The 55,590-nt window shown below is 70.5% G+C and carries 54 protein-coding genes (1 of these 54 running past the window's edge); 27 read left to right on the forward strand and 27 right to left on the reverse strand.

Annotation, left to right across the window (positions count from 1 at the left end):
* Positions 1-85 precede the first annotated feature (85 nt).
* Entirely contained in the window at positions 86-691 is a 606-nt protein-coding gene (locus OG361_RS16840; protein WP_405854393.1) for a hypothetical protein, read from the reverse strand.
* Positions 691-1,722: a ParA family protein gene (locus OG361_RS16845; protein ID WP_385806938.1), complete on the reverse strand. Its 1,032-nt coding sequence runs from the start codon at positions 1,720-1,722 to the stop codon at positions 691-693. Before OG361_RS16845 ends, OG361_RS16840 begins: the two co-directional genes overlap by 1 nt.
* 630 nt (positions 1,723-2,352) lie before the next feature.
* On the opposite strand from OG361_RS16845, the gene OG361_RS16850 reads away from it, so the two are divergent.
* Both OG361_RS16850 and OG361_RS16855 read left to right on the forward strand, forming a co-directional pair.
* Positions 2,353-2,640: a hypothetical protein gene (locus OG361_RS16850; RefSeq protein WP_405854395.1), complete on the forward strand. Its 288-nt coding sequence runs from the start codon at positions 2,353-2,355 to the stop codon at positions 2,638-2,640.
* 80 nt (positions 2,641-2,720) lie between these two features.
* Complete coding sequence (locus OG361_RS16855; RefSeq protein ID WP_405854397.1) at positions 2,721-2,969, forward strand: hypothetical protein; 249 nt, start codon at positions 2,721-2,723, stop codon at positions 2,967-2,969.
* 88 nt (positions 2,970-3,057) lie between these two features.
* Here the strand turns inward: OG361_RS16855 and OG361_RS16860 are convergent, their stop codons facing one another.
* The 5 genes from OG361_RS16860 to OG361_RS16880 all read right to left on the reverse strand — a co-directional run bounded on the left by OG361_RS16860 (position 3,058) and on the right by OG361_RS16880 (position 5,069).
* Positions 3,058-3,405, reverse strand: coding sequence for a hypothetical protein (locus OG361_RS16860; protein WP_405854399.1), 348 nt, complete (start codon positions 3,403-3,405; stop codon positions 3,058-3,060).
* Positions 3,402-4,073 carry a GntR family transcriptional regulator gene (locus tag OG361_RS16865; RefSeq protein ID WP_405854401.1) on the reverse strand — a complete coding sequence of 224 codons (672 nt, stop codon included), beginning with the start codon at positions 4,071-4,073 and terminating at the stop codon, positions 3,402-3,404. The genes OG361_RS16860 and OG361_RS16865 overlap by 4 nt, the downstream gene beginning before the upstream one ends.
* 8 nt (positions 4,074-4,081) lie before the next feature.
* Complete coding sequence (locus tag OG361_RS16870) at positions 4,082-4,306, reverse strand: hypothetical protein (RefSeq protein ID WP_150504121.1); 225 nt, start codon at positions 4,304-4,306, stop codon at positions 4,082-4,084.
* 172 nt (positions 4,307-4,478) lie between these two features.
* The gene (locus OG361_RS16875) at positions 4,479-4,778 is read right to left on the reverse strand and encodes a hypothetical protein (RefSeq protein ID WP_405854403.1); all 300 of its coding nucleotides are present in this window, start codon (positions 4,776-4,778) and stop codon (positions 4,479-4,481) included.
* Between the two features lie 12 nt (positions 4,779-4,790).
* Positions 4,791-5,069, reverse strand: a complete 279-nt coding sequence (locus OG361_RS16880) for a hypothetical protein (RefSeq protein ID WP_405862293.1) — start codon at positions 5,067-5,069, stop codon at positions 4,791-4,793.
* Positions 5,070-5,147: 78 nt separating this feature from the next.
* Here OG361_RS16880 and OG361_RS16885 point away from each other — a divergent pair, with 78 nt between their 5' ends.
* The 6 genes from OG361_RS16885 (at position 5,148) to OG361_RS16910 (ending at position 11,516) form a co-directional block, all read left to right on the forward strand.
* The gene (locus tag OG361_RS16885) at positions 5,148-5,903 is read left to right on the forward strand and encodes a GntR family transcriptional regulator (RefSeq protein WP_405854405.1); all 756 of its coding nucleotides are present in this window, start codon (positions 5,148-5,150) and stop codon (positions 5,901-5,903) included.
* A gap of 24 nt (positions 5,904-5,927) precedes the next feature.
* Positions 5,928-6,122: a hypothetical protein gene (locus OG361_RS16890; protein ID WP_405854407.1), complete on the forward strand. Its 195-nt coding sequence runs from the start codon at positions 5,928-5,930 to the stop codon at positions 6,120-6,122.
* A 1,297-nt stretch (positions 6,123-7,419) separates the two neighbouring features.
* Positions 7,420-7,785: a hypothetical protein gene (locus OG361_RS16895; protein ID WP_405854409.1), complete on the forward strand. Its 366-nt coding sequence runs from the start codon at positions 7,420-7,422 to the stop codon at positions 7,783-7,785.
* A gap of 82 nt (positions 7,786-7,867) precedes the next feature.
* A complete protein-coding gene (locus OG361_RS16900) occupies positions 7,868-8,572 on the forward strand; it encodes an ABC transporter ATP-binding protein (protein ID WP_405854411.1) in 705 nt (234 codons plus the stop codon).
* Positions 8,573-8,697: 125 nt separating this feature from the next.
* A complete protein-coding gene (locus OG361_RS16905) occupies positions 8,698-10,818 on the forward strand; it encodes a hypothetical protein (protein WP_405854413.1) in 2,121 nt (706 codons plus the stop codon).
* A 224-nt stretch (positions 10,819-11,042) separates the two neighbouring features.
* Positions 11,043-11,516 (forward strand): hypothetical protein, encoded by a 474-nt coding sequence (locus OG361_RS16910; protein ID WP_405854415.1) that lies wholly within the window; start codon positions 11,043-11,045, stop codon positions 11,514-11,516.
* A gap of 1,158 nt (positions 11,517-12,674) precedes the next feature.
* On the opposite strand, the gene OG361_RS16915 is transcribed toward OG361_RS16910, so the two are convergent.
* Entirely contained in the window at positions 12,675-12,968 is a 294-nt protein-coding gene (locus OG361_RS16915; protein ID WP_405854417.1) for a hypothetical protein, read from the reverse strand.
* A 158-nt stretch (positions 12,969-13,126) separates the two neighbouring features.
* On the opposite strand from OG361_RS16915, the gene OG361_RS16920 reads away from it, so the two are divergent.
* Positions 13,127-14,455, forward strand: a complete 1,329-nt coding sequence (locus OG361_RS16920) for a hypothetical protein (protein WP_405854419.1) — start codon at positions 13,127-13,129, stop codon at positions 14,453-14,455.
* Positions 14,452-14,895 carry a hypothetical protein gene (locus OG361_RS16925; RefSeq protein WP_405854421.1) on the forward strand — a complete coding sequence of 148 codons (444 nt, stop codon included), beginning with the start codon at positions 14,452-14,454 and terminating at the stop codon, positions 14,893-14,895. Before OG361_RS16920 ends, OG361_RS16925 begins: the two co-directional genes overlap by 4 nt.
* Positions 14,896-15,037: 142 nt before the next feature.
* On the opposite strand, the gene OG361_RS16930 is transcribed toward OG361_RS16925, so the two are convergent.
* Both OG361_RS16930 and OG361_RS16935 read right to left on the reverse strand, forming a co-directional pair.
* Complete coding sequence (locus OG361_RS16930) at positions 15,038-16,723, reverse strand: MFS transporter (protein ID WP_405854423.1); 1,686 nt, start codon at positions 16,721-16,723, stop codon at positions 15,038-15,040.
* A 473-nt stretch (positions 16,724-17,196) separates the two neighbouring features.
* Positions 17,197-19,695: a D-alanyl-D-alanine carboxypeptidase gene (locus tag OG361_RS16935; protein WP_405854425.1), complete on the reverse strand. Its 2,499-nt coding sequence runs from the start codon at positions 19,693-19,695 to the stop codon at positions 17,197-17,199.
* A 162-nt stretch (positions 19,696-19,857) separates the two neighbouring features.
* Between OG361_RS16935 and OG361_RS16940 the strand changes: the two genes are divergently transcribed.
* The 3 genes from OG361_RS16940 to OG361_RS16950 all read left to right on the forward strand — a co-directional run bounded on the left by OG361_RS16940 (position 19,858) and on the right by OG361_RS16950 (position 21,987).
* On the forward strand, positions 19,858-20,559 hold the full coding sequence (locus OG361_RS16940) for a GPP34 family phosphoprotein (RefSeq protein ID WP_384566972.1): 702 nt from the start codon (positions 19,858-19,860) through the stop codon (positions 20,557-20,559).
* A gap of 175 nt (positions 20,560-20,734) precedes the next feature.
* Positions 20,735-21,595, forward strand: coding sequence for a helix-turn-helix domain-containing protein (locus OG361_RS16945; protein ID WP_405854427.1), 861 nt, complete (start codon positions 20,735-20,737; stop codon positions 21,593-21,595).
* A gap of 191 nt (positions 21,596-21,786) precedes the next feature.
* Positions 21,787-21,987, forward strand: coding sequence for a DUF397 domain-containing protein (locus OG361_RS16950; RefSeq protein WP_055642930.1), 201 nt, complete (start codon positions 21,787-21,789; stop codon positions 21,985-21,987).
* A gap of 133 nt (positions 21,988-22,120) precedes the next feature.
* Here the strand turns inward: OG361_RS16950 and OG361_RS16955 are convergent, their stop codons facing one another.
* Positions 22,121-22,966, reverse strand: a complete 846-nt coding sequence (locus OG361_RS16955) for a hypothetical protein (RefSeq protein WP_405854429.1) — start codon at positions 22,964-22,966, stop codon at positions 22,121-22,123.
* 59 nt (positions 22,967-23,025) lie between these two features.
* On the opposite strand from OG361_RS16955, the gene OG361_RS16960 reads away from it, so the two are divergent.
* From OG361_RS16960 to OG361_RS16970, 3 genes are all read left to right on the forward strand, one after another.
* Complete coding sequence (locus OG361_RS16960) at positions 23,026-24,546, forward strand: recombinase family protein (RefSeq protein WP_405854431.1); 1,521 nt, start codon at positions 23,026-23,028, stop codon at positions 24,544-24,546.
* A 90-nt stretch (positions 24,547-24,636) separates the two neighbouring features.
* Positions 24,637-25,419 carry an SDR family oxidoreductase gene (locus OG361_RS16965; protein WP_405854433.1) on the forward strand — a complete coding sequence of 261 codons (783 nt, stop codon included), beginning with the start codon at positions 24,637-24,639 and terminating at the stop codon, positions 25,417-25,419.
* Positions 25,420-25,575: 156 nt separating this feature from the next.
* Entirely contained in the window at positions 25,576-26,775 is a 1,200-nt protein-coding gene (locus tag OG361_RS16970) for an RNA-guided endonuclease InsQ/TnpB family protein (RefSeq protein ID WP_405854435.1), read from the forward strand.
* A gap of 210 nt (positions 26,776-26,985) precedes the next feature.
* Here the strand turns inward: OG361_RS16970 and OG361_RS16975 are convergent, their stop codons facing one another.
* The 6 genes from OG361_RS16975 to OG361_RS17000 all read right to left on the reverse strand — a co-directional run bounded on the left by OG361_RS16975 (position 26,986) and on the right by OG361_RS17000 (position 33,377).
* Positions 26,986-28,104, reverse strand: coding sequence for an ADP-ribosylglycohydrolase family protein (locus tag OG361_RS16975; RefSeq protein ID WP_405854437.1), 1,119 nt, complete (start codon positions 28,102-28,104; stop codon positions 26,986-26,988).
* Between the two features lie 164 nt (positions 28,105-28,268).
* On the reverse strand, positions 28,269-30,869 hold the full coding sequence (locus tag OG361_RS16980; RefSeq protein ID WP_405854439.1) for a bifunctional FO biosynthesis protein CofGH: 2,601 nt from the start codon (positions 30,867-30,869) through the stop codon (positions 28,269-28,271).
* A gap of 58 nt (positions 30,870-30,927) precedes the next feature.
* Complete coding sequence (locus tag OG361_RS16985) at positions 30,928-31,281, reverse strand: hypothetical protein (RefSeq protein ID WP_405854441.1); 354 nt, start codon at positions 31,279-31,281, stop codon at positions 30,928-30,930.
* The gene (locus tag OG361_RS16990; RefSeq protein WP_405854443.1) at positions 31,278-31,739 is read right to left on the reverse strand and encodes a prevent-host-death family protein; all 462 of its coding nucleotides are present in this window, start codon (positions 31,737-31,739) and stop codon (positions 31,278-31,280) included. The genes OG361_RS16985 and OG361_RS16990 overlap by 4 nt, the downstream gene beginning before the upstream one ends.
* A gap of 40 nt (positions 31,740-31,779) precedes the next feature.
* Positions 31,780-32,613, reverse strand: a complete 834-nt coding sequence (locus OG361_RS16995; RefSeq protein ID WP_405854444.1) for an LLM class F420-dependent oxidoreductase — start codon at positions 32,611-32,613, stop codon at positions 31,780-31,782.
* Positions 32,614-32,669: 56 nt separating this feature from the next.
* Entirely contained in the window at positions 32,670-33,377 is a 708-nt protein-coding gene (locus tag OG361_RS17000) for a hypothetical protein (protein ID WP_405854446.1), read from the reverse strand.
* A gap of 115 nt (positions 33,378-33,492) precedes the next feature.
* On the opposite strand from OG361_RS17000, the gene OG361_RS17005 reads away from it, so the two are divergent.
* The 3 genes from OG361_RS17005 (at position 33,493) to OG361_RS17015 (ending at position 35,099) form a co-directional block, all read left to right on the forward strand.
* Complete coding sequence (locus OG361_RS17005; RefSeq protein ID WP_405854448.1) at positions 33,493-34,233, forward strand: GNAT family N-acetyltransferase; 741 nt, start codon at positions 33,493-33,495, stop codon at positions 34,231-34,233.
* Positions 34,234-34,347: 114 nt separating this feature from the next.
* The gene (locus tag OG361_RS17010) at positions 34,348-34,815 is read left to right on the forward strand and encodes a carboxymuconolactone decarboxylase family protein (protein ID WP_405854450.1); all 468 of its coding nucleotides are present in this window, start codon (positions 34,348-34,350) and stop codon (positions 34,813-34,815) included.
* A 68-nt stretch (positions 34,816-34,883) separates the two neighbouring features.
* Positions 34,884-35,099: a hypothetical protein gene (locus OG361_RS17015; RefSeq protein WP_384567003.1), complete on the forward strand. Its 216-nt coding sequence runs from the start codon at positions 34,884-34,886 to the stop codon at positions 35,097-35,099.
* Between the two features lie 107 nt (positions 35,100-35,206).
* On the opposite strand, the gene OG361_RS17020 is transcribed toward OG361_RS17015, so the two are convergent.
* From OG361_RS17020 to OG361_RS17045, 6 genes are all read right to left on the reverse strand, one after another.
* Complete coding sequence (locus OG361_RS17020; protein WP_405854452.1) at positions 35,207-36,784, reverse strand: APC family permease; 1,578 nt, start codon at positions 36,782-36,784, stop codon at positions 35,207-35,209.
* 273 nt (positions 36,785-37,057) lie between these two features.
* The gene (locus tag OG361_RS17025; protein ID WP_405854454.1) at positions 37,058-38,512 is read right to left on the reverse strand and encodes an aldehyde dehydrogenase family protein; all 1,455 of its coding nucleotides are present in this window, start codon (positions 38,510-38,512) and stop codon (positions 37,058-37,060) included.
* Positions 38,509-40,248: an amidohydrolase family protein gene (locus OG361_RS17030; RefSeq protein ID WP_405854456.1), complete on the reverse strand. Its 1,740-nt coding sequence runs from the start codon at positions 40,246-40,248 to the stop codon at positions 38,509-38,511. The genes OG361_RS17025 and OG361_RS17030 overlap by 4 nt, the downstream gene beginning before the upstream one ends.
* A 136-nt stretch (positions 40,249-40,384) precedes the next feature.
* Positions 40,385-41,509, reverse strand: a complete 1,125-nt coding sequence (locus OG361_RS17035; protein ID WP_405862295.1) for an LLM class flavin-dependent oxidoreductase — start codon at positions 41,507-41,509, stop codon at positions 40,385-40,387.
* A gap of 118 nt (positions 41,510-41,627) precedes the next feature.
* Entirely contained in the window at positions 41,628-42,389 is a 762-nt protein-coding gene (locus OG361_RS17040) for an SDR family NAD(P)-dependent oxidoreductase (protein WP_405854458.1), read from the reverse strand.
* 14 nt (positions 42,390-42,403) lie between these two features.
* A complete protein-coding gene (locus tag OG361_RS17045; RefSeq protein ID WP_405854460.1) occupies positions 42,404-43,324 on the reverse strand; it encodes an LLM class F420-dependent oxidoreductase in 921 nt (306 codons plus the stop codon).
* A gap of 190 nt (positions 43,325-43,514) precedes the next feature.
* Here OG361_RS17045 and OG361_RS17050 point away from each other — a divergent pair, with 190 nt between their 5' ends.
* Positions 43,515-43,736, forward strand: coding sequence for a type II toxin-antitoxin system VapB family antitoxin (locus OG361_RS17050; RefSeq protein WP_405854462.1), 222 nt, complete (start codon positions 43,515-43,517; stop codon positions 43,734-43,736).
* Entirely contained in the window at positions 43,733-44,143 is a 411-nt protein-coding gene (locus OG361_RS17055) for a PIN domain-containing protein (RefSeq protein WP_405854464.1), read from the forward strand. The genes OG361_RS17050 and OG361_RS17055 overlap by 4 nt, the downstream gene beginning before the upstream one ends.
* 49 nt (positions 44,144-44,192) lie before the next feature.
* Here OG361_RS17055 and OG361_RS17060 read toward each other — a convergent pair whose 3' ends face one another.
* Positions 44,193-45,410 (reverse strand): amidohydrolase family protein, encoded by a 1,218-nt coding sequence (locus OG361_RS17060; protein WP_405862297.1) that lies wholly within the window; start codon positions 45,408-45,410, stop codon positions 44,193-44,195.
* A 181-nt stretch (positions 45,411-45,591) separates the two neighbouring features.
* On the opposite strand from OG361_RS17060, the gene OG361_RS17065 reads away from it, so the two are divergent.
* Together OG361_RS17065 and OG361_RS17070 are read left to right on the forward strand one after the other, a co-directional pair.
* The gene (locus tag OG361_RS17065; RefSeq protein ID WP_405854466.1) at positions 45,592-48,714 is read left to right on the forward strand and encodes an AfsR/SARP family transcriptional regulator; all 3,123 of its coding nucleotides are present in this window, start codon (positions 45,592-45,594) and stop codon (positions 48,712-48,714) included.
* A 223-nt stretch (positions 48,715-48,937) separates the two neighbouring features.
* Entirely contained in the window at positions 48,938-49,141 is a 204-nt protein-coding gene (locus OG361_RS17070; protein ID WP_384567026.1) for a hypothetical protein, read from the forward strand.
* Between the two features lie 335 nt (positions 49,142-49,476).
* Here OG361_RS17070 and OG361_RS17075 read toward each other — a convergent pair whose 3' ends face one another.
* Together OG361_RS17075 and OG361_RS17080 are read right to left on the reverse strand one after the other, a co-directional pair.
* A complete protein-coding gene (locus tag OG361_RS17075) occupies positions 49,477-50,124 on the reverse strand; it encodes a hypothetical protein (RefSeq protein WP_384567029.1) in 648 nt (215 codons plus the stop codon).
* Positions 50,125-50,218: 94 nt separating this feature from the next.
* Complete coding sequence (locus OG361_RS17080; protein WP_405854469.1) at positions 50,219-51,766, reverse strand: FadD3 family acyl-CoA ligase; 1,548 nt, start codon at positions 51,764-51,766, stop codon at positions 50,219-50,221.
* Positions 51,767-51,872: 106 nt separating this feature from the next.
* Here OG361_RS17080 and OG361_RS17085 point away from each other — a divergent pair, with 106 nt between their 5' ends.
* The 3 genes from OG361_RS17085 to OG361_RS17095 are packed head-to-tail and all read left to right on the forward strand — an operon-like array spanning position 51,873 to position 54,253.
* Positions 51,873-53,015, forward strand: coding sequence for a lipid-transfer protein (locus tag OG361_RS17085; RefSeq protein ID WP_405854471.1), 1,143 nt, complete (start codon positions 51,873-51,875; stop codon positions 53,013-53,015).
* 15 nt (positions 53,016-53,030) lie between these two features.
* The gene (locus tag OG361_RS17090) at positions 53,031-53,462 is read left to right on the forward strand and encodes a Zn-ribbon domain-containing OB-fold protein (RefSeq protein WP_384567035.1); all 432 of its coding nucleotides are present in this window, start codon (positions 53,031-53,033) and stop codon (positions 53,460-53,462) included.
* Positions 53,459-54,253, forward strand: a complete 795-nt coding sequence (locus tag OG361_RS17095) for an enoyl-CoA hydratase/isomerase family protein (protein ID WP_405854473.1) — start codon at positions 53,459-53,461, stop codon at positions 54,251-54,253. The genes OG361_RS17090 and OG361_RS17095 overlap by 4 nt, the downstream gene beginning before the upstream one ends.
* On the opposite strand, the gene OG361_RS17100 is transcribed toward OG361_RS17095, so the two are convergent.
* Positions 54,240-54,848: a hypothetical protein gene (locus tag OG361_RS17100; protein WP_405854475.1), complete on the reverse strand. Its 609-nt coding sequence runs from the start codon at positions 54,846-54,848 to the stop codon at positions 54,240-54,242. The genes OG361_RS17095 and OG361_RS17100 overlap by 14 nt on opposite strands.
* 122 nt (positions 54,849-54,970) lie before the next feature.
* On the opposite strand from OG361_RS17100, the gene OG361_RS17105 reads away from it, so the two are divergent.
* Positions 54,971-55,590, forward strand: partial view of a hypothetical protein gene (locus tag OG361_RS17105; RefSeq protein WP_405854477.1) — the 5' portion only. 22 nt of this gene lie beyond the right edge of the window; only the first 620 of its 642 coding nucleotides appear in the window; the start codon lies at positions 54,971-54,973; its stop codon lies off the right edge, out of view.

Here is a 55,590-nt window from a genome sequence, read left to right on the forward strand (position 1 = left end):
CCGCCAGCGTACAGCCCCATGGTGAGGCTCAACCCAGCCTTGCTAGGGCACCAGACAAAACCGCTCCGCAACTTTTGTTTGCTTGCTAGCAGTGCGCGTCCAGCTCTTTGACGATTCCCTCAATCACGCTTATGGCATCCAATGCGTCGCTCGAAGTAATCGGAGTCGTGGTACCCCCTGGAAGAGGATCGAGATCACACTGATGCACTATGCGATTTCGACGGCTCACGATCACACCCAGCGCCGTCTTGCGTGGGTGCGCATCGACGGGAAAGGCCGTCGACCAGATTTTTGGAACACCCACCATAGACAGAGCCGCACCGATATCGTCCGGGCGCTGATACGTTTCGAGCCCAAGCCGCTCAGCCACATAACTTCGAGCGCTCATTTCGACGGCGGCGCTTCCAGGTGGGCCTGCCGTCATGATTTTTCCAATTGCCGCAAAGCTCAGACCAACCTTCGAAGAGGCGGCCACGTTGAGTCGACCCATAAGGATATCGACGGCTCGATCGAGCACTACGCCGTGAATATAAGAATCAAGAGCGGCTACAGCGTGCACCAAAGCCGACCTGAAGTGATCCTCGCCGCCAACGAGACCATTCGTGATCGAAGATAGCGACTGGCCGATACCTACGAGATCACGTGCCCGTTTAATTTCACCGTCGAAGTCAGAGAAACGCCGCGCCGGCACTATGAGGCCTGGCCCGTCAACTGCTCCACACGGCTGGCCAAGCTATCGAATGTGTCGTGGAATTTTTGAATATTGACCGCCGTCGTCTCCCAGACGCTACCGCCGCGCCCTACATCCTGCTGCGTCAGCATGAAGACTGGCTTCCGATTTTGCTGAGAGTTCGCGATCAAGGTATTGAAGTCAGGGATCGAGGCAAGTCGGTAGGGTGGCTCTTCGCCTACGCGCGCGTACATTGCCTCGTCGAGCATCAGGTCACTAGACCTGAGTGCAGGCACAAGGGTGTTCGTGATGGCGCCATCCAGAGCATCAAAATACTCCTGAAAGGCGATCGTCGGCGCACCATTCTTGAGTCGGTACCGCTGCACGATCGTGCCCATGAACTTGAGCTTTGGCTTGGGGAAGACGTAATCAGCCTTAGCCAAGGCGTCAAGCTCGGCTGCCCGCTCAGCCCAACGTACCCATTTTGGCAAGACTCGCGCTAGGGAATCCATTGCCATGACAGAGAAAACATCCGGACTTGCGGGCACCATGAAATAGTCCGAGATGGAGACAAGATTCTGATTAATCGAACCAAGGCCGGGACTTAGGTCCAAAATCACATAGTCGGCCTTGTATTTCTCTGCGGTGATCTGGAAGAGATGAGAGAAGCTGCCTGGGAGGTTCTTGAGGGCTTGAATGGACTCGGAAAGCTGCTGAGCTACACCGAGCGACACCTCATCCTCTGCCAACCCCACGTGCCCAGGGATGAGGAACAATCCCTCTCGGCCGGAGACCGGCACGCATTCAACTGGAGTAAGAGGGCGAGGTCGGGATTGAAACGCTGGGTCGAGAGCGTCGCGCAGATTCTGGTTCGGATGATCCGAGTAGAACTTATCGAGCGCATCGACTTGAGTGAGGTCGAGGACCATGCCGGTTAGGTTGCATTGAGGGTCGGCATCAACCATGATTACTGTTTTGCCGCGTTGCGCGAGCATCCAGGAGAGATTGAAGCAGGTCGTAGTTTTACTTACGCCGCCCTTGTTATTGAACATGGCAATAACTTGCGCCATAGCTCCGCAACCTTCCCACCGGCCCGCGCCCGAGCCACTCGGTATCTGCCGCCCTACCGTAGCGCTGGCGGCGTCTTCGAGGTGCTACAAACTCAAAATTCAGCTGCAGTTCCCCGCCGGAGAGTCGTGCGCCGGCGTTGCTCCTGTCCGCCGTCTCCACCCCCCAGCGGCAGTCCTCGATGAGACCATCCCGGGGTCCGACCGTCGACGACGCTGGAAGCAGGTGGGGGACGGATGACTCAGCCCAGGTGTGGGCGCAGGCGACCAGGGAGTGGCGCAGCGGAAGAGGAAGGAAGCTGAAGCGAAGATGACGAAGCTTCGGGGGAAGAAGTGCGCTGATCGGAGGCCGGCCGCTGACGTCAACGCCCGTGCACGCTGACAGCCTCAAGTGGTCGCGCAGCGGCGTTACGCCTGGAACTGGTGGGTGCTGGATGGGCGCCGGGCGAACTTACAAGGCAGCTGTCGCCAACCGCAGCACAGGGCGGCGGGGCTCGCGGCCTATTTGTGGACCGATGGGATATGACAGACCGCTTCCAGGCTCTTGACCTGCTGTCACGCCGGAGACGCACGGGGCCTCCGGAGCTGTGTGTCCTGAGCGGCATCATGGTCTCCATGACTTCCGGACCTGTCCATGGCCCAATCGAGAGCACTCACGTCACGGTGACGGATGGTGCCGCACTCACGTTCACGTGGGATGCGGACTCGCGGATCGAGGTGCGGAACCTTGGGGGCGAGGTTGTCATCGAGGCGAATGCCGCAGGCCTCAGAACGCTGGCTGGGCACCTGCTCGTACTGGCCGGCGACGGTGTCTCCGACGGAGCGCACCTCCACCTCGAAGACAGCAACGGGCTGAAGGACGGCTCCGTCGGTTTGGTGCTGGAGCGGAGCGACGAGGAGTAGCGCCTTCAGTGCGTAAGCCCCTCGGCCGGGTGGAGGTGGTCGCCCCACGGCGGATGCGGCATGCAAGTAGGGTGCCGCGCATGACCACTTCTCCTGATCACGTCGTCAGCAGAGAGGATCTGGCGTCCTTCGTCCGCTCTCTGCACCGCAGCTATGTCGAAGGCGGCGAGTCGTGGGACAACGCAGACTTTGCTGGGTTCCTGGAGGCGTTGGCCGCATGGGTTGATGACGCGGACGGTTGGTACCGCAACACCGGCCGCGAGCTGCCGGCCAATGGTGACTGGCGCTTCTTCGCTCAAGCTCTCCAAGCGGCGACCACGTACGAGTAGTCACGGGTCTCGCACGGTCAAATCACCGACCCAGGCAGAGCAGCCCCGGATGGGGTCCGGGGCTGCTCTTTCATTGGATGTGCTGCTGTTAACCGAAGGCTGCCGCCGGCAGATGAGGGCCCTCGACGACGCCTTCACAGGTGTTCCGATCCAGCGTCGGCAGGCGATGACCGCGGCTTGTTGCCGCCCGGAGCGCGTCCTTGAGTGCTTCCGTCAGGCCCGCTGCCAGTTGTAGAAGTTTCTCAAGCTCGGTCACCTCGTCTGCGAGAACTTCCAGAGCGTGCGACACGAGGTCCTCCGCCCGGCCGAGTTGCAGAGCTTCGGTTCTGTCGGCCAGGCGGGACAGGTGGCTGTCTTCGTCGTCGGTGCTCAGGTAGCAGGGCTTGCCGTCGGGACCCGTCCACGGCAGGAGGCGGAGCTCGTTGTGGGGCGTCATTCTTCCTGTCCTTTCACTTTGGCTGTGTGGTGCGTGACGAAGAGCGCTTCGGCGCGGTCGCTGGGGAGGACCAAAAGGGCAGCCTCGACCACCCGCCCGGTGGTGTCGGTCGATACGCGCGTGATCGAGAGGACGGCCAGCGTCGAGCTGATTCGGAGGGTTGTCGCTTCCTCGGGGGTTGGGTGGCGCGCCCTGATCTTGTCTCGGGATTCCTCCACGCCGGATCGGGGCCAAGGGGGCCCAGCCGACGCCAGGTCGCGAGGGACGTAGATGCGGGCCAGGCTGTGTGGGGACTCTCCCTGATGGGTGAGGTAGAGGAACTCCGTCAGCGGGGTGCGCGAGGGGACTCCGAGCAGCGGGATTAGGTCTCCGCGGGCTCGGACGTTGGTGGTGCAGATCGTGACGTGGAGGTCTGTGTCCGGGGTGAGGCGTCCTCCGGCGTACGTGAGTCTGCGCAGCGGGTGGCGGACGAAGTTGCCCGTGCCGTGGATCTTCTCGATCAGACCCTCGGCCTGGAGGAGCGCGAGAGCGTTGCGCAGGGTCGGGGTGCTGACCTTGTACTGAGCGGCGAGGCTCGGTTCCGAGGGGAGGCGGGCGCCGGCCTTCAGGTGGCCGGTGGTGATCTGTGTCCGGAGGTCGTCGGCGATGGTGTGGCGGAGGGACGGCACGGGCGCGGTCACCACCTTCTGAGCACGCGTACGGCGATCAGGCGCGTACGGGTGTGCATCGTCAGGAGCTCGCCCGACTCGAAGAGAAGGCGCTTGGCGCCGCCGGGGAGTTGGCGGAGGTCGGCTACTCGGCACGGTTGGCCGCCGATCTGGATGACGTCGCCGCGCTGCACGGTGGCCGTGGTGATCTCGACCGGTGAGGCGAGCGCGCCGCCGGAGGGGAAGCCGTTCACGAGATCGCCTTCGGTGACGTGGTCGGGGAGTGACAGGGGCAGACGCACGCCTCGTAGGTGACGGGGATGTCGATCGGTGCCGTCGTCGGGGAGGAGTGCGCGCACTCGTGGTGGGTGCCGATCCGGCAGGGGCTGGATCGGTAGGGCGTGGCCGCTGCCGGAGGGACGTGCGTCATCCGTGGACCTCCGCCGGCATGAAGCACGCGTGGGCGAGGAGGTGGTGCGGGACGGGCGTCGAGCGCTGCCGTGTGCGCTGCTCGCTGGCCAGGACGTACGGGCGGACGAGGGCCGTCTCCTCGCCCGGGAGGAAGTCCGTTCGATCTTGGAGCCGTCGAAGGAGCAGCGTCAGTGCCTCGGACGGGTTGGGGTGGATGCGTGTCGGGCGGGTGGGCTGTAACGCGTCGCGGTGCCGGGGCTGTTGGGAGTACCGCTCTCTGGTGCGCGCGATGGCGCGGCGGATACGGTTGAACATGCTGATCAGCTCCTATCGCTGATGGCCAGGTCCCCGGACATCGCCCGTCGCGGGGACCGTTTTGTTCACGGCGGCCCAGAGTGTTCGGCCGCCCAGGCTGGTGGCGAGGAGACCGAACCGGTCCGCCTTCGACACGACTTCTAGGACCTCTCGCCATGTCTCGGCGGGGAGGGGTTCCGGTACCTCCGCTTCGATCGATGTGTGTCTGGCGTGCTCCTCCATGCGTGTGGTGAGCCCGATGGCAGATAGCCGGGCGGCTAGGTTCTCCGCGCTTACTTCTGGAGCAGGCACAGGGGAGCCTCCGTCACCGACGATCACTTTCAGTGAAGCTAGTTAACTAGATTAGAGCTAGTGGACTAGATTTTCCATATGCCTGAGCAGCCGCCCTATCTCCGCATCGCCGACGAACTGCGGCGGCGGATCGCGGAGCACGAGTGGACTCCTGGAGACCGGCTGCCCTCTCGGGCCCAGATCGGTCAGGAGTGCGGGGTGGGCGAGAACGCCGTCCGCCGCGCTCAGGAGCTGTTGATCTCCCAGGGCGTACTGGAGGGGCGGGCAGGGTCCGGGACCTATGTCGCCGAGCCCCGGCAGCGGGTGCGGATGGTGCGGTCCGCGGCGCGCGAGCAGCCTGACGGGTCGCCGTTCCGGGCCGACATGAGGGCCGTGGGACGGAATGGTGGCTGGGAGAGCCGGACCGATGCCAAGGTACCCGCGCCGGCGGAGATCGCTGCGCGGCTCGGGATCGGTGAGGGCGAGTTGTGCGTCCGGACCGTGTACGAGTTCCTCGCCGACGGGCGGCCGGTTCAGCTGTCGACGAGCTGGGAGCCGTACGACCTCACCGGCGGGACCCTCGTCGTCCTTCCCGAGGGCGGACCGCATGCCGGGGCCGGCGTCGTGAACCGCATGGCCGAGATCGGCGTCACGGTCAGCCATGCCGTCGAGCAGCCCGAGCCGCGCCAGGCAACCGCCGATGAGGCCTCACTTCTCGGGATCCAGAAGGCCGCGCTCGTCACGCACATCCGACGGACGTACTACAGCGACCAGGGCCAGCCCGTGGAGACGGCAGACATCGTCGTGCCCGCTGCCCTCTGCGAGATCGTCTACGAGATCCCGATCAACCGCTGACGGAGCACCACACAAGGGGGAGTCATGGAGCCGCTCGGTTACTTGATCGGTGGTCTGGTCTGGGGCGCACCTGTTGCCGCTCTTGTGATGCTGGTGGTTGTGTCCGTCGTGGTCAGCCGATGGCGGCGGAATGCCATCGTGGACCTGGAGAACAAGGAGCTAAAGGCTGACGGACGGCGCACATCCAGGCGGCCGATCGACACGTCGGAAGAAGTCTGAGCGCGTCCCCCAAGTGGTGTGCTGTCGGCGTGCTGCCGTCCGCCGCGGTTGCGCCTCCCCTTCCACGGCGAGCGCTGGAAGCATTCCAGCGTCCGACGACGAAGGGGACAGGATGGTTCAGCCGAAGTGCAGTGCTCCTACCCAGAGCGGAGGCCGCTGCCAGGGCAAGGCGATCACAGGTAGCTCACGGTGCTCCAAGCACCAGGGACCCTGGTCCGCGTACGGGGTCGAGCAGCGGAAGAAGAAGGAAGCCGAAGCCAAGATGCGGAAGCTCCGGAAGAAGCGGTAGCGGGCCGCCAGCCGGCTCGGCTGACATCCACGACTGACATCAACGACGGCGGATCTGGGCGGTCGTGCCCGGCTGTCCGCAGCAGCCGTCAGCAGCGGCCCTCCCCCGGCCAGGAGCCCACAACCGAACTCCTAAAGCGGGTGTCGCAGGTTCGAATCCTGCCGGGGGCACAACGCATTACGCCGTTGACCTGGGGTTGGCGCTCCATTCGGCCTCGGACTCCTCGTCCGGGGCCGTTTGCGTGAGCGGATGCCTCACATGTCGCAGGTGCGGAGCCGGATTCGGGGGCCCGTGGCGTCAGGCGCCGCTCCCAGGGGCCGCCGTCGTGTTTCGGTCCCGCAGTTCGGTCTGACGACGCAGATCGATGGTCCGCAATGCCGTGGGGATGTCTGCACGGTACGGAGCGAGCCCAATAGAACGCGGCGCGTGAAGAACCTCGGGATCGGCCTTCTGGTCGACCGCCCACAGTCGCGAAGAGCTCCGCCACGACAGCCAAGGCGTCGTCCTCGAGCACGCGCCGCGGATCTCCGCCGTGGCTGAACCACACTCCGCGGTGCGGACCGCAGGGGAGTTGCGCGACCGCCTCCGAACTCTCCCCGCCACTGCTTGACAGCACGGAAGCGCTGAAGGACCTCGCCCGAGTGCGGTCTCCGCGTTGGGGCGAGGCTCCCCCGTCACGAAGTGATCCCGTGGAACGCCGGTCGTACGACACGCCGCCCCGAAGCGGTCCGCGAGCCAGGAGCGATACAGACACCAGAGTGGACCACTTCATGCGATGACTCAGGGGCCACGCTCCCCTGTGCCGGCACCCGGCTTCTACGGCGACGTCACCCCACCCGAAACCAGAGCCCCTGACGCCCTGTGAGCTTCTCCCCGAAGCGCATTCTTCCGGTGTCCACGCTCAGGGAAAAGTTCAAACTGACACCAACAAAAGAATGTTGACTTACCGAACACGAAACGACAAGATCACCCAGCCATATCCGATCTTGTTCGTCTGGAGATGTCATCTTGCTCACCAGACTGACCGTCGGTGCTGCGGCGATCGTCGGCATCGTCATGCTGGGCGTCGCGCCCGCGTCCGCGTACGAGTACATATCGCTGTCCGGAACGGGCGAGGCTCGTGCGTACAACAACACCAGCAGCACCTCGGCTTACGCCGGTGCGTGGGACAGCAGTCTGGACGGGGATGCCTACCACCCCGTCTACAACACGTACTACCGCACTGCCAGCCCGGACACCGAGCGCAACCTGTGGAACCAGACGGGTGCCGGCACGCTGACCACCTCCGGGACCGGAAGCAGCCTGTACAAGATGCGCATCTGCGAGTCCGTCCCGCTGGCGTTCGACCCCTGCTCCGGCTGGAAGTACATGTAACACCCCACGCACCCCACGACGGTGGCGGCCGATGGCCGCCACCGTTCGGTGATCTGCCCGCCCACCCGCAGAAGGCCATTCGGTGACCACCACCCCACCCCCCGCCCTCGAGGTGCACACTCTCCGTTACGGCGCCGGCGATCGCACCCTGCTCGACGATGTCGAACTACGCGTCAACCCGGGCGAATCCGCGGCCGTGACAGGACCGAGCGGTAGCGGCAAGAGCACCCTGCTCAACTGTGTCCTCGGGCTCATCCGTCCGGACGCTGGGCGGATCTCCGTCGCCGGAACCGACCTCGGCGGCCTGAGCTCACGGGCGCTCGCACGACACCGTCGTGACTCCATGGGGATGGTCTTCCAGTTCGGCGAGCTGCTTCCCGAACTCACGCCCCTGGAGAACGTGGCGCTCGCCGCCCTCCTCGCCGGAGTCAAACGGTCCTCCGCGTTCGACCGGGCCGGAGAACTTCTGGAACAGCTGGGCGTGCCCGCGGAAGGTACACCGACCGCCGATCTGTCCGGTGGCGAACGGCAACGGGCGGCGGTGGCCCGAGCCCTGGTCAATCGGCCGACGCTCCTTCTTGCCGACGAACCCACCGGCTCCCTCGATGCACGCAACCGTGAGAACGTGGCCGAGCTGCTCTTCTCGCTGCCCTCACGATGGGGCTGCGGCGTCCTCCTCGTCACCCATGACGAGACCGTGGCCGCCCGCGCGGACCGCCGGTACGCCCTCACCGAGGGGCGGCTGGTCGAGAACACCTCCCTGACCGAGGTCGGCGGCGTCCGATGACACGAGAGACATCGCTGGCTCGGCAGTTGCTGAGGACGGGCCGCGCCGCAGGGCGGGGATCACTGGACGGCCGTATCCGCTTCATCGCGCTTGTCTGCGCCACAGCGGCGCTGACACTGGCATGTGTGACCATGGCCGCCACGTGGGCGGCCTACGAGGCCCGTGAGGCACGTGGTGCCGCACGGGCCCCGCTGCTCCATGCGGCGAGGAACGGCACGGCGTCACCTTCCCTGCTGTGGAAGGAGACCGGCGACCACGTGCACGACCGGCAGTTCTCCGTCATCTTCATCGAGCCGCTCGTCGTCGATGCGCCGCTGCCACCCGGAGTGCCGCGCTGGCCCGCACCGGGCGAGGCGCTGCTGTCGCCCGCGCTTCTCGCGGACGGCAGAGACGAGGGGATCGAGAACCGGTACGGAAAGCACGTCGGCGCGATCGGCCCCGAGGGTCTTGCCGACCCCGGAGAACGGCTCGCCTACGTCCGCCCCGCCGAAGGATTGTTCGCGCGTGACAACGCCTACCCCATCCACGGCTTCGGGATGTCGTCTCCCTGGGCGCTCGGCGACGCGGCATCCGTCAAATCCCTGACCGTTTTCCTCAGCATGGTCATCGGCATGCTGCTCGTCCCGGCCGGCCTGCTCACCGTGGTGGCTGCCAGGCTGGGTGCCGCCGGCCGCGACCGGCGCGTCGCGCTGATCGGCGCGCTCGGCGGCTCACGGTGGCAGGTGTCGCTGCTCGGCCTCGGTGAGGCGGCGGGACCAATTCTGCTCGGTGCGGGACTGATCGCGCCCCTCAGCGTGATCGCGCTCCTCGCCGACATCCGTGTGCCGTGGACGGGTTATCTTCTCGGCGCCGCCGATCTGCGGGCTCATGCCTCCGTACTGGCCGGTGCGGCACTCGCTGCACCCCTGCTCGTCGCCATCACCGTCGTACTGCTCCACCCGCCCGCCGTGTCGAGCCGGAGCACCCGCCCACAAGGGCGCCCCCGATCCCGTGCGGTGAAGGTGATGGCGTACCTGTGCCCGCTGTTCCTTCTGATCCTCAGCTGGTATCCGGCGGCGGCCGCCGACTCGGGGGCGACCCCGGAACTGACCCTGGTCCTGATGGTCGGCTCGGTCGGCACTCTCGCCACCCTCCCCGCCGTCGCCGCGCTCCTGATCTCGGCCGCCGGACGAGCTGTGACCGCGATCGGCCGACGACGTGGAGCCCCCGGCACTCTCCTCGCAGGGCGCTGGACCCAGGGCCGACCTGGTTATCTCACCCGCCTCGTGGCCGGGGTCGTGATGGCCGTGGGCCTGCTGTGCCTGGTGCAGGTGTATCCGAGCGTCAATGACCCATTCGTCCGCGGAGCCCGCGAGGCACGAGCCCAGCTCGGCTTGAGCATGCTGGTGGTCGCGGTCCCCGAGGGGACGCCACCGTCACGTACCGAGTCGTGGCTGCGCACCCTCCCTGGCGACGCCCGAACAGTCGCCTACGGCATCTCGATGAGTGGTGAAGGTCCGGACGGAGAGATCGGTCCGGGGCAGAGTGTCGAGGTACGCCCGGACGTCATGGTGCGCGGCGAATGCCCGTCACTCTCGGCACTGGGGCTCACCTGCCCCAAACGAGTGGGAACCGGCTACACCATGGATCCGGCCGATGGGGCCCCGGCACTGCGCCGACTGGTGTCCGACGCGGGCGTGGACCGGATCAGCGTCGAACGCGGTTCGTCCGTCGTCGCGGCCGGTCAGCTCGTGGTCTTCGACCCGGACGGCACGGACCTGCACCTCCACGACCTCAAGCGCACCGCCTACGCGACGATCGGCCCGCCCGTCACCGTGGAACCGCTCGCCCAGAGCTGGATCGGCGGCGCACAGCTCCTCTCGGACCAGCTTCGCTGGATCCCCCTGTTCGGAACCTTCGGCGTGCTGCTCGTCGCCCTCGCCGCCACGCTCAACAACCTCGCCGAGGTCATGCGGTTCACCCGCGCCATCGCCCCGGTGAGTGTGCTCGCGGGCAGCAGAAGGGTTTACGTGGCCGTCGCCGCCTGGACACTGATGGCACCGCTGTGCGTGGCGGCCGCGATGGGCGTGGTGGGTGGTGTGTGGATCACCTTGCCGCTGACGACACCGCCCCGCAACGGCGAGCTTCCGGGCTCGACACTCGCCCTGGTGGTGGGCGTGCTCGTCACGCTGTCCGCGGTGATGGCGATGTCCGCCGCGCGTGGCGCCGTACGCGAGTCGGAGCGCTGGCGGCCCCATCACGACTGAACCAGCCAGGCCGGTCGGCCACGCGTCGGCGCTCTCTCCCGGACCAGCGCCCCGCCGTGTCGCAGGTTCGAATCCTGCCAGGGTCCGACGGGACACCGGGTGGATCCGACCGCCGCATCTCGGGACGTCCCAGAGATCGTCAAGCCTTCGATGGGACACCGAGGCAAGCAAGACTCCTCTCGGCCGGGGACGGAGCCCGCCACCACGAGAGCCAAGGGGAACCCATGTCCATCAGCATGCGCGGCGTCACGGCGAAATCACTGATCGCGGCGGCCATGGCTGCTGTCGTCGTGACCGGAACAGCGGGAAGCGCCTCGGCGGCGCACGCGTACGAGGAAAAGCTCGTGAAGGGCGAGTACCTCGGATTCGGCGACTACATCCAGCGCCAGACGTACTCCGGAGACGGCTATTTCCGACTGATCATGCAGTCCGACGGCAACCTGGTGCTGTACCGCGTCAAGTACTCGAACGGGGCCCGGAAGGTCTGCTGGGCGTCGAACACGCAGTACGCCGGGGGGACCTACGTCACCTACCAGCAGGACGGCAACTTCGTCATGTACCCGGACTGGAGCACCCGCGCCGTGTGGCACAGCAACACCTACGGTGGCGGCGGCAGCACGGTCGACATCAACAAGTTCGGCGTCCTGTACGTCGGCACGACGCAGATCAGCTCCCAGGCCGCCTGCACGACGTTCTAGGTTCCGTCGTCAGACGTCACGCGCACATCAGAAGCGACGCGAGGGCGACCGCTGCTCCGCACGACTCGATCCGAAGGAAGCGACCCAGGCGGCGCCCGCGCGATCCTGATAGGCGATCCCACATGGCGGCCGTCTCTCGTTGAGACCGACGATTGGGTCAACGGGGAGACTGGCGAGCGCCTACCGGGCCCCAGACTGAAGCCCGCCCTCACGACCGGAGGCGGACCTGCCGGAGCCCAGGCGCCTCCTGGACACGTCGGCATGACGGCATGACGGCATGACGGCACCGAAGCAGCCGGAAGAGTTCGCGAACGTCTACGACTTCCTGGACCAGGTCCGCCTTCGCCTCTCAGCGGACGAGCTCTATCACGCTTGATGCCAAAGCCAGCCGTGCCCACAGAATTCTCTCGGGCAAGAGGCGTCGGGGTGGTGGGGTGTCCGCACATACGCCGGACATCCGCAACTCATGCACGCGGTGGGGCCATCATCGATGCCCACTGCCCTCAGCCTCGCACGGGCCTCCTGTTGGGCCATCCGGAGTTGCTCCTCTGCCTTACCGAGGGCGGCAGCGTTCTCCTCGTACACGTCCTTTTGGGCGTCCGTCAGATCACTTTCACTTGCCATTACTCTGTTCCTTGCCTGAGTGCCGATTCGATATTCATCCTCGGCTAATAGGCAGGTTGGATTGAGAGGTACCCCCAGTTCTTCACTCCGAAGGGCTCCGGAATCAGAGATGGCAGAGCGGTCCCGCGCGGTGTGCGAAGGGGTGCGGGACCGCCGGCCCCCTGCCGTCCTGTCCGAGCAGGGCAGGGCAGGGCACTGGGACCTACGTCGAGACCCCCTCCCATGCAGCTGACAGGCGTGCAGCGGAAGCCCTGGCACGACCGCGCAGGGCGGCTGACGCGCAGATGCCGAACCCGTGATCCGACATCCACTGCCGACATCAACCTCGGCGTACACCGGCAGTCCCGGAGGACTGCGGACGGCAGCCGCAACCGGGCGCGCTACGACGCTCAGTCGCCTCCAGTCGGAACTCCTCAAGCGGGTGTCGCAGGTTCGAATCCTGCCGGGGCAGGCAAGCCGAAAGGGCACCTGCCGATTTCGGTAGGTGCCCTTTGACATCCACGGCGACGGCGAGGACGAAGTCTCGAACCGCCCTTACCGGACGACGACGTTGTGCGCCGGAATGATCGTGGGCTGCACGTCGGCATGGCCGAGGTCGGCGAGGATCGGGCCAAAGGTCTTCGCGTGGGTTTCGAGGGCCTCCGCGCTCTCCCAGACCTCAGTCACGCGGAACCCTCCGTCGACCGGCCCCGCCGCGTGAGAGACGAGACCCGTGTTCGGCAGGTCTGCGAACTTCGTGAAGCCTCGCCCATCAGTCACGCGCTCGATGACTGCGTCATAGAACTCCTGTCCGGCGCCAGGGAGGTCGAAGGTGACGATGATGGCCATGGAGATGCCCCTCTCTCGGTCCGCCGCGCGGCCGCGGCAACGCCCGCGATCCTAGCGGTAAGTAATCAGGTGAGTTCACAGAGCGACGAATCGACCTCCGGCGGCAGGTCGGTGTCCGGCAGGCGGCCCTCAGCGCGGTGATCACTGTGCTGCCGGGAATGGCCGCACCGTCATCCCCGTCGCTCCCCTCGTCCTCGCCTCCGCCGCTCACTCCGGAAGCCGCCGGGAAGCTGCTGGGCTTGCTTCCCGCCGCGATCGGGCCGGGGCTCAGTGAGCGGGAACTCGACGCGGTCGAGGCGCGGTTCGGGTTCTCGTTCTCCGCGGACCATCGTGTCTTCCTCGCCGCCGGGCTCCCCCACGGATCGCCGAGCTGGCCCGACTGGCGCCACGGCGACCCCGAGGACCTCGCCGCGCGGCTCGAACGGCCGGCCGAGGGCGCGCTCTTCGACGTGGAGCACAACCGCTTCTGGCACCCCGACTGGGCTCCGCGGCCCGCGGAGACGGCCGACGCCCTGCGGGTCGCCCGGGCGGAGTTGGCTACCGTTCCCCGGCTCGTCCCCGTCTACGGCCACCGCTACCTGCCCGGCACCGCGGGCGAGTGGGGTCACCCCGTCCTCTCCGTCCACCAGACCGACATCATCTTCTACGGGAACGACCTCGCCGACTACGTCCGCCACGAGTTCACCGGCCGGGCGAGCCCCCTCCCAGCCCGCGCCACCGTCGACTTCTGGTCGTACTTCGTCGGGAGCGGTCCCTGCATCGACGTCACCGCGCCCACCCCGCACCGCCCCTGCGCCGTCACCGCGCAGGAGGCCGTCGAGTACCTGCGCATGCTGGGTCTCGAGCGTCTGATCGGCCGCCGGTTCCCCCCGCACCAGCTGATCGAGGCGGGGCTCACCGCGCTGGTGCTCGACGTCGAGTCGGAGTCCCTTCCACTGCTCGCCGGACTCCTGCGGACCGAGCACGAGCGTGCCGACGCCCTCTTCGACCGGGTGTTGGCCGAGGTGGGGCCCGGTGAGGTGGGGGTCGGTGAGGTGGGCGTCGGTGAGGTGGGGGCCGGTGAGGTGAGGGCCGGTGAGGTGGGGGCCGGTGAGGTGAGGGCCGGTGAGGTGAGGGCCGGTGAGGTGAGGGCTGCTCAGGTGGGGGGCGGTGAGGTGTTTTCCGGTCGTGGCAGCCGGCTTTCCTCGGAAGACCCTGTCCGCTGGGAGCTCGTGCGCTGGTGGCTTCGGCTGGTCGTGAACGGGAGCATGGACCCCGCCGCCGCCGGCGACGTGATCACGTACGAGGGCCGGCACCCGCTCGGCCGGCCGCCGGCGCTCCGGCGGCTCGTCGAGACCGTCGACGCCCACCACGACTGGGCGGCCCAGCGGGACGGTACCCTCGCGCGGCCTGGCGGGGCGATCGTCGCCGAGGCCGAGCGACTGCTCGCCGGTCCCTGGCCACCGCCGGACACCACCGTTCCCTCGCGCACCCCGGAGACCTCATGAGCAGCACACTGCCGTACGTCGACGAGCACGCCGTCACCGTCGACGCCGGGACCGCGGAGGCCTGGCGCCGGCTCCGCCTCGGGGTGGAGCGGTCGCTGTCGCAGGTGGGCGGGGCCCGGTACGCGCGGCTCGTGCGGGCCGAGCCGCGGGCGGCCGGCGGGCCCCGGCCGCCGGCCGAGGGGTCCGAGTTTCCCGGGTTCCGGGTGGTGCGGGTGGTGCCGGAGCGGGAGCTGGCCCTGGAGGGCCGTCACCGGTTCTCCACGTACTCCCTGGTCTTCCGGATGGAGGAGCTGGCGGACGGCCGCTCCCGGCTGCGCGCCGAGACCCGGGCCGCCTTTCCCGGGGCGGCCGGGCGGGTCTACCGGCTCCTCGTCATCAGCAGCGGCGGGCACGCCTTCGGGATGCGGCGGCTGCTCGCCTCCTGCGTCCGCGACGCCTGACGGCCTGAGAGCCCTGACGGCCGCCTGAGCACTGACGACCGCCTGAGCCCTGACGGCATGAGAGCACTGACGACCGCCTGAGCCCTGACGGCCGTCTGAGCCCTGGCGCCCGAAGCTCGATGTCACGCGCCCGGGCGCGCCCTCAGCGCAGCTCCTCCGGGCAGGGCGTGCCGCGGGAGAGTTTGTAGGGGGCGGCCAGGCGGTAGACGCCCGCCTTCGGGGCGACCAGCTCGGTCCACTCGTCGCCCTCCGTGTCCGCCTCCGCCTTGAACAGGCAGCCCTCCTCGTTGGCGAAGACCTTCGGGAGCTCGGTCTCCGACTCCTCGCGGGCCAGCTTCGAGGCCTCGGTCTCCTGCGGCGCCTCGATCTTGCCCCCGTTCTCGTCCATGAGGGCGAGCCACGGCGAGTACGGGACACGGATCTGGACCCGGCCGGGGCTGGCGACCCTGATCACGACCTCGTTCTCCTCCGCGCTCAGCACCTGCGCGGGCGGGGCCGCGAGCGGCGTCGGGTTGTCGACCGCGTACAGCCGCCAGTTCTCGTCCGACCAGACCTGCTCCAGGTACGGCAGGCCGTCCTCGATCAGTTCGGCCTCGCGCGCGGCGCCCGAGTCGGGGGCGCCGGTCGGCAGGACCACGTAGTGGACGGCCCAGCGGTCGAGCCAGTCCTGGTAGTTCACGGCGTTGAGCGTGTCGTCGTAGAAGAGCGGGTTGCGCTCCATGTCGGCCTGACGGTTCCAGCCCCGCGCCAGGTTGATGTACGGGCTGAGCGCGGAGGACTCGCGGTGGCTGGAGGCCGGCACGACCTCGACCCGCGCCTTGCCCGCGTCCCGTACCTGGAGCTGGTTGACGAGCGGGGCGAGCTCGCGGGCCCAGGAGGCGTCCGGGGCGGTGCGGATGACGTCGTCGACGCCCTTGAAGCCGATCCAGAAGTTCAGCCCGGCGAAGGCGAGCAGCAGCGCGTACCAGCGGCGCGAGCGCGGAGCCGTGTACGGCAGCGCCGCGAGCAGCGCGACGCCCGCGAAGAGCATCGGCAGCCGCGAGATGTTCGAGCCGATCTGCGAGTCGATCAGCCAGGTCAGGAGCGTGCCGACCGTGTAGACCGCTGCGGCCGTGCGGACCGTGCGCCAGTCCCCCGGGACCAGGAGGAATACCAGGATCCCGAAGAGCAGCGGCAGCGCCGTCGACGCGAAGGCCATCGGCTGCGTACCGGAGAAGGGGAAGAGCCAGGAGGAGAGGGCGACCACCGCGACGGGCGCGAGGCCGAGGGCGTACGCGCCGGGGCGTCTCTTGTTGAGGAAGAGCGCCGCCGCCGCGACACCGAGGAAGAGCCCGGCGACCGGGCTGCACGCGGTCGCGAGACCGGCGAGCGGGGCGGCGACCGCGGCCTTGGCCCAGCGTTTGCGGCGCCAGCGGTGCGGCCAGCAGAAGACGGCCGCGACCGCGCCGAGCGCGAACATCATGCCGAGGCCGAAGGTGACGCGCCCCGACAAGGCGTTGCAGAGGAAGGCGAAGACGCCCGCGAGCGCGCACGCCATCGGATTGCGGACCGCCGGCACCCGCACCAGGATCAGCGCGGTCAGCGCCGCCGACAGCGTCCCCGCGATCATCATCGTGCTGCGGACGCCGAGCAGCGACATCAGGTACGGCGAGACGACGCTGTACGAGACCGGGTGCATCCCGCCGTACCAGGCGAGGTTGTACGCGGAGTCCGGGTGCCGTCCGACGAACTCGGCCCACGCGTCCTGCGCGGCCAGGTCCCCTCCGCTGTTCGCGAAGAAGAAGAACCAGAGGATGTGGGTGACCGCGGCGACTCCGGTGGCCACCATGACCGGATAGCGGCGCTTGCGCCGCCGGGACGGGGCGGGCGCGGAACCGTTCTCGGGCGCTGACGGTGACGCCGGTGCCGGTGCTGTTGCGGCTGCGAGGCGGTCCGGGGAGTCCGGGGCCGGCCGCTGGGACGGAAGCACTATTCGCGAAAGGGAAGAGGTGGCCGATTCGAGGGCGGAATCGGTACGGTCGGCGGTGCGGTCGGCGGTGCCGTCGGCTGCACGGTCGGCTTCATCGGTGTGATCCTCGCCGTCGGTGTGGTCAGCGCGGTCCGCATGGTCGGCGCGGCCCGCGCGTGTCGGCTCAGCGGTGGTCACTGCGGCCCTTTCCCGTGCTGCCCGTCTCGCTTCTCGCGTGTGTCACGCGTGCTCCTCGTCCCCCCGGAAACGCTAACAGCCGGGCGCCCCCGAGGTACGGGGCGCCCGGCCGAGCGGGTGGCTGCCCGGCGCGTGGCCGGGCTGCCCGTGGCTGCTCAGCCCACGCGCGTCAGCTTCTTGTCGAAGCCCGGCTCCACCAGGTCCGTCTGGAGGGCGACCGGGGAGCTGACCTTGCCGGCACCCGTACCGATCGACACCTGGCCGACGACGTCGCCCGCCTTGCCGGAGTGCGGGACGGCCTTGCCGCCGTTCGTGAGCTCCAGCTTCACCTTGAGGCCGGGCCAGCCGATGGCCTTGAGCTCCTTGGTGGCGACGACCTGGGTCCGGCCGCCGAGGCCGTCGTCGATGTAGCCGAGGACCTGGCCCTTGCGGACCACGGCGGCCGAGGTGACGTCCTTCTGGGCCTGCTGGATCAGCTTGAGGCTGTTGTCGATGGCGAGCTGGAGCTTCTCGCCCAGCAGCCGGGCGTCCTTGGCCCCCATCACGATGCCGAGGATGCGGCGGTTCTCGCCGTCGACGACGGTGTTCGCCGACCAGAGCAGGTTGCCGCCCGCCGGGGTGGAGGAGCCGGTCTTGATGCCGCTGACACCCGGCTCCAGCAGGATCTTGTTGTTGTTCTCGATCCGGCCGGGGATGCCGTCCACCGTCACGTTCGGCATGTTCACGATCTCGCGGAACACCTCGAACTGCATGACCGCCTTCGCCAGCTTCAGCTGGTCCTGCGGGGTCGACACGGTGCTGTCGAGCAGACCGGACGGGTCGGTGTACGTGGACTGGGTCATGCCCAGGTCCTTCGCGGCGGCGTTCATCTTCTCGACGAACGCGGCCTCCGAGCCGGCGTCCCAGCGGGCGAGCAGCCGGGCCACGTTGTTCGCGGACGGGATCATGAGGAGCTCCAGGAGCTCCTTCTCCGTGTAGGTCTGGCCCTCCTGGACCGCCGCCGTCGACTCGTGCTCCGCCTTCGCCTGGTCGGCGGCCTTCTTGTCGATGGTGATCTCGGGACCGCCCGCGTTCCCCTTGATCGGGTGGTCGCGAAGGATCACGTACGCGGTCATCGTCTTGGTGACGCTCGCGATCGGGGCCGGCTTCTGCGCGCCGTACATGCCCATGGAACCGACGCCCTCGACCTCGACGGCGCCCTGGCCCTCGGTGGGCCACGGCATCTTCAGCTCACCGCCCTCGAAGGTGAAGGTCGGCGCGGCGGAGAGGGTCAGCACGGGCGCGGGCAGCGGCCGGACCATCTGCACGATCGCAAAGACGATCAGCAGGAGCACGACCAGCGGAGTCCAGATCCGTACCCGGCGCGCGGTCGTCCGCAGGGCGTTCGGCTTCGGCGGCGGGGTGTTCGTCAGCTCCGCGAGCAGGTCGAGCGGGGGCAGCGGCGGAAGCGGCTGCTGCCGGGTCCGCTCCGCCTCGACGAGGGACGCGGGCGGTACGGGAGTGGGCGCGGGCGCGGAGGCCTTGGGGGCTCCGGGGGCACCGGTCGCGGCCCCGGGGGCGGGAGCGGGCGGCTTGGGGGCCTCCTGCGCCTGCGCCTGCTGCGCCTTCGGCGCCTCCTCGGCCTTCCGCTCGGCGGGGATGTCCGCACGCAGCGGTAGGAAGGTGCTGGTGCGCTCGCTGTCGGAATCCGCGCGCAGGGCGGGCGGAAGCTTCAGCGCGGTCGTCGGCTGGTCCACGGCGGGCGCCACGGGCGGGCGGACGATCTTGAACATGGCCGTCGGCTGGTCGACCGGCTGGTCGACCGGCTCCTCGACGGCCGGCTCGGCGGAGCCGGGCTTCTCGGCGACGGGCTCGGCGGCGACGGGCTTCTCGGCGGCCGGCTCGGCGGAGCCGGGCTTCTCGGCGGCAGGCTTGTCCGCGGCAGGCTTCTCGGCGTCGGCCGGCTCGGCCTCGCTCGGCTTCCGCGCGGCGAACCAGGACTCGGCCGGCGCCTTGGCGGCGACAGGCTCCACGGTCGGCTCCGCGGTCGGCTCGTCGGCCGCGTCATCGGCGTCCTCACCGCCCTCGGCGTCGTCCGCGCCCTCGGCCTCGTCCGCGCCCTCGGCGTCGTCCGCGCCCTCGGAGCCTGCGGAGCCCTCGGCGTCCTCGGCAACGACGTCCTGATCGCCGGACTCGGCCTCCTCAGGCGCGTCCTCGGCCCCAGCGGTGCCCTCGGGCTCGCCCTCGCCCTCCGGCTCCCCCTCGGGCTCGCTCTCGTCGGCCGACGCGACCCACGCCGCCACCGCCGCCTTCAGGCGCTCGCTCTCGGGCTCGGGCTCGGCCTCGGCCTCGGGTGCGTCCACCGCGCCGGGCGCGTCCACGGACGCGTCGACGGACGCGGAAGCAGCCCGGGAAGCGGGCTCCGCAGCAGCCTCGGGCTCGGCCTCGGCCGCCTTCGGCGCGTCGTCCTCCGGCGTCCGGGGAGTCAGGGTCTTGAAGACGGCCGTCGGCTGGTCCAGCTGAACCGGCGACGACGGCAAGGACTCTGACTCACGGAGCGCGGAGAGCCGAGGATCCCGGCCCCCGCCGCCCGAGGTCGCCGTCTTCTCCGACGACCCCTGCTGCTCCGCCTTGTCGGGGGACTCGCCCGCCACCGTGCCTCCTCCATGCGTCATGCGTACGTCCGAACCGTCTACCAGTGTCCTGTGTGAACCCCTTGGCTCCGGTGCTAGACGAGAACGACATACCTACTGGTTCCCGGATTAACCACCCAGGCACTCTCGACAGATGAATGTGAGAGGGGTCACCCTGTCATTCATCCACGCGGGGAGGCATGGATGGGCAGGAGCCGCAGAACTATTCCGGAGGAGCTTCTGTTGCTCGCTCTGGACCCGACCACGGGTACCACAGCGCAGCCGCAGTCGCTCGACCTCGGCCTGGCCGGAGCACAGCTAGTGGAGCTGGCTCTGGCAGGACGGATAGCCCCAGACGGGGATCGTATCGCCGTGGTGATGCCACGGCCGACCGGAGATCCGACCTTGGACTCCGCACTGGAGCTGCTGCGCAGGCGCGGCAGCCCGGTTCGGGCTGTCCACTGGATCGGCGGACCCCGACTGGGGCTCCGTCAGACGTATCTCTCGCATCTGGAGCGATGCGGCATGGTGCATGCCGTGGAGGGCCAGATGTGCGGGGTGTTGCCGACGACTCGCTACCAGGCGACGGACACGGCGATCAGCAGGGAGATCAAGTCCCGGCTGGACAGTGCGATCCGCACCGGCGTACCGCCGGACCCGCGGACCGCGGCGCTTGCCGCACTGGCCCACGCGGTCGGTCTCGGGAAGCACCTGTACCCCGGCAACGAAGGAAGGTCGTCGCGGTCCCGGCTGCGCGACCTGATTCGGCACGACCCGATGGGCGGCCTCGTGGCACACGCCGTGATGGACGTCCAGAACGGTGCGGCGGCACAGCCGCGCCGTGCGCCCGCCACGGGCGTACCGGCGCAGCCTCGCGGCAGCATGGCCCGCGCGGCGGCTCACTGAGCCGACGCGCAAAGAACCAACCCGGGAGCCGCACAGGTGTGCGGGGCGGTCGTGACGACTGCCCCGCACACGTACGTTGTGCCGATTTCCCAGCGCATACCTCGCCATTGGTGGCAGTCTGCCAAGCAGTAGATACTCACAGCTACGCAGGCAGACAGCCGGAGGTGCAGTTTCCGTGGCGTCCAGTGTCAACCCCACCGTCAGGCGACGCCGATTGGGCCAGGAGCTGCGCAAGCTCCGCGAAGCGAAGAACATGACGGCCGAGCAGGTCGCCGAGCGTCTTCTCGTCTCCCAGTCCAAGATCAGCCGGCTGGAGAACGGCCGTCGCTCCATCAGCCAGCGTGATGTGCGCGACCTGTGCGGGGTGTACGAGGTCGAGGACGAGCGCATGGTCGACTCGCTGATGCAGATGGCCAAGGACTCGCGCCAGCAGGGCTGGTGGCACGCCTTCGGCGACATCCCGTACAGCGTCTACATCGGCCTGGAGACGGACGCCGAGAGCCTGCGGATGTACGAGTCGCAGATCATCCCCGGACTGCTCCAGACCCCCGCGTACGCGGAGGCCGTGATCTCCGGCGCGATGCCGGAGTCGACGCCGACGGACATCGACAAGCGCGTCACCGTCCGCACCCGCCGCCAGGAGCGCATCCGGGACGAGGAGCGCCCGCTGCGCCTGTGGGCCGTCATCGACGAGGGCGCCCTGCACCGGATCGTCGGCAGCAGGCAGCTCATGGTGCAGCAGCTGGAGCACCTCATCGAGCAGTCGCACCTCCCGCACGTCACCGTGCAGGTGATCCCCTTCGAGATGGGCGCGCACCCCGGCATCAGCGGTCAGTACTCGATCCTGGAGTTCCCGGACACGTCCGACTCCAGCGTCGTCTACATCGAGGGCGTGACCAGCGACCTCTACCTGGAGAAGGCCCAGGACGTCGGCAAGTACAGCGTCATGTACGAGCACCTCAGGGCGCAGGCGCTGAACGTCGATCAGACCCGGGAGTTCATCGCGAAGATGGCCGAGAAGCACGCCCAGGGCTGATCGCGGACGGATCAGGGACGGGCGGGGCAGGCACCGTACACCCCGCAATCGCTCCCACGGAAGCACAGTTGGAATATGCCACCCGGTCGTGTGAACGCCGGTCCCGCCGGACGGGGCCGGCGAGTAGCGTCGATCACGCCGACAAGAACGTTGGCGCGACAGACACGCTGGCAGAACCGGAGTTGAGCATAATGGCGATTTTTCAGGGTGCTACGGACACGTGGACGAAGTCTTCGTACTCCGGCGGAAACGGCGCCTGCGTCGAAGTGAAGTCCCCCGTCGTGGCCGCCATCGCGGTGCGTGACTCCAAGGCTCCCGAAGGTCCCTCCCTCTCTTTCGGACCGGGATCGTGGAACGCCTTCGTCGGCGAGGTGAGCAACGGGGCCCTCTGAGCCCCGATGCTCCCCGCGCGTCACCCGCAGGACTCGAAGTACCGGCAGTTCCCGCAGTTCCCGCAGTACCCGAAGAGCCCTCTCGACCGGTTCGCCGTCCTGGCCGAGGGGGCTCGGCTTTCTTCCGGCGCGCTCAGCGCAGTTGGTCCACGTACCGGTCCGTCCCCGGCACCGTCGGGATGAACGGGGCCACCAGCTCCACCCGGCCGCCGTCGCCCCCGAGGGTCTCCAAGTCTGTGAAGTGTTCCGCCCAGCACTCCCTCGGGTCCCGCTCCAGGAACCAGAGCAGGGTCAGCCGGGTGTCGACGCCCTCGACCTGTTTCACGTACGTCATCCGGTCGCCGGGCAGCGGGGTCGGGCGGAAGACGGTCACCATCGCCGCCGGTGAGCCGGCGAGCCGCCGGGGCAGTTCGCGCGAGCGCAGCCGGTCGAGGAGTTCGGCCCGCGCCTCGGGCCCTTCGGCGTCGACGACCTGGAGGATCAGCCCGGCGTAGGGGTGGTCCAGGGCGTGGAAGTCGCGCGGTCCGCCCTCCCCGTCGCGGTACACGGTCGCCTCGTGGTCCTGGAAGGCCGTGAAGACGTGCGTACGGTCCTGGTGGACGCGGGCGTCGCGGTTGAGCCGCTTGTTGATGGCGACGGTCCACTTCATGTGCTCGTCGTAGCGGCCGTCGGTGATCCAGTACGTGGAGAGGTAGCAGCCGGCGGTGACGGGCTGGGCGACGGCGGACTTCTCCGGGCGGCGCAGCTCCTGGAGCTCGCGGGTGGCGACCCAGCGGCGGCCCGCGTACATCCAGGGCATGGCCATGGCGCCCGCGTAGTAGTGATCATCTTCATACCATCTGTGGTATGCGCGCTCGTGCCCGACATGCGGCTCGACCATGGTGATCAAGGCATGCCCGACCTTCACCCCGTACGGCCCGACCGACGCCAACTCGGCGTACATCTCCAGGTGATGCTCCTCGCGCCCGCCCGCTTCCATGCGCCCTCCCGCGTGAGACTCGATCCGAACGCATCTGACGGTACGTCAGGTCACGACGCATGGGAACGCCCGCGCGAGCGGTCAACCGTACGAGCGACTCCTACGACGAGAAGGGGATCAGCCTCCAGCTGCAGGACGCCGACCGGAAGCGCATCGACCTCACCTGGGGTCCCTTCACCCAGGTCTACCGGGAGAACGACACCGGGGCGTCCAAGAAGAAGCGGCTCACGAAGAGCGATGGCACGGCCCACTGGATGGTGATCCGCCCAGCCTTCCGGCGCATGCTCAGCGACCTGCTGTCGGGCGAGATCGACGGCGTCATCTTTTACGACACGGACCGACTGGCGCGCCGGCCGAGGGACCTCGAGGACCTCATCGACATCGTCGAGCACACGACACGGCCGGCGGTCGGCGTCACAGGGGACCTCAACCTCGTCAATGATGCGGACCGGCACATGGCCAGAATGCTGTGCCTCATGGCCCTCAAGGCTTCGGAGGACACCTCCCGCCGCGTGGCCAGGAGCCACCTCGCCGAGGCGGCGGCCGGCGAGTTGACCGGCAGGACGCCATACGCCTGGAACCCCGACGGAACCCTGCGTCCGGACCGGGCGCGCACGGCGAGGCGCGTCTACGACCAGTTCGCCGCCGGTGGGTCCATCACCGGTATCGCGCGGGACCTCAACCAGGACGAGATTCCTTCCCCGCGCGGCACCAAGTGGGCACAACCGACTGTGAAGGCAATTCTCACCAACCCTCGTTACTGCGGCTTCGTCTCCTACCAGGGGAAGCATCGGAACGAGGTTCCACGGCAACGCGACGGTTGGGGTCGCGTCCTCCTCGGCGAGGACGGGCTACCCACCCTGGGACGGTGGGAGCCGGTCGTCTCGAAGAAGGTGTGGGCCGACACCCAACTTGAGCTGGATCGCCGAAGGCTGCTTGACGAGAAGCGCGGCATCCTGCGCAATCCGGAGGGGGCCAACCACCGCAAGTACGTGTTCACCGGCTACCTGAGATGCGGGATCTGCAACGCGGCCATGAGCACCAAGCAGGTCGCCGGACGCGGGCATGTCATCTATTACTGTCCGGGCAGGAGCCGCAACGCCTGCGGCAAGGTGAGCCGACGCGCGCAACCAGTCGATCTGTACCTGGAGGCTCTGATCGTCGAGTGGGCCAAGACCCGCTCGGCGGAGCTGCCGGCGCGGGAGGAGACCGCGGAGCAGGACACTCTCACGGAAATCCTCCGGACTCGGATCTCGGACATCGTCGCCCGCAAGCGGGATCTCACGTCGTCGTGGGCCGAGGGCTCGGAGAACACGAAGGGCATGCGCCCCGACGACTACTACCAGGCCCTCGCCTCGATGAACGCCGAACTCGACCGGCTGGAGGGCGAGCTGGCGACCCAGAGCTCGCATGCCCGACACTGCCGGGCGCGAGACTTCGCAAGCGAATGGCGAACCGGAGGATTGGAGCAGCGCCGCGCTGTGGTGGGGGAGATCTTCAGTGCCATCCATGTGATGCCGTCGGGCAAGGGGCGTGCCCCGTTCAACCCCGACCACATCAAACCGCAGTACCTGCCCTGACCGACGCGCCCAGGCACCTTCCCTCCTGTACACATCCCCTCTACTCTGACGCACCGTCAGAAACTCATTCCTGTTTCGGGAGGCACCCGGATGCTGCTCCAGGGGAAGACGGTCGTCGTGTCGGGTGTCGGGGCCGGGCTCGGGCACCGGATCGCCGAGACGGTGGTGCGGGACGGTGGGAACGCGGTCCTCGGCGCGCGCACGGGGGCGAACCTCGTCAAGTCCGCCGCCGAGATCGATCCGGAGGGGCGCCGTACCGCGCACCGGGTCACCGACATCACCGACGAGGAGCAGTGCGCGGCCCTCGCCGCCCTCGCCGTCGAGCGCTTCGGCGGGGTCGACGCGGTCGTCCACGTCGCCGCCTGGGACTCCTACTTCGGCGGTCTGGAGGACGCGGACTTCGCGACCTGGCAGGCGGTCCTCGACGTCAATCTGCTCGGTACGCTGCGAATGACCCGGGCCTGCCTGCCGGCGCTCAGGGAGCGCGGCGGCTCGGTGGTCCTGATCGGCACGCAGTCGGCGGTGGCCGCCCCCACGCAGGTGCGGCAGGCGGCGTACGCGGCCTCGAAGGGGGCGCTGACCTCGGCGATGTACTCCCTCGCGCACGAGCTCGGGCCGCACCGGATCCGGGTCAACACCGTGCTGCCGGGGTGGATGTGGGGACCGCCCGTGCAGGCGTACGTCCGGTTCGCCGCGCACACCGAGGGGGTGCCGGAGGCGGAGGTGCTCGCCCGGCTCACCGAGCGGATGGCGCTGCCGGAGCTGGCGACGGACGGGGACGTGGCGGAGGCGGTGGCCTTCCTCGCCTCGGACCGGGCGCGGGCGATCACGGGCCAGTCCTTGCTGGTCAACGCGGGCGAGCTGATGCGCTGAGCCCCTGATTCCAGCACCTCCACAAGTTCGGCGTCTGGCCCGCAGGCACGCGGACACCGCCTCCGACTTCTTCACCGCCGACGGCCGGTGAGGACGGGCCGCGGTGCTCTGGCCAGCAGGGTTGGGCTTCAGTTGTTGCACTGCTAGTTTGTGAGAATGGCCACGACGTGTATGAAGCGGGCGTTCAAGTACCGCTTCTATCCGACTGATGCGCAGGCAGCCGAGCTGTCGCGCACGTTCGGTTGCGTGCGGAAGGTCTACAACCTGGCGCTCGCGGCCCGCACGGAGGCGTGGGTGCGGCAGGAGCGGGTCAACTACAACGCCACCTCGGCCATGCTGACCGCGTGGAAGAAGACCGAGGAACTGGCCTACCTGAACGATGTGTCCTCGGTCCCGCTCCAGCAAGCACTGCGGCACCTGCAAGGCGCGTTCACGAACTTCTTCGGCAAGCGGGCGAAGTACCCGCGTTTCAAGTCGCGGAAGAAGTCCCGCCGGAGCGCGGAGTACACCACCAGTGGTTTCCGGTTCCGGGGCGGACGGCTCACGCTGGCGAAGATGACGGAGCCGCTGGACATCGTGTGGTCGCGTCCCCTGCCGGTGGGGGCGGAGCCGTCGACGGTGACCGTCTCGGAGGACGCGGCGGGTCGCTGGTTCATCTCCATGCTGTGCGAGGACCCGACAGTAGAGCCGCTTCCCGCCAAGGACACGGCGGTTGGGGTCGACGTCGGCCTTGAGCACCTGCTGGCCCTCTCGTCCGGGGAGAAGATCGCCAACCCTAGGCACGAGCGCCGTGACCGTGCCGCTCTGGCCAGTGCGCAACGGGCACTGTCCCGCAAGGCTCCAGGCGATGGCGCCAACCGGGCCAAGGCCCGGTTGAAGGTCGCGAGGATCCACGCCAGGATCGCGGACCGGAGGCGCGACCACCTGCACAAGCTGACCACTCGACTCGTTCGTGAGAACCAAACGATCGTGATCGAGGACCTGACCGTACGCACCATGGTCAAGAACCGGAGCCTGGCCCGCGCCATCTCGGACGCGGCATGGTCGGACTTCCGGAGCATGCTGGAGTACAAGGCATCCTGGTACGGGCGGGAAGTGATCGCGGTCGACCGCTTCTTCCCCTCCTCCAAGCTGTGCTCCCACTGCGGCAAGCTCGCCAAGAGCATGCCGCTGCACGTCCGCACCTGGACGTGCGAAGGCTGCGGCACGACCCACGACCGGGACGTGAACGCGGCGAAGAACCTCAAGGCCGCCGGGCTGGCGGTGTCGGTCTGTGGAGCCGGTGTAAGACCCCAACGGAGAACTCCGGGCGGGCAGTCGGCGACGAAGCAGAAAACCCCACGGCGCAAGCCGTAGGACTCCCCCTCCTACAGAAGGGGGAAGAAGTCAACAAGACGTTCGAGTACAGCGGGCCACTCACTGCGGCCGGCTCTCCGTAGGGCTGCGGTTCCTCAGGCTGGAGGACACCCCCGATCGGGACGCGCTCCTGGACCGCATCGGCACCGACCCGGACGGGGCCGGGACCGGGGCCGCCGGGATTCCCGCGCAGGTCGGCGTCAGGACCGATCAGCCCCTGGGGTAGCGGGCCAGCCAGCCCGGCGAGGCCTCGGTGGCGGAGTGCAGGGCGGCGCCCTGGGTCATCTCCATCGAGAAGTCGTCCGCGAGCTCCAGGACCGTCGCACGGCCCTCCAGTTCGGCCAGCCAGGCCGGCGGGAGGGCCGTCTCGCCGTGCAGGGCGCCGAGCAGCGCGCCGGTGAGCGCCCCGGTGACCGACGAGGGGCCGTCGTGGTTCACGGCGAGCCGCAGCCCGTGCCGGACGTCCTCGCCGACCAGGGCGCAGTAGACGGCCGCCGCCAGCTGCCCCTCGGCCCGGTCCTCGTCCGCCCCGAGCGCGGCCACCCGCTCCGCGTCCGGCGCCCCCTCCCGTACGGCCCCGAGGGCCTCCGTGAGGGCCTCGGTGACCGGCTCGTGGCCGGGGCGCACCGCGAGCTGCTCCACGGCCCGGGCCACCGCCGCCTCGACGGAGCCGCCGCGCGCGAGACCGTGCACCGTGACGGCGAGGGCGCCCGCCGCCAGGGTGGCCGCCGGGGCGCCGTGGGTCTGCGCCGCGCACTCCACCGCGAGCTGGCAGACGAGCTGCGGCTCCCAGCCGACGAGCAGCCCGAAGGGGGCCGAGCGGACGAGCGCGCCGGAGTCGGCGGCCTCCGGGTTCTTGGGCCTGTCGAGGGTGCCGAGGAGTTCGTCGCCGAGGCCGGTGAGGCAGGCGCGGGCCGGGTTGCGGCGGGTGTAGAGCCACTCCTCGCGGGCGAGCCAGCCGTTGTCCTTGCGCCGCTCGTCGGGGCCCCAGTCGCGCTGGGTGGCGGCCCAGCGGAGGTGCGCCCGGTGGACGTCGGTGGGCGGGTGCCAGGCGCCGGTGTCGCGGCGGACCTGGGCGCGGATCAGTCCGTCGACGGTGAACAGGCTCATCTGGGTGGCGGCGGTGACGGCGCCGCGCCGGCCGTACGCGGGCGCGGGTTCGGTCAGTCCGTCAGGTCCGTGGGCCTCCCGGACCTCGGCGAGGGAGAGTCCGTCGGCACCCGCTCCGAGCGCGTCGCCGACGGCTCCGCCGAGGAGACAACCCCGTACGCGGGCCCGGAAGTCCTGCTGTTCGGCGCGGCCCCACACGGCTGCGGCTGTCGTGGCCACGACGTGCCCTCCCCCGGTCGGCGGTTCGCTGACGGTTCCTTGCCGCACTGTAATCGACCGGGTACGAGCGTTCGGGGGCCGGAACGTTATGTGATCCGACGCCCTTCAGGCCGGTTTTGACCGCTGTTCATCCCGGGTTCACACCCGGCCCCGACCCCTGTGGCTCACTCCGCGGGGAGCACCGGCAGCAGTTCCGGGAGGTGGCCGTCGGAGGCGGTCGCCGTCCGCTGCCGCTCCTCCGGGACCTCCCCGTAGAGGGTCGTCCGGGGCTTCGCCGGGCGGCCCGCCGCGTCCGCGATCGCGACCAGGTCGCGGATCGACCGGTACGAGCCGTAACTCGACCCGGCCATGCGGGAGATGGTCTCCTCCATCAGCGTGCCGCCCAGGTCGTTGGCGCCCGAGCGGAGCATCTCGGCGGCGCCCTCGGTGCCCAGCTTCACCCAGCTGGTCTGGATGTTGGGGATGTGCGGGTGGAGGAGGAGCCTGGCCATCGCGATGACCGCGCGGTTGTCGCGGGCGGTGGGGCCGGGGCGGGCGATGCCCGCGAGGTAGACCGGCGCGTTGGTGTGGATGAAGGGGAGCGTCACGAACTCGGTGAAGCCTTGCCGCCCTGAATCCAACGCAGCCTGCTGGATGCGGGAGAGCGTCCGGAAGTGGCCGAGCCAGTGCCGGGGCTGGTCCACGTGCCCGTACATCATCGTCGAGCTCGACCGGATGCCCAGCTCGTGGGCGGTGGTGACGACCTCGATCCAGGTGGCGGTCGGCAGCTTGCCCTTGGTGAGGACCCAGCGGACCTCGTCGTCGAGGATCTCGGCGGCGGTGCCCGGGATCGAGTCGAGCCCGGCCTCCTTCGCCGCCGTCAGCCACTCCCGGATCGAGAGCCCCGTCCGGGTGGCGCCGTTGACGACCTCCATCGGGGAGAAGGCGTGCACGTGCATGCCGGGGACCCGCTCCTTCACCGCGCGCGCGATGTCGAAGTAGGCGGTGCCGGGCAGGTCGGGGTGGATGCCGCCCTGCATGCAGACCTCGACGGCGCCGACCTCCCAGGCCTGCTGGGCGCGGTCCGCGACCTGGTCGAGGGAGAGGGTGTAGGCGTCGGCGTCGGTCCGCCGCTGGGCGAAGGCGCAGAAACGGCAGCCGGTGTAGCAGACGTTGGTGAAGTTGATGTTCCGCGTGACGATGTACGTGACGTCGTCGCCGACGGCCGCCCGGCGGACGTCGTCCGCGATCCGGGTGAGGGCGTCGAGCGCGGGCCCGTCGGCGTGCAGCAGGGCCAGCGCCTGGGCGTCGGTGAGCTTCGTCGGGTCGTCGGCGGCGACGGCGAGGGCCTCGCGGACGTCGGTGTCGATGCGCTCGGGGACCATCCCGGGGGCGGCGGCCTCACGGAGCGCATCCCAGTCTCCGTACACCTCGTCGAAGTCGACGCGCCGGTCGTGCGTACGGCCCGTGGTGTCGATGGTGCGGTGCAGATCGGTGCGGCCGGCGGCGGTGAAGGCCTCGTCGGGCTCCTGCCAGGGCAGGCCGCGCACCGGCGCGTCGGGGTTGGCGAGGCCGGTCTCGGGGTCGGCGAGGGCGCGGACGTGCGGGAGGAGTCGGGGGTCGAGCCAGGGTTCGCCCCGGGTCACGAACTCCGGGTAGACGCAGAGCCGTTCGCGCAGCTCGAAGCCGGCGGCGGCGGACCGCTCGGCCAGCTCCTCGATCCTCGGCCAGGGCCGCTCGGGGTTGACGTGGTCGATGGTGAGCGGGGAGACCCCGCCCCAGTCGTCGATGCCGGCGGCGATGAGCCGCTCGTACTCGGAGTCGACCAGGTTCGGCGGGGCCTGGAGGCAGGCGGAGGGGCCCATGATGAGCCGCGCGACGGCGACCGTGGCCACGAGGTCGTCCAGCTCGGCGTCCGGCATCCCGCGCATGGCCGTGTCCGGCTTGGCGCGGAAGTTCTGGATGATCAGCTCCTGGATCGAGTGGTACGCGCGCGCCACGCGCCGCAGCGCGAACAGCGACTCGGCGCGCTCCTCGACGGTCTCCCCGATGCCGAGCAGCAGTCCGCTCGTGAAGGGCACGGAGGACCGGCCCGCGTCCTCCAGGACCCGCAGCCGCACGGCGGGCTCCTTGTCGGGAGAGCCGTGGTGGGGGCCGCCGGGCTCGCTCCACAGCCGGGTCGCGGTCGTCTCCAGCATCATGCCCATGGACGGCGCGACGGGCTTGAGCCGCTGGAAGTCGGTCCAGGACAGCACGCCCGGGTTGAGGTGCGGGAGGAGTCCCGTCTCCTCCAGGATCCGGATCGCCATGGCCCGTACGTACGCGATCGTGTCGTCGTACCCGTGGGCGTCGAGCCACTCCCGTGCCTCGGGCCACCGGTCCTCGGGCTTGTCGCCGAGGGTGATCAGGGCCTCCTTGCAGCCCATCTCGGCCCCGCGCCGGGCGATGTCGAGCACCTCGTCCGGCGACATGAACATCCCGTGCCCGGCCCGGCGCAGCTTGCCGGGGACGGTGACGAAGGTGCAGTAGTGGCACTTGTCCCGGCAGAGTCGGGTGAGCGGTATGAACACGCTCTTCGAGTACGTGATGACCCCGGGCCGCCCGGCCGCCTCAAGGCCGGCGTCCCGCACCCGCCCGGCGGACGCGACGAGGTCCGCCAGGTCCTCCCCGCGCGCCCGCAACAGCACGGCGGCCTCGGCGACATCGAGCGCGACCCCGTCCCTGGCCCGCTTGAGGGCGCGGCGCATGGCGTTCTCGGTGGGACGTGCTGCCTGGTGATCCGTCATGGACCGAGCATACGAGCGGGTACGACGGGGAGGGTTCGGGTCCCCGTAGGAAGGACGGTCAGTCGGTGTCCTCGGGATGCCGGGGCGCGGCGTACACCAGGTGCACCGTCCTGCGCGGCTCGTCGACGAGGTACCTGACCCGGCCTCCGGCCGTCACCTCGAACTCCCGCTGCGGGTAGGCCCGACCGCCGAGGGTCGCGGTGGCGAGGCGCCCGCGCAGCCTGTGCTGCCGGTCCGGATCGTCCTGCCGGAGCGGATTCCCGCGCAGGGCCTCGAAGCACCGCCGGGTGTTGCCTGGGGCTTCCGCGGCGAGTTCGCCCCAGCCCTTTGCAGCCTCGTTCGTCGCGAAGCGAAGACGCCACTCCTGGCCGACCGGTGGCGGGGCGACGTCGTCGCCGCGCTTCGGTGTCACGGAGCCGTCACCTCTCCATGGTCCTCGTCGGGGAGGGGGCGCGTGAGCTGGGCCGTGAGGCCCGGGTCGGCGAGGATGCGTGCGGTGGCCCGCCACTCCACGATCGTGCGGTGGAGGGTGGCGTGGACGTCCAGCTGCGCGGCGTCGTGTGTCGCGTCCAGCAGGTCCTGGACGAACTCCCTCAGCTCCTCGGCGGACAGATGCCGCACCCAGGGGAAGACCGAGGGCAGGGCCCGCCCTATGACGCGTGCACCGTCGTCGGCGGCGAGGAGAGCGGCCAGGAGACGGGCCGTGACGTCGGCCGTCTCCTCACGATCCTGGTCGTAGCCGGCGGTGGTGAGGTAGAGGTCCTGCCCGTCGCGGCGGGTGACGAGCAGGCGGTACTCGCTGTCGAGCCTCTCGGCGACCCGCTTCGAGTTCTTGGAGAGCTCGGAGAACGAGACGGTCTGGGTCAGCATGGACCGACAGTACTTCGGAACGTATTCCGAAGTCAATCGCTCAGATGTATGCGGCGTACGCGTCCAGGACCGTCAGGACCTCTCCCTCACCGCCCGGCGGCAGCTGGAGCACGACCTCCTCGCAGCCCAGCTCCGCGTAGTGCGCGAGCTTGCCGGGGCTGGGGAGGACCGCGAACGGGACCACCTGGAGGGTCTTCGGGTCGCGGCCCGCGCTCTCCCAGCCCTCCCGGAGGACCGGGAGCGACTCCGTCAGGCCCCGGCCGCCGATCGGCATCCAGCCGTCCGCCTCCGCGGCGATCCGCGCGAAGAGCTTCGGGCCCGCCGCGCCGCCGAGCAGGACGCGGGGCGCGCCGCCCGCCGGCTTGGGCCAGGCCTGCGACGCGCGGACGGAGCGGCCGAACTCCCCCGCGTACGCCGTGGGTTCCGGCGCCCACAGGGCCCGCATCAGGGCCAGCCGGTCGTGGGTGAGCCTCCGGCGCGTGGACCAGTCGACGACACCGTGGTCGGCGGCCTCCTCCCGGTTCCAGCCGTAGCCGACGCCGAGGGTGAAGCGGCCCCCGGAGAGATGGTCGAGCGTGGCGATCTGCTTGGCGAGGACGATCGGGTCGTGCTCGGTGATCAGGGTGATGCCGGTGCCGAGCCCGAGGCGCTCGGTGACGGCGGCGGCCTGGCCGAGCGCCACGAACGGATCGAGGGTGCGGCCGTACTCCCGGGGGAGGTCGCCGCCCGCAGGGTAGGGCGTGGTCCGCTCGACGGGGATGTGGGTGTGCTCGGGGAGGTAGAGCCCGGCGAAGCCGCGCTCCTCCAGCTCGCGCGCGAGCCGCACGGGGGTGATGGTCTCGTCGGTCAGGAAGATCGTGGTCGAGATCCGCATAGCGGCACGGTAGGGGGTGGGGCGCGGTTTTCCGAGGGGTACGACACGGGTGTCCGTCAGTCACGGACCGGGTCCACCGCCCGCTGCTCCGCCGCCAGGTCGCCGTACCCGCCGTGCTCCCAGACCTTCTCGCGGAAGCGCTGGAGGGTGAGCGGGGTGCGGTCCTCGCCGGGGACGTCCTGGAAGTGGACCGTGCCGCAGCGGTGGCAGTACCAGCCGTGCGACCAGAGTTCCTCGGCGCGGTGGCGCCCGCGCGTCAGGCGGGTGAAGGCGGCCCGGCGCCGCAGCAATACGACGAACACGAGGACGGCGGCGAGCAGCGCGAACGCCGAGATCCAGCCGAGGTACGCGAAGTCGGGCGGGGGCGCGGACTCGGCCGTACCCAGCGGATGCGAGTAGTCCGGCGTGGTCGAGCCGTCCGGGACGAGGTAGACACCGCCCACGCGCGGTACCCCGTCGCCGCCCGCCTCCGCAGGCTCGTCCTCGAACCAGTGCCCGGCCTGGACGCCTCCGATGAAGGTGGCGATCGAGACGAGGGCCGCGAGGACGCCGAGACAGCCGATGCCGTGGGAGGGCGCCTCGGGCACCGGCGCGAGCGCGTCGGAGAGTCCGGTGGTCACCGTCCGGGTCACGGTCCGCATGTCGCCGTCGCGGTTCCGCTCGCGGCTGGTGACCGCGTCCCGGCCTCCCAGGTACACGGCGGGTACGGCCTGCACCAGGTCGTCGCGATCGCACCCCGGGCAGGTGTTCCTCGTGCGGCTCATGGCTCCCCCTTCTTCCACGCCTGACCTGAGTGACGGGCTCATGCCATCGACGGTTCCGCCCGGTCCGTTCGAAAACCGCCTGCGCCTTCCCACACCGGCCCTCTACCGTGGCCCGGTGCTGCAGCGAATCGAGACGTTCTACGACGCCGTCCCCCGTTCCTCCGCCCGCGCCGAGGCGCACGGGCCCCTGACCCTGTTCGTGCAGGAGGGGAAGGGCTGGCCGTACTACGCCCGCCCCACGCTCGGCCACACCGGCGACGTGCCGGTCGACGCCGTGGAGAAGGTGCGGGCCCGGCAGCGGGAGCTGGGGGTGCCCGAGGCCTTCGAGTGGGTCGCGGAGACGACCCCGGGGCTGCGGGCCGCCGTGGAGGCGAGCGGGCTCACCGTCCACGAGCACCCGCTGATGGTCCTGGAGGGCGACGGGCTCCCCGTACCGGACCCCGAGGGGGTCACCGTGCGGATCGTCGACGCCGACGACACCGCCCTGGAGACCGCCGTCGCCGCCCCGTACGCGGCCTTCGGCATGGCGCCGGAGCCCGGCACCGCCGAGCGGATCGCCGAGCGGATCACGGCCGGGCTGACCCGGCTCGCCGCGGCCCTCGACGGCGCGGGCGGCGCCCTCGCGGCCGGGCAGCACCAGCCCGTCGGGCCGGTCTCCGAGGTCGTCGGCGTCGGCACCGTCCCGGCGGCCCGCCGCCGCGGCCTCGGGCTCGCGGTGACGGCCGCGCTGGTCGCAGACGCCCGGTCCCGGGGCGCGGAGCTCGTGTTCCTGACGGCGTCGGACGCGGACGTGGCCCGGCTCTACGGGCGGCTCGGCTTCCGCACGGTCGCGACCGCCCTCATCGCGGAGGCGTAGAAGGTCCCGGAAAAAAGTTCTCCGGTCGTGTCACATCCGCGCCGCCCCCTCCGTCATTGCTGTGGAAGCGACGCACGAGAGACGACGCACGAGAGACGCCGAGGAGCGATCACCATGGCCCACGAGCCCAAGGCCCGCATGACCAACCCCGCCTACGTCCTGCCCGACGCCGGAGCGGCGATCATGGACCTGGTGAAGGCCGCCCGCCAGGGCGGGGTCCCCGAGTCCACCCTGGAGCTCGTGCACCTGCGGGCCAGCCAGATCAACAACTGCGGCTTCTGCGTCGACTTCGGCGCGAAGAGCGCCCGGAAGAACGGGGTCGGCGACGAGAAGCTGTTCGCCGTCGCCGCCTGGCGCGAGACGCCGTACTTCTCCGACGAGGAGCGCGCGGCCCTCGCGCTCGCCGAGGCGGCGACCCGGCTCGCGGACGCCTCGGACGCGGTGCCGGACGCGATCTGGGACGCGGCGGCCGACCACTACGACGAGAAGCAGCTCGCCTCGATCGTGCTGATGGTCGCGATCACCAACCTCTTCAACCGCATCAACGTCACCGTCCGGCAGCCGGCCGGCGTCGCCCTGTAGGCGGTACGGGTCTCACGGGCCGCCCCGGTCCTCGTAACCGGATCCGGGCGGTCCGCGTTGGAGCGGGCATGAAGAGGATCCTCACCGCAGCCGCCCTGACCGCCATCGCCGCCGCGGGTGTCGCCGGCGCCACCGCCGGAACCGCCGCCGCCGACACCGGCGGCGTGAACCTGCCCTCCGTCGTCCCGCTCAGCGGCGTCCTGACCCCCAAGGCGAAGCCCGCCGGCACGCCCGACCTGCCGCCCGCGAACGCGGCGGTGGAGCGGCTGCTGCCCGGGCACTGACCCCGTACAGCGGAATGACGAAGGTGGCGGGACCCCCACGGGCCCGCCACCTTCGCGTTTCGGATGACTCGGGAAACGTACGACTCAGGAACGTACGACCGTCGTCGTCAGTCGGCGACCACCAGCGACGGGGTCTCCTTCGTCAGGATCTCGCCGCGGAAGAACGCCGGGCTCCTCCGCTGCATGACCAGCATGATCACCACGCCGAGGAGCAGCAGCCCGACCCCGATGACGAAGACCGAGCCGACGCCGAGGACGGCGGAGCCGGAGCCGTAGGCCGGGTCCCACATGTCGTACAGGGTCTTGCCGAAGACGGCCGTGAGCATCAGCCCGCCGAGCAGCGGCATCAGGCCCTTGTAGGCGAAGTCCCGGCCGGAGCGGAAGAGCTCGCCGCGGAAGTACCAGACGCAGGCGAAGGCCGTCAGGGCGTAGTAGAAGCAGATCATCAGGCCGAGCGCGTAGATGGTGTCGACCAGGACGTTCTCGCTGACGAGGGTCATCACCGTGTAGAAGACGCCGGTGGCGACGCCGGCCACGACGGTGGCCTTGCCGGGGGTCTTGAACACCGGGTGGACCTTGGTGAAGGACTTCGGCAGCGCCTCGTACGTGGACATGGCGAGCACCGTGCGGGCGACCGGGATGAAGGTCGTCTGGAGGCTCGCGGCCGCCGAGGCGAGGACCGCGACGAAGAGCAGGATGCCGAGCGTCGGGCCCATGACGGGGCCGGCGAGGGCGGCGAAGACGTTGTCGGAGGTCTCCGGGTTGGCGAGGCCGAGGCCCTCCTCGCCGGAGCCGACGGCCATCTGGGCGGCGATGCCGGTGGCGAGGTACGAGCCGACGAGGACGACCATCGCGATGAGCGCGGCGCGGCCGGGGGTCTTCGCGCTGCCGGTGGTCTCCTCGTTGGTCGCCATGCAGGCGTCCCAGCCCCAGTACATGAAGATCGAGAGCGAGAGGCCGGCGGTGAAGGCGGCGAAGGACTGGACCGCGAAGGGGTTCATCCAGGACCAGGAGAAGTCGACCGAGGTCTCGAAGGAGCCGGCCTTCGACAGCGCCATCGCCACGAAGACGACGAGGACGACGAGCTGGAGGCCGACGAGGGCGTACTGGATGCCCTTGGTGGCGGTCATGCCGCGGTAGCTGATCGCGGTGGCGACGGCGATGAGCGCGAGGCAGGTGACGATGTGGACGGCCTTGTTGTCGTCCAGGGCGGCGATGGATTCGCTGCCGCTGAGTTCACCCGCGAGGAGCCAGAAGTAGGAGGTCGCGACGCCCGCGAGGTTGGAGAGCACGATGATCGTCGCGATGACGAGGCCCCAGCCGCACATCCAGCCGATCCTGGGGCCGAAGGCCTTCACGGTCCAGGTGAAGGAGGTGCCGCAGTCGGGCATGACCCGGTTGAGCTCCCGGTACGCGAAGGCGACGAGGAGCATCGGGAGGAAGCCCGCGAGGAAGATCGCGGGCATCTGCAGGCCGACCTCGCCGGCCGTGGAGCCGAGGGTCGAGGTCAGGCAGTAGACGGGGGCGACGGTCGAGATGCCGATGACGGCACTGCCGAGCAGGCCGACGGAGTTGCCGCCGAGGCCCTTGGTGCGTACGCCGTGCTCGTCGCCGGGGGCGGCGCCCGGGGCGTCGACGCGCCTTACCGTGTCTCCGGCCTGGGGCCGTGCATCCACCTGAGTCATGAACAGGACGTTAAATGCTGCGGTTTCCACATCCGGAGGATCGAACTCCGCTCACCTGATCGATCATCGCCTTGCATTGCGGGGGTCGAAGCGGACCCACGCCGATGATTGAAAGATCGACGACCGCGACAGGCCGACCAACTGGTAGGTCGGTCGACCCGTGTCCGATATGCGGGAACCGCAGCTGTACCCCAAATGTCCGGTTTCAAAATTTCCCGAGGAATTTTCCCGAGGAATTTTCGGAGGCGTCCCCGGGGTGCCGTCGACCCGTGCTCAGCCCGGCCAGACGACCGCTTGGAGCTCGCTGTACGCGTGCAGCGCGTACGAGCCGACGTCCCGTCCGACACCGCTCCTCTTGAATCCGCCGAACGGTGCCTCCATGTTCCGCCCGATCGTGTTCACGCCCACCCCACCGGCCCGCAGCCGGGCCGCGACGCGGAAGGCCCGGGCCACGTCGCCCGACCAGACGTAGTCGATGAGCCCGTAGTCGCTGTCGTTGGCGAGCGCGATCCCCTCCTCCTCGTCGTCGAAGGGGACGACCACGACGACCGGCCCGAAGATCTCCTCCCGGACCACCCGCATCTCGTTGGTGCAGTCGGCGAGCAGGGTCGGGGCCACGTAGAAGCCCTTGGCGAAGTCCGGGCGCTCACCGCCCACGACGACCCGCGCCCCCTCCTTCCGCCCCAGCTCGACGTACGACTCCACGCGGTCGCGGTGGGCCGCCGAGATCACCGGGCCGACCACCGTGCCCTGTGCCGCCGGGTCCCCCACCGTCATGAAGGCCAGGTATCCGGTCAGCTTCTCGATCAGCCGCTCGTAGATCCCGCGCTGCGCGAGCACCCGGGTCGGGGCCGTGCAGATCTGCCCGCTGTAGAAGGCGAAGGTCGTCCCGATCCCCATCACCGCGGAGTCCAGGTCCGCGTCGTCGAAGACGACCGCGGCCCCCTTCCCGCCCAGCTCCATCAGCTGCCGCTTGAGCGAGCGCCCGCAGACCTCGCCGATCGCCTGCCCGACGGCCGTGGAGCCGGTGAAGGAGACCATGTCGACGTCCGGGGAGTCCACGGCCGCCCGCCCGGCCTCGGCCGAGGAGCCCGTGACCACGTTCACGACCCCCGCCGGGACCCCGGCCTCCGCCAGGGCCCGGGTCATCGCGTACACCGAGAGCGGGTCCTGCGGGGCGGGCTTCACGAGGACCGTGTTGCCCATCGCCAGCGCCGGCGCGATCTTGCCCGCCGGGTTGGCCCAGGGGTTGTTGTACGAGGTGATGCAGGTGACCACGCCGACCGGGCGCCGCACCGCGACCGCGCCGAACACCCCGGCCTTCCCCATCGGCCCGGCCTCGTTGATCTGCGGGGGCAGCGCCTGCTCGACCGGCTCCATGGCGCCCCGGGCGTACCGCCGGAAGCGCGAGGAGCCGACCGCGACCTGCATGCCGCGGGCGGTGCCCGTGGTGGCCCCGGTCTCGGCCCGCGCGAGCAGGACGTTCTCCTCGGCGTCCCGGGCCATGAGGTCGGCGGCCCGGTCGAGGATCGCCGCCCGCTCCTCGGGCCTCGTCCGCGACCACGAGTCGAAGGCCTCGCGGGCCGCGGCGGCCGCCTCGTGCACCTGGGCGCGCGACGCCTCCGGCGCCAGGCCGACGACCTCCTCCGTGGCCGGGTCGATCACCTCGTAGTGGCCGCCCTCGGGCTCGACCCACTCGCCGCCGATGAAAAGCCGTTCGGTCCTCACCTCGTGCTCACCGTCCTCGTGTCACGGCCGGAGCGCAGCACCCTGCCGGGGATCGCGCCGGTCACCTCGTCGTCCCGTACGGTCTCCACGCCGTTGACCCGGACCGAGACGATCCCGATCGCGCGCGAGTCCAGCCGCGGGCTGTCCCCCGGCAGGTCGTGCACGAGGGTCGCCGGGCCCGCCTCGATCCGCTCCGGGTCGAAGAGGACCAGGTCGGCGTGGAAGCCCTCCTCGATCCGGCCGCGCTCGCGCAGCCCGAAGAGCCGGGCCGGCTCGTCGGTCAGCATCCGCACCGCCCGCTCCAGGGGCACCAGCTTCCGGCCGCGCAGACAGTCGCCGAGGAAGCGGGTCGTGTACGGCGCCCCGCACATCCGGTCCAGGTGCGCGCCCGCGTCCGAGCCGCCGAGCAGGACGTCCTCGTGGTCCCAGGTCTCCCGGCGCAGCGCCCAGGAGGCCGGGTCGTTGTCGCTGGGCATCGGCCACAGGACGGTCCGCAGGTCGTCGTTGGCACAGATCTCGACGAGGCACTGGAAGGCGTCCTGGCCGCGCTCGGCCGCGATGTCCTTCACGACCCGGCCGGTCAGGCCCTCGTTCTCGCGGCTGTACGTGTCGCCGATGACGTACCGGCCGAAGTGGGCGAGCCGCCGGAAGACCCCGGCCTCCTTGGAGTCGGCGCGGCGCAGCATCCCGGCCCGTACGTCGGGGTCGCGGAGCTTCGCGATCCGCTCGGGGACGGGGAGCGCGAGGATCTCGCCCCAGCCGGGGATGAGGTTGAGCGCGCAGAAGGTGCCGAGCGACATGTTCATCGGGGTGAGGATCGGCATGGTGAGGGCGACGATCCGGCCGCCGGACTTGCGGGCCCGCTCGGAGGCGGTGAGCTGGCGCGGGACGCGCTCGGGGACGGTGGCGTCGATGGTGAGGACGTTCCAGTTGAGCGGCCTTCCCGCCGCGGCCGTCATCTCGACGAAGAGGTCGATCTCGGCGTCGGAGAACTGGTCGAGGCAGCCCGCGAGGATCGCCTCCAGCTGGGTGCCCTCGTGCTCGCCGACGGCCCGGGAGAGGGCGACCAGCTCGGCGGGCGTGGCGTGCCGGGAGGCGACGGGGGCGCCGTCGCCGTCGGAGTGGGTGGCGGACTGGGTGGTGGAGAGTCCCCAGGCCCCGGCCTCCATGGCCGCCTTGAGGAGGGAGACCATCTGCTCCAGCTGCTCGGGCGTGGGCTGCCCGCCGACGGCGTCGGCGCCCATCACGTACCGGCGCAGGGCGCAGTGTCCGACCATGAAGCCGGCGTTGACGGCGATCCGTCCTTCGAGGGCGTCGAGGTACTCGGCGAAGGACGACCATCCCCAGTCGACGCCCTCCTCCAGGGCCGCCAGGGCCATGCCCTCGACCTTGGACATCATGCGGCGCGTGTAGTCGGCGTCCTCGGGCCGGTCCGGGTGGAGCGGGGCGAGGGTGAAGCCGCAGTTGCCGCCGGCGACGGTGGTGACGCCGTGGTTCATGGAGGGGGTGGCGTACGGGTCCCAGAAGAGCTGGGCGTCGTAGTGGGTGTGCGGGTCGACGAAGCCGGGGGTGAGGACGAGGCCGGTGGCGTCCTCGGTGGTCCGGGCCTCCTCGCGGACGGTGCCGGGTTCGGCGACGACGGCGATGCGGCCGTCGCGTATCCCGACGTCGGCGGTGAAGGCGGGGGCGCCGGTGCCGTCCACGACGGTGGCGCCGGTGATCAGGTGGTCGAGCATGACGTTCCCTTTCTGGACGTGGACACGGGTGCGCCCCGGACCGGGGGCCGCCGCGGAACGGCCTCCGGCCGGGGCCGGTACGGGGCGGCGGTCCGGGAAGACACCACCCCGCGCTCGAACGCCGGGGCTCCGTCGCCTACTGGCCCGCGGCCTGGCGGAAGCGGGTCGTGCGGTGGACCGGGTCCGTGTCGATCTTGGGGATCACGTGCTCACCGATCAGCTTGATCGAGTTCATCGTGTCCTCGTACGGGATCCCGATCGGGATCCCGAAGGAGAGCTGGTCCGCCCCGGCCTGCTCCCAGCGCTTGCACTGGGAGAGGACCTCCGAGGGGTCGCCGCAGATCATCAGCTCCTCCTGGATGAGGAGTTCGATGATCTCGGCCGAGTACTCGGGGAGCAGCTCGGGCCACTCCGGGATGCCCTCCGGCCGGGGGAAGGTGTCGTGGTAGCGGAAGAGCAGCGACTGGAGGTAGTTGAGGCCGCCGGAGACGGCGATCTCGACGGCCTTGTCGTGGGTCTCCGCGCAGATCGCGGTGGAGGTGACCATGACGTTGTCGTTGACGAAGTCACCGACGGCCCTGGCCTCCTTGATCGCCGTCTTGTAGGACTCGACGACCCACTCCATGTCGGAGACCTTCTGCACGCTGAAACCGAGGACGCCGAGGCCCTTCTTGGCGGCCATGGCGTACGAGGAGGGGGACCCGGCCGCGTACCACATGGCGGGGTGGGACTTCCCGTACGGCTTGGGCAGGATCTTGCGGGGCGGCAGCGACCAGTGCTCGCCCTGGAAGCCGACGTACTCGTCCTGGAGCCACATCTTGGGGAACTCGGCGATCGTCTCCTCCCAGATCTCCTTCGTGTGGTTCATGTCGGTGATGCCCGGCATGAACCCGAGGATCTCGTGGGAGCCCGCGCCGCGTCCCGAGCCGAACTCGAAGCGCCCGCCGGAGAGGTGGTCGAGCATGGCGACCTTCTCGGCCACCTTCACCGGGTGGTTGACGGGGGCGAGGGGGTTGAAGATGCCGGAGCCGAGGTGGATCCGCTCGGTGGCGTGGGCGAGGTAGCCGAGGTAGACGTCGTTGGCGGAGATGTGCGAGTACTCGTCCAGGAAGTGGTGCTCGGAGGCCCAGGCGTACTTGAACCCGGACTTGTCCGCCTGGATGACGTACTCGGTCTCCTCCATGAGGGCCTTGTGCTCGGCTTCGGGATCGGTCTCGGCGCGCTTGCCGACGTATCCCTGTACGAAGATCCCGAATTCCAAGGGGTTCACCGTCCTCATTATTTCTGACGAACCGTCAGATCTCTGATGTGCCCGACTGTCGCACCACGGGGTGGGTGCGTCAATACCTGATGACCCGTCAGCTGGAGCGGGGCCGCCCTCAGAACAGGCTCACGCCCGCCAGCCAGCCGCCGTCGATCACGAACGGCTGGCCCGTGATGTACGCCGAGTCCTCGCCCGTCAGGAAGAGCGCGAGGGCCGCCACCTCCGCGGGGCGGCCGATCCGCCCGAGCGGCACGAGCTTCCGGTACAGCTCGGCCGTGGACGCCGGGTCCACGCCCTCCGGATTGCTCATCGGGGTGTCGATCGCCCCGGGGCAGACCGCGTTCACCCGGATGTTCCGCCCGGCCAGCTCCAGCGCCGCGACCTTGGTGAGCCCGAGGACGGCGTGCTTGGAGGCCGCGTAGGCGCCGACCCCGGCCATGCCGGTGAGCCCCGTGTACGAGGCGGTGTTGACGATGGTCCCGCCGCCGGCCGCCGCGATCTCGGGCGCGACCGTGCGGATGCCCAGGAAGCAGCCGGTCTGGTTGACCGAGACGATCGCCTGGAACTCCTCCAGGGGCGTGGCGAGCAGCTCGTTGAAGCGGAGGATCCCGGCGTTGTTGACCAGACCGTCGATCTTCCCGAACCGCTCCTTGGCCGTGTCCACGGCCGCCGACCAGTCATCCTCCCTGGTCACGTCCAGGTGCACGAAGACGGCCCGCTCCTCCCCCAGCTCCTTGGCCAGCGCCTCGCCCGCGCCGTCGAGCACGTCCGCGAGGACGACCCGCGCGCCCTCGGCGGCGAAGAGCCGCGCCTCCTGTTCGCCCTGCCCGCGCGCCGCGCCGGTGACGAGGACGACCCGTCCGTCGAGCTTGCCCATGCCTGCCACGCTCCTCAGTTCAGATGGGGGGCGACCTCCGTGCCGAAGGCCGCCATCTGGTCGATGAGTTCGGTACGGCTCCGGGAGCGGAACCGGACCTGGATCTGGTCCACGCCCATCTCCCCGTACGCGCGCAGGGAGGCGGCGATCTCCTCCGGGGAGCCGCTCAGGGTGCGCCGGCCGACCTCCCAGCCGGGGGCGCCGACGTACAGCGCCTCGGTGATGGCGCCGACCGTGATCGGCTCGGCGATCCCGGCCTCCGCGCGGAGCCGGAGCAGCCGGGTGATCTGGACGGCGAGCTTCTCGCGCGGGTCGCCCTGGGGCAGCCAGCCGTCGCCCTTGAGCGCGGCCCGGCGCACGGCGGCCGGCGAGGAGCCGCCCACCCAGACCGGGACCCGCTCCTGGGCGGGCCGGGGCAGCTGCCCGAGGCCCTTGAACGCGAACCGCTCTCCCAGGTGCTCGGGGTACTCCTCGGGCCCGAGGGCCGCCCGGAGCGCGTCGACCGTCTCGTCGAGCACGGCGCCCCGGCGCTCGAAGTCCACGCCGAGCACCTCGAACTCCTCCTGGACGTGCCCGGCGCCGACCCCGAGGACGAGGCGGCCGCCGGAGAGGTGGTCGAGGGTGGCGTACGCCTTGGCGGTGACGAGCGGATGGCGCAGGCCGACGACGGCGACGTGCGAGAGGAGCCGGACCCGCTCGGTGGCGGCGGCGAGGAAGGAGAGCGTGGCGACCGGGTCGTACCAGACGGTGCTCATCGCCCCCGCGAGCCGGCGCGGGATGGCGACGTGGTCGCAGCTCGCGAGGTAGTCGAAGCCGTGGGCCTCGGCGGCCCGGGCGACGGCGAGCAGGTCGGCCGGGCCCGCGGCCGCCTCCCAGGCCTCGGCGTAGAGGGTGGATTGCGACTGGACGGGCAGCTGCATCCCGTAGACCACCATGGGAACCCCTTAACTGACGGTGCGTCAGAATGCGAAGGGGCCCATCGTCACCGCCGACACGCCATCAGGCAAGGGTTACGGCGGGAGCGGTCGCCCGCGCGGCAAGGGGTCTGCCCAGGAGTCGCCAAGGCAATGTTTATGGCATACGATTCTTTGTACATCACCAACATCGCAGGCGAGGAGGCGCGGCATGGCCGTGACCCAGATCGACATAGACGATGACGCGCTGCAACGCGCCATGGCCCTGTCCAAGGCCAGGACCAAGAAGGAGGCCGTCAATCTCGCCCTCCGGTTCTACGCCGACCGGCAGGAGCGCGCCGCACGCATCAGCCGCCACTTCGAGCGCGCACGCAAGTGGGGGGCGGTCGAGGACGCCGAGCAGTTGCACCGAGCCGAGAAGGACGGTCGGTGATCTACCTCCTCGACACATCCGGCCTCGTCCGGCTGCTCAGCGACCCCGAACTCCAGTCGGCCTGGTACGACGCCATCGACGCCGAGGCGATCGCCTCCTGCTACCCGCAGCGCACCGAGTTCCTGTACAGCGCTCGGAGCGGCCGCGAGTACGACGAGATCGCCGAGATGTTCACCGACCTCTACCCCGACGTGGCGGTGCCCAAGACCGCGGGACGCTGGATCGGCTCCGTGCAGCACCGGATGGCGAGGGCCGGGGAGCACAGGAGCGCCTCGGCCGTCGATCTGATCATCGCGGCCACCGCGGCCCATCACGGGCTGACCGTCCTCCATGACGACGTCGACTACCGCACCATCGCCCGGCACGCGGCCGACCTGAGCGAGCACGACATCCACGACGTCCGGTAGGGCCGCGCGGCGGCGGATTCCAGGGCCCCGCCGCTCCGCGCGTCACCGGTCACGGGCGCCAGAGACCCTCCGGTGTCAGTCCCAGCAGGTCGATCGCGTTGCCGCGCACGATCCGGTCGACGACGTCCGGGGACAGGTGGCCCATCTGGGCCTCGCCGACCTCCCGCGACTTGGGCCAGGTGGAGTCGGAGTGCGGGTAGTCCGTCTCGTACAGGACGTTCCCGGCCCCGATGGCGTCGAGGTTGCGGAGCCCGAACGCGTCGTCGAAGAAGCAGCCGAAGACATGGCCGGCGAAGAGCTCGGACGGCGGGCGCAGGACCTTGTCCGCGACCCCGCCCCAGCCGCGGTTCTCCTCCCAGACGACGTCGGCGCGCTCCAGGATGTACGGGATCCAGCCGATCTGTCCCTCCGCGTACATGATCCGCAGGTTCGGGAAGCGCTCGAACTTGCCGCTCATCAGCCAGTCGACCATCGAGAAGCAGCAGTTCGCGAAGGTGATGGTGGAGCCGACCGCCGGCGGGGCGTCCGCGGAGGTGGACGGCATCCGGCTGGAGGAGCCGATGTGCATGGCGATGACCGTGCCGGTCTCGTCGCAGGCGCGGAAGAAGGGGTCCCAGTGGTCCGTGTGGACCGAGGGGAGCCCGAGGTGGGGCGGGATCTCGGAGAACGCGACGGCCCGGACCCCGCGCGCCGCGTTGCGCCGGACCTCGGCGGCGGCGAGCTCGGGATCCCAGAGCGGGATGAGGGTGAGCGGGATGAGCCGCCCGTGCGCCTCGGGGCCGCACCACTCCTCGACCATCCAGTCGTTGTAGGCGCGGACGCAGAGGAGGCCGAGCTCGCGGTCGCTCGCCTCGGTGAAGGTCTGCCCGCAGAAGCGCGGGAAGGTCGGGAAGCAGAGCGCGGACTGGACGTGGTTGACGTCCATGTCGGCGAGGCGGTCGGGGACCGAGTGGGAGCCGGGCCTCATCTGCTCGTACGTGATGACTTCGAGCCGGATCTCGTCGCGGTCGTAGCCGACGGCGGTGTCGAGCCGGGTGAGGGGGCGGTGCAGGTCCTCGTAGACCCACCAGTCGCCGACGGGGCCGTCGTCACCCTTGGCGCCCATGACCGGGGCGAACTTGCCGCCGAGGAAGGTCATTTCCTTGAGGGGGGCGCGGACGATCCGGGGGCCGGTGTCGCGGAAGCGGGACGGGAGCCGGTCCCGCCAGACGTGCGGGGGCTCCACGGTGTGGTCGTCCACCGAGATGATCTTCGGGAAGGTCTCCATGGTCTCCATGGCCTTCACGGTAGCGCCGATCTGACGACCCGTCAGCTATTGTGGCGTACAACGGTCGCGCAACGGCCCCGTCCCAACCCCGCTCCGGGCCCCACCCGATGCTGACGGACTCCCTCCGGACAAGGCAGACTGACTGTCCTGGGCGAAACCAGCGGTACGGGCAGGGGGAGCGATGGACCGTGAAGACGGGCCGCGAGTTCCGGTGCAGCGGGCTCCGAAGGCGAGCGCGGGTGCCGACGCGGGCGCGGGCACGGATTCCGAGGTGAACACCGGCACGGGCACCGCCCCGGGAACGGGCGCCGGCAGCGGTCGGGGCGCGGGCAGCGGTCCGGGAACGGGTACGGGCAGCGGAGCCGCCCCGGGCGCGGGTACCAGTACTGGTACCGGTACCGGCACCGGCGGTGCGCTGCGTTTCGCCGTGCTCGGCCCCGTACGGGCCTGGCGCGACGGCGAAGCCCTGCCCACCGGCTCGCCCCAGCAGCGCGCCCTGCTCGCCGCCCTGCTCCTGCGCGGCGGACGCACCGCCACCGCGTCCGAGCTGATCGACGCCCTCTGGGGCGACGACCCGCCCTCGCAGGCCCTCGCGGCCGTACGGACGTACGCCTCCCGCCTCCGCAAGGCCCTGGACCCCAAGGTCCTCGTCAGCGAGTCCGGCGGCTACGCCCTGCGCACCTCAGCCGCCACGCTCGACCTCACCACCGCCCAGGAACTCGCCGCCGAGGCCGAGAAGCTGCGGGCCTCCGGCGACCGCGCGGCCGCCCGGGCGCGGCTCGCCGAGGCCCTCGCCCTGTGGGACGGCGAGGTGCTGGCCTCCGTGCCCGGCCCGTACGCCGAGACGCAGCGGACCCGCCTGGAGGAATGGCGGCTCACGCTCCTCGAAACCCGCCTGGACATCGACCTGGAGGTCGGCGCGCACGCCGAGGCCGTCTCCGAACTGACCGCGCTCACCGCCGCGCACCCGCTGCGCGAGCGGCTCCGCGAGCTGCTCATGCTCGCCCTCTACCGCGGCGGACGGCAGGCCGAGGCGCTCGCCGTGTACGCCGACACGCGCCGGCTCCTCGCCGACGAGCTCGGCGTCGACCCGACGCCCGAACTCGCCCGGCTCCAGCAGCGCATCCTCCAGGGCGACGCCGAACTCGCCCTCCCGGTCGAGGAGGTGGCCCCGGCCGCCGCACCCGTCGCGCGCCCGGCCCAACTCCCGGCGACCGTCCCTGACTTCACCGGCCGCACCTCCTTCGTACGGGAACTCGGCGCCCGGCTCGCCACCGCCGAGGGCCACGTCATGGCGGTGTCGGCGCTCGCCGGCATCGGCGGCGTCGGCAAGACGACGCTCGCCGTGCACGTGGCCCACGAGGCCAGGCCGCACTTCCCGGACGGCCAGCTGTACGTGGACCTCCAGGGCGCGGGCAACCGCGCCGCGGCGCCCGAGACGGTCCTCGGCTCCTTCCTCCGCGCCCTCGGCACCCCGGACTCGGCGATCCCGGCCTCGCTCGACGACCGGGCCGCGCTCTACCGCTCGACCCTGGACGGCCGCCGGGTCCTCGTCCTCCTGGACAACGCCCGGGACGCGGCCCAGATCCGCCCCCTCCTGCCCGGCACGGCCGGCTGCGCGGCCCTGGTCACCAGCCGCATCCGGATGGTCGACCTGGCCGGCGCGCACCTGGTGGACCTGGACGTGATGTCCCCGGAGGAGGCGCTCCAGCTCTTCACGAGGATCGTCGGCGAGGAGCGCGTCCAGGCGGAGCGGGAAGCGGCCCTGGACGTGGTCGCCGCCTGCGGCTTCCTCCCCCTCGCGATCCGTATCGCCGCCTCCCGGCTGGCGGCCCGCCGCACCTGGACGGTCTCGGTCCTGGCCGCCAAGCTGGCGGACGAACGCCGACGCCTCGACGAACTCCAGGCGGGCGACCTCGCGGTCAAGGCCACCTTCGAACTCGGCTACGGCCAGCTCGAACCGGCCCAGGCCCGCGCCTTCCGCCTCCTCGGCCTCGCCGACGGCCCGGACATCTCGCTCGCGGCGGCCGCCGCGGTCCTCGACCTCCCGCTCTGGGACACGGAGGACCTCCTGGAGGCCCTGGTCGACACGTCCCTCCTGGAATCGGCGGCGCCCGGCCGCTACCGCTACCACGACCTGGTCCGGCTCTACGCGCGTGCCTGCGCGGACCGCGACGAACAGCCCCCGTCGGAGAAGGAGTCGGCGCTCTCCCGGCTCCTGGACTTCTACCTCTCGACGGCGGCCCGGGTCTACGCGATCGAACGCCCGGGCGACCGCCTGGTCGACCACCTGGAACCCACGACCCACGAGGGCCTCACCTTCACCGACCGCCACACGGCCCAGGACTGGCTCTACGCCGAGGCCAACTGCCTCCTCGCCTGCGTCCGCCACTCCGCCGCCGCCCCGGCGACGCTCCGCCGCGCGGTGGACCTCCTGTGGGCGTCCCTGGACCTCGCGGAGTCGGGCGCGAACTCCCGGGAGTACGAGGCGGTGGCGACGGTCCTGCGGAAGGCGGCGGGCGCGGCGGGCGACGTCCGCGCCGAGGGCCGGGCGGCCCTGACCCTGGCCTACGTCCACCACCACCAGGGGCGCTTCGACCGGGCCGAGCAGGAGGCGGACGAGGTCGTCCGCATGGCCCGGTCCGTCGACGATCCGCTGCCCATCTGCTGGGCGTCGAACGCCAGGGGCGCCATCGCGCTCTACCAGACCCGGTACGAGGACGGAGACCGGCATCTCACCCTCGCCATCGCCGGGTTCCGCGCCGCCGGGGACCGGGCCGGCGAGGCCGCGGCGCTCTGCAACCTCTCCCGCATCCACCTCGCGACGGGCCGGCGGGAGGACGCCGTCCGCATGGCCCAGCAGGGCGTGGACATGTACGACGAGATGGGCCACGCCCTCCGCGGGGCGAACGGCCGCTACGCCCTCGGCCTCGCGCTCACCGAGAGCGGACAGCTCCCGGCGGCGGGCGAGCGGCTCCGCGAGGCGCTCGCCGTCTTCGTCGACAGCCGGCAGCGGCTGTGGGAGGGCATGGCGCTCTTCCGCATCGCGGAGGTCGACATCGCCGCCCACCGGTACGGGGCCGCCGCCGCGGGTGCGGAGAAGGCGCTGACCGTACTCCGCGGCATCGGCGGCGACTGGCGGCGGGGAAACGTCCTCACCGTCCTCGGCCGGGCGCTGCACGGCATCGGGCAGTCGGGCCGGGCCCAGGTCTGCTGGCGGGAGGCCCTCGACATCTACGAGGAGCTGTCGGTCCCGGAGGCGTCCGACGTCAGGGCGCTGCTGGCCCCCGTGTCGGCCGTCTGAACCAGGCTCCCGCCGAGGGGCGTTCATCATTCGTTTATCGCCACCCGGCAGAGTTGTCCTCAACGATCCGCCGTGTCGGGGGGCAGACGGGTCGCCGGTGAGGCCTACTCCCCGAAGCACTAGGGTGAACGGCCCCAAGGGGCCCGTCCGACCGTCCACGGGGGAACAGCCGGACGGGCCTCACACACCAGCACGCGAAGCCATCCATCAGGAGGGGACCACCATGGGCGACATCGACGCCACGGACCCGATCGTCAAGCCGCAGGACCTGCACGCCACGGGCGCGGGTAGCGAGCAGATCGTCACCAAGGACCTGCACGCCACGTCCGAGCCCGCGAACGCGATCGCGGACAAGGTCCTGGCCCGGGAGCAGCAGCCTCTCGCCACGACCGACGACCTGCACGCGACGTCGGAGCCGGCCAAGTAGACCATTCCCGACGGGGAAAGGCCGCGGCGGCGACTTCGGGGGAGCCGCCGGGGCCCAGGGAGGCCCGGTCGACGGGGGAGCACACGGACTCGGGGGACACCCGACGGAACCAGGGGGGATCCGTCCGGGCAGGGCCCGTGCGCAACGCGATCGGACCACCGAAAGGAGGGGCCGGGCAACTGCCCGGCCCCTCCGGCATGCAGGGAGTACGGACCGCCTTCGTGCCCGGTGGAACGTTCCTCCACCTGACCGTCGTCCGATGCGAGTGCAAGCTCGCCACCAGGAGCGCCCCGCGCGCCGAGTCCTCGATCGTCAGGGGTCGTCGTGCTCGTGCGTCAGCGGGCGTAGGAGCCCAGGCCGACCAGGCAGTACACGTACTCGCTGACGACCGCGCCGTTCATCGTGTACCGGTGTGAGAAGGCGTACTGCGTCTTGGGGTTGGCGTTGCACTTGTTCATGTCGGAGGTGAAGGGGAACGTCTGGATCACCTTGTAGTGGGCGTCCGACGCCGAGCAGGAGACCTCCTCGACGTCGTCGACGGTCTGCGCGGTCTCCGAGTCGGGCAGCTGCCCGTTGAGGCAGGTGCCCTTGTCGAACGGGTCGGGCTCCTCCTCGGTGGGGGTCGCGGTGGCCGTGCCGAGGGGGTCGAGGGTGGGGAACGGCGAGACCGAGAACGTCGGGATCGGGGCCGGGCCCCTGGAGCCCGCCGAGTCCTTGTCGTCGTTCAGGAGGAACGCGCCGCCTACGAGCCCGCCGATCACGATGAGCGGGACCAGGCAGCCCAGGACGCCCGACTTCTTGCCGCCCGAGACCGTGATGCGCACGTACACCGTGTCGTTGCCGAGCCGGGCCGGGACGAGGTCGCCGTTGCGGCAGGGCGGGACGGCGAGCTGCGCGGGGCCCGTCGGCAGGTTGACCGGGATGACGACGCCGGTGGCGGCCTGCTGCGGAGTGAGGGTGAGGCGGATCTCTTGCGTCGACACCGGCTGCTCCTGGAGGAGGGGGCGAGGTAAGGGGGGCGTAAGGCTGCCCGTATGACGTGTACACGTGGGGAGTTGGTTGCACTCCCCCTCGCAGTCAGCCCCGCGCCCTCAGCTCCCCCTTGACCACCTTCCCGCTCGCGTTCCTCGGCAGCTCCGTCACGAACTCGACCTCCCGCGGCACCTTGTAGTTCGCCATCTCCCGCCGCGACCAGGCGATCAGGTCGTCCGCCGTGACCCGCGCCCCCGCCCTGCGCACCGCGAAGGCCTTGCCGACCTCGCCGAGCCTCGGGTCGGGGATGCCGACGACGGCGACGTCCGCGATGTCGGGGTGGAGGCCGAGGAGCTGCTCGATCTCGGCCGGGTAGGCGTTGAAGCCGCCGACGATGAACATGTCCTTCAGCCGGTCGGTGATCCGCAGGTTCCCGGCCTCGTCCAGGACGCCGATGTCCCCGGTGTGCAGCCAGCCGTCCCCGTCGACCGCCGCCGTCTCCTCCTCGTCCTCGAAGTAACCGCGCATGACGTGGTGTCCCCGGACGAGGACCTCGCCGGTGGGCGAGAGGCGGACCTCGGTGCCGGGGATCGGGCGGCCCGAGGTGGTGGCGACGGTCTCGGCCGGGTCGTCGCGGCGGCACATGGTGACGATGCCGCTCGCCTCGGAGAGCCCGTACGCCGTGAGGACCGTGCCGATCCCCAGCTCCGTGCGGAGGCGCTCGACGAGCCGGAGCGGGACCACGGCCGCGCCCGTCACGACGAGGCGGAGGGAGGAGAGGTCATGGGCGGAGCGGGCGGGGTGGTCCAGGAGGGACTGGTGGAGGGTGGGCGGGCCGGGGAGGACGGTGATGCGTTCGGCGGCGATGTTGGCGAGGACGGTGTCCACGGTGAAGACGGGCTGCGGGACGATCACCGCGCCCCGCATGAGGCAGGCGAGGATGCCCGCCTTGTAGCCGAAGGTGTGGAAGAACGGGTTGACGACGAGGTAGCGGTCGCCCTCCCGGAGGCCGGCCAGCTCGGACCAGACCGCGTAGCAGCGCAGGGTCTGGGCGTGGCCGATGACGGCGCCCTTGGGGCGGCCCGTGGTGCCGGAGGTGTAGATGACGTCCGAGGGGTCGGAGGGGTCGATCGCGTCTGCCCGGGCGCGGACCCGGACGGCCGGGACCCGGTCGCCCTCGGCGAGGAAGGCCTTCCAGGTCGTCCACCCCGCTTCGTCGGGCGCGGTGTCGCCGAGGACCACGACCTTCTCCAGGTGCGGGAGTTCGACGCCCGAGCGGCGCAGGGAGGCCACGTACGAGGTGCCGAGGAAGGTGCCGGTGACGAAGAGCAGGCGGGCCCGGGAGCTCTGCAGGACGTAGGCCGCCTCGGTGCCCTTGAAGCGGGTGTTCAGGGGGACGAGGACGGCGCCGGCGGTGACGGCGCCGAGGGCCGAGACGATCCAGTCGAGGGTGTTGGGGGCCCAGATCGCCACCCGGTCCCCGGCCCGTATCCCGGTGGCGAGACAGGCGGCGGCCGCCCGCTCGACGCGCTCGCCGAGCTCCGCGTACGTGACGCGGACGCGCCCGTCGACGACGGCCTCCCGGTCCCCGTACCGCTCGACCGCCGCCCGGACGAGTCCGGGGATCGTGCCCCACTCCAGGTCGCCGCGCATCTCCACCTCCACCGCTCCACTCCGCCCGCTCCCGCGAGCTGACTATCCGTCAGATTAGTTGTAACCTGACGCGCTGTCAGTAGCGCTGTCACACGGGGAGGTTGCCTTGCTCAAGGACGCCACGGCCATCGTCGGCATCGGACAGACCGAGTTCGCGAAACGGCTCCCCGAGACCGAGAAGGCCCTCGCCTGCCGGGCGATCCTCGCCGCCCTCGACGACGCCGGGATCGACCCCTCCGAGGTCGACGCCTTCGCCTCCTACACGATGGAGGAGACCGACGAGGTCGAGGTCGCCAAGGCCATCGGCGCCGGCGACGTCACCTTCTTCTCCAAGGTCGGCTACGGCGGCGGCGGCTCCTGCGCCACCGTCGGCCACCTCGCCGCCGCCGTCGCCACCGGCCAGGCGAGCGTCGGCGTCGCCTGGCGCTCGCGCAAACGCGGCTCCGGACCCCGGCCCTGGACCAACACCGCCGCCCAGCTCGCCACCCCCGGCCAGTGGACCCGCCCCTTCGGGCTGCTCCGCCCCGCCGACGAGATCGGCATGCTCGCCCGCCGCTATCTGCACGAGTACGGCGCCACCCGCGACCACCTCTTCAACGTCGCCCTGGCCTGCCGCAACCGCGCCAACCAGAACCCCGCCGCGATCATGTACGAGCGCCCGCTGACCCGGGAGATGTACATGACCGCCCGCTGGATCAGCGAACCCCTCTGCCTCTTCGACAACTGCCTGGAGACCGACGGCGCCCTCGCCTGCGTCATCGTGAGCGCCGAGCGCGCCCGCGACTGCCGGCGGAAGCCGGTGTACGTGCACTCCGCCGCCCAGGGCCTGCCCGCCCAGCACCACGGCATGGTCAACTACTGGAACGACGACCCGCTCTCCGGCCCCGCCTGGACCGCCGCCCGCCACCTCTGGAAACAGGCCGACTTCGGCCCCGACGACGTCGACGTCGCCCAGATCTACGACGCCTTCACCCCGCTCGTCCCGCTCTCCCTGGAGGGATACGGCTTCTGCGGGCGCGGCGAGGGAGCCGCCTTCACCGAGGGCGGCGCACTGGAGATCGGCGGCCGACTGCCGCTCAACACCGGCGGCGGCGGCCTCTCCGAGGCGTACGTCCACGGCTTCAACCTCATCAACGAGGGCGTGAAGCAGCTCCGCGGCACCTCCACCGCCCAAGTACCCGACGCGTCCACCTGCCTGATCACGGCGGGCGAGGGCGTCCCCACCTCCGCGATCCTCCTTCGAGCCTGAGGAGCCGAGACACCGATGCTGACACCCGTCGCCGACGAGGACGGCGCTCCCTTCTGGGAGTACGCCGCCCGGGGCGAGCTCCGCGTCCAGGCCTGCGCGGCCCCCGACTGCGGCGAGCTCCGCTTCCCGCCCCGCCCCTGCTGCCCGCACTGCCGCTCCTTCGACAGCGAGTGGCGGCTCATGTCCGGACGCGGCCGGATCTGGTCGTACGTCCTGCCCCACCCGCCGCTCCTGCCCGACTACGCCGCCCTGCCCGGATACAACGCGGTCCTCGTCGAACTGGCCGAGGCCCCCCGCATCCGCCTCGTCGGCAATGTCGTCACCACCCCGGACGCACCCCTGAACTCGGTCGATCCGGGCCGGCTGCGCATCGGCGCCCCGGTGAAGGTCGCCTTCACCGAGGTCGACGGCGTCACCGTGCCCCGCTGGCTCCTGGAGCGCGGATGAGCACCCCGGGCACCCCCGGCATCCACGTCGACCGCGACAAGGAGACCGGGGTCGCGGTCGTCACCCTCGACCGGCCGGAGAAGCACAACTCGATCACCCTGGACATGGCCCGCGAGCTCGCCGCCGTCTGGCGGGGGTTCCGGTACGAGGACGAGGTCCGCGCGATCGTCGTCACCGGGGCCGGGGGGCGGGCCTTCTGCACCGGGATCGACCGGGAGGCCGTAGGGAACATCCCGCAGCCCTCCTCCCCGTACACGATCGACGACCCGCTCCTCGCGATCGGCCCCAAGGCGAACGACCTGTGGAAGCCGGTGATCGCCGCCGTCGAGGGCATGGCCTGCGGCGGCGCCTTCTACCTGCTCGGCGAGGCCGAGTTCCTGGTCGCGGGCGAGGACGCCACCTTCTTCGACCCGCACACCACCTACGGGATGGTCAGCGCCTTCGAGACCGTCCACATGGCACAGCGGATGCCCTACGGGGAGATCGCCCGGATGGCCCTGATGGGCAGCGCGGAACGGATCTCGGCCCGGCGCGCGTACGAGACGGGGCTCGTCTCCGAGCTGACGGCGCCCGGCGGGGCCCTGGAGGCCGCCCGGCGGGCCGCCGCCGTCATCGCCGCGCACCCGACCGAGGCCGTCCAGGGCACGGTCCGCGCGCTCTGGTCGGTCACGGAGCCGTCCCGCACCCCGGCCCTCGCGCACGCGCCGCACCTGGTCGCCCTGGGGAACCTGCCGCCGGAACGTCAGGCGGAGCTGTTCACCCGGCGGGGGGCGGGTTTCAGGACGAGGTAGCCGAGGGGGTGACCGTCGGGGTGGCGGTCGACGACACCTCGCTCACCTCCCAGACCTCGCAGTCCTTCACCTGGCCGACGGCCTTCGGGGACTCCATCGCGAGCTCGAAGGTCTTCGTCTCCCGGTAGCCGACCTCGATCACGGTCTCGGCCCGGTCCACCTCCGTGCGGTCCGTTCCGAGGAAGCGCACGACGACCCGGACCGTCTTCGCCGCGTACGCCTCCGAGACGATCTTCACGGTGGCCGTGGTGTCCGCCTTGCGGGCCGGCCTGCCCTTGCGCTTCGCCTGCGCCGGCTCCACGCAGTCGACGACCTGGGCGCGGATCACCGCCGTCGGGGTCGAGGTCGGCGTGGGGTCGTACGTGTACTCCTCGCCCGAGCCGCCCGAGCCACCGCTCGATCCGCCCGAGCCGTCGTAGTCGTCGTTGCTCTTCTTGGAGCTGGAGCAGCCGCCGCCGTCGGAGTCGCCGTCCCCGCTCCTGCTCTTCCCGCTGCCGCCACCGCTGCTGCTACTGCCGTGGCCGGTCTGGAAACCGGTCAGCGCGAGCACCACCACCGTGAGCGTCGCCGCCATCTTCAGGCGCGTGCGCACCATCGGGTCCTCCCCGTCCTGTCGTGTCCGCGCCACCCTAGGGGATGCCCTGTGGCCGCATGGCGGGGCCCCCGCACCCGGCGTAGCGTCGGGAGCGAGAGCCGGACCGTCTAGGAGGCCGATCGATGATCCGTAATGTCGTCGGCTCGATCCTGGCCCTCGCCGGAGCGACGGCCGCCGTATGGAGCCCCTTCCGTGCCTGGTACGACGGCCGTCACGGCCGCGACTACGCGATCGACGAACTGTTCACCGGCATCACCGACGCCAAGGCCGCGGTGATCGGCTCGATCCTGCTGCCCTTCGCCTTCGCCGCCCTCGTCACGGTCGTCGGCGTCGTCCTGCGCTCCCGGCTGCTCGTCGCCCTCGCCGGGCTCGTCGTCCTCGGCTTCACCGTCTTCTGGATGGTGCGCGTCGGCCAGGCCGAGGGCAGCCTCGTGGTCTCCGGCGACGGCCGGGGCCTGGGCGACGGGGTCGCGAACGCCGTCGGCGGCGGCTTCCTGCTGCTCCTCGGCGCGCTCGTCATGTCGGGCCGGTCCCGCACGTGGCGGGTCGATCGGACGGACCACGAGCCGCGGCCCACCCACCCCACGCTGGACGGCCCGCCGCCCGACGACCGGCCCCCAGGCGAGTACGGCGACGTCACCGACCTCGGCGACGCGCCGCGGCGCCATCCGCAGGCCTCGCCCCCGTACGCCGCCCCGACCCAGCCCTTCGACGTGCCGGTCTGGGACCCGGACCGGGACGG

Source organism: Streptomyces sp. NBC_00090, from assembly GCF_045160815.1.
Taxonomy (GTDB): Bacteria; Actinomycetota; Actinomycetes; order Streptomycetales; family Streptomycetaceae; genus Streptomyces.

Excerpts from the sequence above, each read along its gene's own strand:
- OG361_RS16845 (WP_385806938.1), bottom strand. The coding sequence starts at position 1,722 with ATGTTCAATAACAAGGGCGGCGTAAGTAAAACTACGACCTGCTTCAAT.
- OG361_RS16850 (WP_405854395.1), top strand. The coding sequence starts at position 2,353 with ATGACTTCCGGACCTGTCCATGGCCCAATCGAGAGCACTCACGTCACG.
- OG361_RS16855 (WP_405854397.1), top strand. The coding sequence starts at position 2,721 with ATGACCACTTCTCCTGATCACGTCGTCAGCAGAGAGGATCTGGCGTCC.
- OG361_RS16860 (WP_405854399.1), bottom strand. The coding sequence starts at position 3,405 with ATGACGCCCCACAACGAGCTCCGCCTCCTGCCGTGGACGGGTCCCGAC.
- OG361_RS16875 (WP_405854403.1), bottom strand. The coding sequence starts at position 4,778 with ATGTTCAACCGTATCCGCCGCGCCATCGCGCGCACCAGAGAGCGGTAC.
- OG361_RS16885 (WP_405854405.1), top strand. The coding sequence starts at position 5,148 with ATGCCTGAGCAGCCGCCCTATCTCCGCATCGCCGACGAACTGCGGCGG.
- OG361_RS16890 (WP_405854407.1), top strand. The coding sequence starts at position 5,928 with ATGGAGCCGCTCGGTTACTTGATCGGTGGTCTGGTCTGGGGCGCACCT.
- OG361_RS16910 (WP_405854415.1), top strand. The coding sequence starts at position 11,043 with ATGTCCATCAGCATGCGCGGCGTCACGGCGAAATCACTGATCGCGGCG.
- OG361_RS16915 (WP_405854417.1), bottom strand. The coding sequence starts at position 12,968 with ATGGCCATCATCGTCACCTTCGACCTCCCTGGCGCCGGACAGGAGTTC.
- OG361_RS16920 (WP_405854419.1), top strand. The coding sequence starts at position 13,127 with ATGGCCGCACCGTCATCCCCGTCGCTCCCCTCGTCCTCGCCTCCGCCG.
- OG361_RS16925 (WP_405854421.1), top strand. The coding sequence starts at position 14,452 with ATGAGCAGCACACTGCCGTACGTCGACGAGCACGCCGTCACCGTCGAC.
- OG361_RS16930 (WP_405854423.1), bottom strand. The coding sequence starts at position 16,723 with ATGGTGGCCACCGGAGTCGCCGCGGTCACCCACATCCTCTGGTTCTTC.
- OG361_RS16935 (WP_405854425.1), bottom strand. The coding sequence starts at position 19,695 with ATGACGCATGGAGGAGGCACGGTGGCGGGCGAGTCCCCCGACAAGGCG.
- OG361_RS16940 (WP_384566972.1), top strand. The coding sequence starts at position 19,858 with ATGGGCAGGAGCCGCAGAACTATTCCGGAGGAGCTTCTGTTGCTCGCT.
- OG361_RS16950 (WP_055642930.1), top strand. The coding sequence starts at position 21,787 with ATGGCGATTTTTCAGGGTGCTACGGACACGTGGACGAAGTCTTCGTAC.
- OG361_RS16955 (WP_405854429.1), bottom strand. The coding sequence starts at position 22,966 with ATGGAAGCGGGCGGGCGCGAGGAGCATCACCTGGAGATGTACGCCGAG.
- OG361_RS16960 (WP_405854431.1), top strand. The coding sequence starts at position 23,026 with ATGGGAACGCCCGCGCGAGCGGTCAACCGTACGAGCGACTCCTACGAC.
- OG361_RS16965 (WP_405854433.1), top strand. The coding sequence starts at position 24,637 with ATGCTGCTCCAGGGGAAGACGGTCGTCGTGTCGGGTGTCGGGGCCGGG.
- OG361_RS16970 (WP_405854435.1), top strand. The coding sequence starts at position 25,576 with ATGGCCACGACGTGTATGAAGCGGGCGTTCAAGTACCGCTTCTATCCG.
- OG361_RS16980 (WP_405854439.1), bottom strand. The coding sequence starts at position 30,869 with ATGACGGATCACCAGGCAGCACGTCCCACCGAGAACGCCATGCGCCGC.
- OG361_RS16990 (WP_405854443.1), bottom strand. The coding sequence starts at position 31,739 with ATGCTGACCCAGACCGTCTCGTTCTCCGAGCTCTCCAAGAACTCGAAG.
- OG361_RS16995 (WP_405854444.1), bottom strand. The coding sequence starts at position 32,613 with ATGCGGATCTCGACCACGATCTTCCTGACCGACGAGACCATCACCCCC.
- OG361_RS17000 (WP_405854446.1), bottom strand. The coding sequence starts at position 33,377 with ATGAGCCGCACGAGGAACACCTGCCCGGGGTGCGATCGCGACGACCTG.
- OG361_RS17010 (WP_405854450.1), top strand. The coding sequence starts at position 34,348 with ATGGCCCACGAGCCCAAGGCCCGCATGACCAACCCCGCCTACGTCCTG.
- OG361_RS17015 (WP_384567003.1), top strand. The coding sequence starts at position 34,884 with ATGAAGAGGATCCTCACCGCAGCCGCCCTGACCGCCATCGCCGCCGCG.
- OG361_RS17020 (WP_405854452.1), bottom strand. The coding sequence starts at position 36,784 with ATGACTCAGGTGGATGCACGGCCCCAGGCCGGAGACACGGTAAGGCGC.
- OG361_RS17030 (WP_405854456.1), bottom strand. The coding sequence starts at position 40,248 with ATGCTCGACCACCTGATCACCGGCGCCACCGTCGTGGACGGCACCGGC.
- OG361_RS17040 (WP_405854458.1), bottom strand. The coding sequence starts at position 42,389 with ATGGGCAAGCTCGACGGACGGGTCGTCCTCGTCACCGGCGCGGCGCGC.
- OG361_RS17045 (WP_405854460.1), bottom strand. The coding sequence starts at position 43,324 with ATGGTGGTCTACGGGATGCAGCTGCCCGTCCAGTCGCAATCCACCCTC.
- OG361_RS17050 (WP_405854462.1), top strand. The coding sequence starts at position 43,515 with ATGGCCGTGACCCAGATCGACATAGACGATGACGCGCTGCAACGCGCC.
- OG361_RS17060 (WP_405862297.1), bottom strand. The coding sequence starts at position 45,410 with ATGGAGACCTTCCCGAAGATCATCTCGGTGGACGACCACACCGTGGAG.
- OG361_RS17065 (WP_405854466.1), top strand. The coding sequence starts at position 45,592 with ATGGACCGTGAAGACGGGCCGCGAGTTCCGGTGCAGCGGGCTCCGAAG.
- OG361_RS17070 (WP_384567026.1), top strand. The coding sequence starts at position 48,938 with ATGGGCGACATCGACGCCACGGACCCGATCGTCAAGCCGCAGGACCTG.
- OG361_RS17080 (WP_405854469.1), bottom strand. The coding sequence starts at position 51,766 with ATGCGCGGCGACCTGGAGTGGGGCACGATCCCCGGACTCGTCCGGGCG.
- OG361_RS17090 (WP_384567035.1), top strand. The coding sequence starts at position 53,031 with ATGCTGACACCCGTCGCCGACGAGGACGGCGCTCCCTTCTGGGAGTAC.
- OG361_RS17095 (WP_405854473.1), top strand. The coding sequence starts at position 53,459 with ATGAGCACCCCGGGCACCCCCGGCATCCACGTCGACCGCGACAAGGAG.
- OG361_RS17100 (WP_405854475.1), bottom strand. The coding sequence starts at position 54,848 with ATGGTGCGCACGCGCCTGAAGATGGCGGCGACGCTCACGGTGGTGGTG.